This is a genomic window from Vreelandella sp. EE27 (genome assembly GCF_968206495.1).
Window position 1 is genome coordinate 564,362 of record NZ_OZ309109.1, and the last position, 54,524, is coordinate 618,885.

General features: G+C 62.0%; 58 protein-coding genes (2 of these 58 running past the window's edge). 25 read left to right on the forward strand and 33 right to left on the reverse strand.

Going from position 1 to position 54,524, the window contains the following annotated elements:
- A protein-coding gene (locus ACWHVV_RS02700) for a GNAT family N-acetyltransferase (RefSeq protein ID WP_447927967.1) crosses the window boundary here: on the forward strand, positions 1–112 show its final stretch. It extends 2,075 nt beyond the left edge of the window; 112 of the gene's 2,187 nt are visible here — the last part of the coding sequence; its start codon lies off the left edge, out of view; its stop codon occupies positions 110–112.
- Positions 113–144: 32 nt separating this feature from the next.
- A complete protein-coding gene (locus tag ACWHVV_RS02705) occupies positions 145–1,611 on the forward strand; it encodes an aminoacyl-histidine dipeptidase (protein ID WP_447927968.1) in 1,467 nt (488 codons plus the stop codon).
- Between the two features lie 79 nt (positions 1,612–1,690).
- Here the strand turns inward: ACWHVV_RS02705 and ACWHVV_RS02710 are convergent, their stop codons facing one another.
- Positions 1,691–2,167 carry a Dps family protein gene (locus ACWHVV_RS02710; RefSeq protein WP_447527736.1) on the reverse strand — a complete coding sequence of 159 codons (477 nt, stop codon included), beginning with the start codon at positions 2,165–2,167 and terminating at the stop codon, positions 1,691–1,693.
- A gap of 184 nt (positions 2,168–2,351) precedes the next feature.
- The gene (locus ACWHVV_RS02715) at positions 2,352–3,497 is read right to left on the reverse strand and encodes a glycerate kinase (RefSeq protein WP_447927969.1); all 1,146 of its coding nucleotides are present in this window, start codon (positions 3,495–3,497) and stop codon (positions 2,352–2,354) included.
- A gap of 143 nt (positions 3,498–3,640) precedes the next feature.
- Between ACWHVV_RS02715 and ACWHVV_RS02720 the strand changes: the two genes are divergently transcribed.
- The 4 genes from ACWHVV_RS02720 to ACWHVV_RS02735 are packed head-to-tail and all read left to right on the forward strand — an operon-like array spanning position 3,641 to position 6,343.
- Positions 3,641–4,192 (forward strand): hypothetical protein, encoded by a 552-nt coding sequence (locus tag ACWHVV_RS02720; protein WP_447927970.1) that lies wholly within the window; start codon positions 3,641–3,643, stop codon positions 4,190–4,192.
- Entirely contained in the window at positions 4,189–4,563 is a 375-nt protein-coding gene (locus ACWHVV_RS02725; protein WP_447927971.1) for a hypothetical protein, read from the forward strand. The genes ACWHVV_RS02720 and ACWHVV_RS02725 overlap by 4 nt, the downstream gene beginning before the upstream one ends.
- Positions 4,560–5,252, forward strand: coding sequence for a DUF1007 family protein (locus ACWHVV_RS02730; RefSeq protein WP_447927972.1), 693 nt, complete (start codon positions 4,560–4,562; stop codon positions 5,250–5,252). Before ACWHVV_RS02725 ends, ACWHVV_RS02730 begins: the two co-directional genes overlap by 4 nt.
- A 2-nt stretch (positions 5,253–5,254) precedes the next feature.
- The gene (locus tag ACWHVV_RS02735) at positions 5,255–6,343 is read left to right on the forward strand and encodes a nickel/cobalt transporter (RefSeq protein WP_447927973.1); all 1,089 of its coding nucleotides are present in this window, start codon (positions 5,255–5,257) and stop codon (positions 6,341–6,343) included.
- A gap of 1 nt (position 6,344) precedes the next feature.
- Here ACWHVV_RS02735 and ACWHVV_RS02740 read toward each other — a convergent pair whose 3' ends face one another.
- Positions 6,345–6,764, reverse strand: a complete 420-nt coding sequence (locus ACWHVV_RS02740) for an HIT domain-containing protein (protein ID WP_447927974.1) — start codon at positions 6,762–6,764, stop codon at positions 6,345–6,347.
- Between the two features lie 174 nt (positions 6,765–6,938).
- Here ACWHVV_RS02740 and ACWHVV_RS02745 point away from each other — a divergent pair, with 174 nt between their 5' ends.
- Both ACWHVV_RS02745 and ACWHVV_RS02750 read left to right on the forward strand, forming a co-directional pair.
- Complete coding sequence (locus ACWHVV_RS02745; RefSeq protein ID WP_447527743.1) at positions 6,939–7,070, forward strand: entericidin A/B family lipoprotein; 132 nt, start codon at positions 6,939–6,941, stop codon at positions 7,068–7,070.
- Positions 7,071–7,187: 117 nt separating this feature from the next.
- Positions 7,188–7,550, forward strand: a complete 363-nt coding sequence (locus tag ACWHVV_RS02750; RefSeq protein WP_447927975.1) for an I78 family peptidase inhibitor — start codon at positions 7,188–7,190, stop codon at positions 7,548–7,550.
- A gap of 8 nt (positions 7,551–7,558) precedes the next feature.
- On the opposite strand, the gene ACWHVV_RS02755 is transcribed toward ACWHVV_RS02750, so the two are convergent.
- The 8 genes from ACWHVV_RS02755 to ACWHVV_RS02790 all read right to left on the reverse strand — a co-directional run bounded on the left by ACWHVV_RS02755 (position 7,559) and on the right by ACWHVV_RS02790 (position 15,410).
- Positions 7,559–8,170: a LysE family translocator gene (locus ACWHVV_RS02755; protein ID WP_447927976.1), complete on the reverse strand. Its 612-nt coding sequence runs from the start codon at positions 8,168–8,170 to the stop codon at positions 7,559–7,561.
- Positions 8,171–8,365: 195 nt separating this feature from the next.
- Entirely contained in the window at positions 8,366–9,370 is a 1,005-nt protein-coding gene (locus tag ACWHVV_RS02760) for an ion transporter (RefSeq protein WP_447895133.1), read from the reverse strand.
- Between the two features lie 32 nt (positions 9,371–9,402).
- Complete coding sequence (locus tag ACWHVV_RS02765; RefSeq protein ID WP_447895134.1) at positions 9,403–9,927, reverse strand: acyl-CoA thioesterase; 525 nt, start codon at positions 9,925–9,927, stop codon at positions 9,403–9,405.
- A gap of 71 nt (positions 9,928–9,998) precedes the next feature.
- On the reverse strand, positions 9,999–11,309 hold the full coding sequence (locus tag ACWHVV_RS02770) for a short-chain fatty acid transporter (RefSeq protein ID WP_447927977.1): 1,311 nt from the start codon (positions 11,307–11,309) through the stop codon (positions 9,999–10,001).
- 86 nt (positions 11,310–11,395) lie between these two features.
- Entirely contained in the window at positions 11,396–12,697 is a 1,302-nt protein-coding gene (locus ACWHVV_RS02775) for an MATE family efflux transporter (RefSeq protein WP_447927978.1), read from the reverse strand.
- A gap of 7 nt (positions 12,698–12,704) precedes the next feature.
- The gene (locus ACWHVV_RS02780; RefSeq protein ID WP_447927979.1) at positions 12,705–12,953 is read right to left on the reverse strand and encodes a YfhL family 4Fe-4S dicluster ferredoxin; all 249 of its coding nucleotides are present in this window, start codon (positions 12,951–12,953) and stop codon (positions 12,705–12,707) included.
- Between the two features lie 68 nt (positions 12,954–13,021).
- Entirely contained in the window at positions 13,022–13,522 is a 501-nt protein-coding gene (coaD, locus tag ACWHVV_RS02785) for a pantetheine-phosphate adenylyltransferase (RefSeq protein ID WP_447527751.1), read from the reverse strand.
- Position 13,523: 1 nt separating this feature from the next.
- On the reverse strand, positions 13,524–15,410 hold the full coding sequence (locus ACWHVV_RS02790; RefSeq protein ID WP_447929112.1) for a beta-ketoacyl synthase: 1,887 nt from the start codon (positions 15,408–15,410) through the stop codon (positions 13,524–13,526).
- A 204-nt stretch (positions 15,411–15,614) separates the two neighbouring features.
- Between ACWHVV_RS02790 and trmB the strand changes: the two genes are divergently transcribed.
- From trmB to ACWHVV_RS02815, 5 genes are all read left to right on the forward strand, one after another.
- The gene (trmB, locus tag ACWHVV_RS02795; protein WP_447927980.1) at positions 15,615–16,292 is read left to right on the forward strand and encodes a tRNA (guanine(46)-N(7))-methyltransferase TrmB; all 678 of its coding nucleotides are present in this window, start codon (positions 15,615–15,617) and stop codon (positions 16,290–16,292) included.
- 148 nt (positions 16,293–16,440) lie between these two features.
- Complete coding sequence (dacB, locus tag ACWHVV_RS02800) at positions 16,441–17,835, forward strand: D-alanyl-D-alanine carboxypeptidase/D-alanyl-D-alanine endopeptidase (RefSeq protein ID WP_447927981.1); 1,395 nt, start codon at positions 16,441–16,443, stop codon at positions 17,833–17,835.
- Positions 17,836–17,862: 27 nt separating this feature from the next.
- The gene (locus ACWHVV_RS02805; RefSeq protein WP_447527754.1) at positions 17,863–18,234 is read left to right on the forward strand and encodes a diacylglycerol kinase; all 372 of its coding nucleotides are present in this window, start codon (positions 17,863–17,865) and stop codon (positions 18,232–18,234) included.
- 53 nt (positions 18,235–18,287) lie between these two features.
- Positions 18,288–21,242, forward strand: coding sequence for a bifunctional [glutamate--ammonia ligase]-adenylyl-L-tyrosine phosphorylase/[glutamate--ammonia-ligase] adenylyltransferase (glnE, locus tag ACWHVV_RS02810; protein WP_447927982.1), 2,955 nt, complete (start codon positions 18,288–18,290; stop codon positions 21,240–21,242).
- Between the two features lie 18 nt (positions 21,243–21,260).
- The gene (locus tag ACWHVV_RS02815) at positions 21,261–22,154 is read left to right on the forward strand and encodes an AEC family transporter (protein WP_447927983.1); all 894 of its coding nucleotides are present in this window, start codon (positions 21,261–21,263) and stop codon (positions 22,152–22,154) included.
- Here ACWHVV_RS02815 and ACWHVV_RS02820 read toward each other — a convergent pair.
- On the reverse strand, positions 22,151–22,510 hold the full coding sequence (locus ACWHVV_RS02820; RefSeq protein ID WP_447927984.1) for a hypothetical protein: 360 nt from the start codon (positions 22,508–22,510) through the stop codon (positions 22,151–22,153). The genes ACWHVV_RS02815 and ACWHVV_RS02820 overlap by 4 nt on opposite strands.
- Positions 22,511–22,701: 191 nt before the next feature.
- Here ACWHVV_RS02820 and ACWHVV_RS02825 point away from each other — a divergent pair, with 191 nt between their 5' ends.
- Together ACWHVV_RS02825 and ACWHVV_RS02830 are read left to right on the forward strand one after the other, a co-directional pair.
- On the forward strand, positions 22,702–24,333 hold the full coding sequence (locus ACWHVV_RS02825; RefSeq protein WP_447927985.1) for a BCCT family transporter: 1,632 nt from the start codon (positions 22,702–22,704) through the stop codon (positions 24,331–24,333).
- A 46-nt stretch (positions 24,334–24,379) separates the two neighbouring features.
- Complete coding sequence (locus ACWHVV_RS02830; protein ID WP_447527759.1) at positions 24,380–24,547, forward strand: hypothetical protein; 168 nt, start codon at positions 24,380–24,382, stop codon at positions 24,545–24,547.
- 95 nt (positions 24,548–24,642) lie between these two features.
- Here ACWHVV_RS02830 and ACWHVV_RS02835 read toward each other — a convergent pair whose 3' ends face one another.
- From ACWHVV_RS02835 to ACWHVV_RS02845, 3 genes are read right to left on the reverse strand one after another with little or no spacing between them, the layout of a single operon-like run.
- A complete protein-coding gene (locus ACWHVV_RS02835; RefSeq protein WP_447927986.1) occupies positions 24,643–25,896 on the reverse strand; it encodes a GGDEF domain-containing protein in 1,254 nt (417 codons plus the stop codon).
- Positions 25,893–26,546 carry a substrate-binding periplasmic protein gene (locus ACWHVV_RS02840; protein ID WP_447927987.1) on the reverse strand — a complete coding sequence of 218 codons (654 nt, stop codon included), beginning with the start codon at positions 26,544–26,546 and terminating at the stop codon, positions 25,893–25,895. The genes ACWHVV_RS02835 and ACWHVV_RS02840 overlap by 4 nt, the downstream gene beginning before the upstream one ends.
- A gap of 43 nt (positions 26,547–26,589) precedes the next feature.
- Entirely contained in the window at positions 26,590–27,375 is a 786-nt protein-coding gene (locus ACWHVV_RS02845) for a substrate-binding periplasmic protein (protein WP_447927988.1), read from the reverse strand.
- Positions 27,376–27,507: 132 nt separating this feature from the next.
- Between ACWHVV_RS02845 and ACWHVV_RS02850 the strand changes: the two genes are divergently transcribed.
- The 3 genes from ACWHVV_RS02850 (at position 27,508) to ACWHVV_RS02860 (ending at position 29,637) form a co-directional block, all read left to right on the forward strand.
- Positions 27,508–28,851 (forward strand): MFS transporter, encoded by a 1,344-nt coding sequence (locus ACWHVV_RS02850; protein WP_447927989.1) that lies wholly within the window; start codon positions 27,508–27,510, stop codon positions 28,849–28,851.
- A gap of 16 nt (positions 28,852–28,867) precedes the next feature.
- Positions 28,868–29,383, forward strand: coding sequence for a retropepsin-like aspartic protease family protein (locus tag ACWHVV_RS02855; RefSeq protein ID WP_447927990.1), 516 nt, complete (start codon positions 28,868–28,870; stop codon positions 29,381–29,383).
- Positions 29,384–29,457: 74 nt separating this feature from the next.
- On the forward strand, positions 29,458–29,637 hold the full coding sequence (locus ACWHVV_RS02860; protein WP_447527765.1) for a PLDc N-terminal domain-containing protein: 180 nt from the start codon (positions 29,458–29,460) through the stop codon (positions 29,635–29,637).
- An 89-nt stretch (positions 29,638–29,726) separates the two neighbouring features.
- On the opposite strand, the gene ACWHVV_RS02865 is transcribed toward ACWHVV_RS02860, so the two are convergent.
- The gene (locus ACWHVV_RS02865) at positions 29,727–29,867 is read right to left on the reverse strand and encodes a hypothetical protein (protein ID WP_447927991.1); all 141 of its coding nucleotides are present in this window, start codon (positions 29,865–29,867) and stop codon (positions 29,727–29,729) included.
- Between the two features lie 272 nt (positions 29,868–30,139).
- Here ACWHVV_RS02865 and ACWHVV_RS02870 point away from each other — a divergent pair, with 272 nt between their 5' ends.
- Positions 30,140–30,847 carry a response regulator gene (locus ACWHVV_RS02870; protein ID WP_447527767.1) on the forward strand — a complete coding sequence of 236 codons (708 nt, stop codon included), beginning with the start codon at positions 30,140–30,142 and terminating at the stop codon, positions 30,845–30,847.
- Between the two features lie 47 nt (positions 30,848–30,894).
- On the forward strand, positions 30,895–32,505 hold the full coding sequence (locus ACWHVV_RS02875; RefSeq protein WP_447927992.1) for an ATP-binding protein: 1,611 nt from the start codon (positions 30,895–30,897) through the stop codon (positions 32,503–32,505).
- On the opposite strand, the gene ACWHVV_RS02880 is transcribed toward ACWHVV_RS02875, so the two are convergent.
- Both ACWHVV_RS02880 and ppk1 read right to left on the reverse strand, forming a co-directional pair.
- Positions 32,468–33,406, reverse strand: a complete 939-nt coding sequence (locus ACWHVV_RS02880) for a LysR family transcriptional regulator (RefSeq protein WP_447927993.1) — start codon at positions 33,404–33,406, stop codon at positions 32,468–32,470. The two genes, ACWHVV_RS02875 and ACWHVV_RS02880, sit on opposite strands and share 38 nt — an antisense overlap.
- Positions 33,407–33,545: 139 nt before the next feature.
- Positions 33,546–35,738 carry a polyphosphate kinase 1 gene (gene ppk1, locus ACWHVV_RS02885; RefSeq protein WP_447927994.1) on the reverse strand — a complete coding sequence of 731 codons (2,193 nt, stop codon included), beginning with the start codon at positions 35,736–35,738 and terminating at the stop codon, positions 33,546–33,548.
- 309 nt (positions 35,739–36,047) lie between these two features.
- Here ppk1 and elbB point away from each other — a divergent pair, with 309 nt between their 5' ends.
- Positions 36,048–36,719: an isoprenoid biosynthesis glyoxalase ElbB gene (gene elbB / locus ACWHVV_RS02890; RefSeq protein ID WP_447927995.1), complete on the forward strand. Its 672-nt coding sequence runs from the start codon at positions 36,048–36,050 to the stop codon at positions 36,717–36,719.
- A gap of 86 nt (positions 36,720–36,805) precedes the next feature.
- Here elbB and tatC read toward each other — a convergent pair whose 3' ends face one another.
- The 13 genes from tatC to ACWHVV_RS02955 all read right to left on the reverse strand — a co-directional run bounded on the left by tatC (position 36,806) and on the right by ACWHVV_RS02955 (position 49,497).
- Positions 36,806–37,588, reverse strand: a complete 783-nt coding sequence (gene tatC, locus ACWHVV_RS02895) for a twin-arginine translocase subunit TatC (RefSeq protein WP_447927996.1) — start codon at positions 37,586–37,588, stop codon at positions 36,806–36,808.
- Entirely contained in the window at positions 37,585–38,034 is a 450-nt protein-coding gene (gene tatB / locus ACWHVV_RS02900; protein WP_447927997.1) for a Sec-independent protein translocase protein TatB, read from the reverse strand. The genes tatC and tatB overlap by 4 nt, the downstream gene beginning before the upstream one ends.
- 3 nt (positions 38,035–38,037) lie before the next feature.
- Complete coding sequence (gene tatA / locus ACWHVV_RS02905; RefSeq protein ID WP_447527774.1) at positions 38,038–38,310, reverse strand: Sec-independent protein translocase subunit TatA; 273 nt, start codon at positions 38,308–38,310, stop codon at positions 38,038–38,040.
- 57 nt (positions 38,311–38,367) lie between these two features.
- On the reverse strand, positions 38,368–38,712 hold the full coding sequence (locus ACWHVV_RS02910; RefSeq protein ID WP_447927998.1) for a phosphoribosyl-ATP diphosphatase: 345 nt from the start codon (positions 38,710–38,712) through the stop codon (positions 38,368–38,370).
- A gap of 88 nt (positions 38,713–38,800) precedes the next feature.
- Positions 38,801–40,423 (reverse strand): ubiquinone biosynthesis regulatory protein kinase UbiB, encoded by a 1,623-nt coding sequence (gene ubiB, locus ACWHVV_RS02915; protein WP_447927999.1) that lies wholly within the window; start codon positions 40,421–40,423, stop codon positions 38,801–38,803.
- Positions 40,420–41,070 (reverse strand): ubiquinone biosynthesis accessory factor UbiJ, encoded by a 651-nt coding sequence (locus ACWHVV_RS02920; RefSeq protein ID WP_447530493.1) that lies wholly within the window; start codon positions 41,068–41,070, stop codon positions 40,420–40,422. Before ACWHVV_RS02920 ends, ubiB begins: the two co-directional genes overlap by 4 nt.
- A gap of 82 nt (positions 41,071–41,152) precedes the next feature.
- Positions 41,153–41,908 (reverse strand): bifunctional demethylmenaquinone methyltransferase/2-methoxy-6-polyprenyl-1,4-benzoquinol methylase UbiE, encoded by a 756-nt coding sequence (gene ubiE, locus ACWHVV_RS02925; protein WP_447527777.1) that lies wholly within the window; start codon positions 41,906–41,908, stop codon positions 41,153–41,155.
- Between the two features lie 175 nt (positions 41,909–42,083).
- A complete protein-coding gene (locus ACWHVV_RS02930) occupies positions 42,084–42,467 on the reverse strand; it encodes a gamma-butyrobetaine hydroxylase-like domain-containing protein (protein ID WP_447895154.1) in 384 nt (127 codons plus the stop codon).
- Between the two features lie 96 nt (positions 42,468–42,563).
- Complete coding sequence (hslU, locus tag ACWHVV_RS02935; protein WP_447928000.1) at positions 42,564–43,886, reverse strand: ATP-dependent protease ATPase subunit HslU; 1,323 nt, start codon at positions 43,884–43,886, stop codon at positions 42,564–42,566.
- A gap of 8 nt (positions 43,887–43,894) precedes the next feature.
- Complete coding sequence (gene hslV / locus ACWHVV_RS02940) at positions 43,895–44,428, reverse strand: ATP-dependent protease subunit HslV (RefSeq protein WP_447527780.1); 534 nt, start codon at positions 44,426–44,428, stop codon at positions 43,895–43,897.
- Positions 44,429–44,661: 233 nt separating this feature from the next.
- Positions 44,662–45,396, reverse strand: a complete 735-nt coding sequence (locus ACWHVV_RS02945; RefSeq protein ID WP_447928001.1) for an SPOR domain-containing protein — start codon at positions 45,394–45,396, stop codon at positions 44,662–44,664.
- Positions 45,397–47,082, reverse strand: coding sequence for an arginine--tRNA ligase (argS, locus tag ACWHVV_RS02950; protein ID WP_447928002.1), 1,686 nt, complete (start codon positions 47,080–47,082; stop codon positions 45,397–45,399).
- A 162-nt stretch (positions 47,083–47,244) separates the two neighbouring features.
- A complete protein-coding gene (locus tag ACWHVV_RS02955) occupies positions 47,245–49,497 on the reverse strand; it encodes a primosomal protein N' (RefSeq protein WP_447928003.1) in 2,253 nt (750 codons plus the stop codon).
- Positions 49,498–49,655: 158 nt separating this feature from the next.
- Here ACWHVV_RS02955 and rpmE point away from each other — a divergent pair, with 158 nt between their 5' ends.
- Positions 49,656–49,871 (forward strand): 50S ribosomal protein L31, encoded by a 216-nt coding sequence (rpmE, locus tag ACWHVV_RS02960; protein ID WP_447928004.1) that lies wholly within the window; start codon positions 49,656–49,658, stop codon positions 49,869–49,871.
- Between the two features lie 301 nt (positions 49,872–50,172).
- A complete protein-coding gene (locus tag ACWHVV_RS02965; protein ID WP_447928005.1) occupies positions 50,173–51,444 on the forward strand; it encodes a malic enzyme-like NAD(P)-binding protein in 1,272 nt (423 codons plus the stop codon).
- Between the two features lie 663 nt (positions 51,445–52,107).
- Here the strand turns inward: ACWHVV_RS02965 and ACWHVV_RS02970 are convergent.
- Positions 52,108–52,926 (reverse strand): acyl-CoA thioesterase, encoded by an 819-nt coding sequence (locus tag ACWHVV_RS02970; protein WP_447928006.1) that lies wholly within the window; start codon positions 52,924–52,926, stop codon positions 52,108–52,110.
- A 66-nt stretch (positions 52,927–52,992) separates the two neighbouring features.
- Between ACWHVV_RS02970 and tadA the strand changes: the two genes are divergently transcribed.
- Both tadA and ACWHVV_RS02980 read left to right on the forward strand, forming a co-directional pair.
- Complete coding sequence (gene tadA, locus ACWHVV_RS02975; protein ID WP_447928007.1) at positions 52,993–53,451, forward strand: tRNA adenosine(34) deaminase TadA; 459 nt, start codon at positions 52,993–52,995, stop codon at positions 53,449–53,451.
- Between the two features lie 24 nt (positions 53,452–53,475).
- Positions 53,476–54,021 carry a sterol desaturase family protein gene (locus ACWHVV_RS02980; RefSeq protein ID WP_447928008.1) on the forward strand — a complete coding sequence of 182 codons (546 nt, stop codon included), beginning with the start codon at positions 53,476–53,478 and terminating at the stop codon, positions 54,019–54,021.
- On the opposite strand, the gene crtB is transcribed toward ACWHVV_RS02980, so the two are convergent.
- Positions 53,948–54,524, reverse strand: the 3' portion of a protein-coding gene (gene crtB, locus ACWHVV_RS02985) for a 15-cis-phytoene synthase CrtB (protein ID WP_447928009.1). It continues 374 nt past the right edge of the window; 577 of the gene's 951 nt are visible here — the last part of the coding sequence; its start codon lies off the right edge, out of view; the stop codon is at positions 53,948–53,950. The genes ACWHVV_RS02980 and crtB overlap by 74 nt on opposite strands.

Here is a 54,524-nt window from a genome sequence, read left to right on the forward strand (position 1 = left end):
GTTTCAAAACCGCCTGCCCGCCCCCGCGCCGCGGGAGGCGAACCGGGCGCTTCGGGCGGCGGTTCGGTGTCTGGCCGAGTGGGCTCTTTTCCCCGACGAGCGGGAGCGGTAGAGTAGGACGGTTATGAATCACAAAGAGCTATCATGAACGCACATCTGGACTCGCTTGAACCTACGCTGGTATGGCGCCACTTCCGTACGCTGTGTAATACGCCCAGACCCTCCGGTTTCGAGGCCGCGCTGGTCGAAAAGCTCGAAGCCTGGGCGGCGGGGCTTGGCTTGACGTCCGATCGCGACAGCTTCGGTAATCTGCGTATCAAAAAGCCGGCAAGCCAGGGCTTTGAAGGCGCCCCTGGCGTGATCCTTCAGGGCCACCTGGACATGGTCGCCCAGGCCAACGCCGACACCCCGCACGATTTCACTAAAGACCCGATCAGCACCTACGTCGAAGGCGGTTGGCTACACGCCGATGGCACCACCCTGGGGGCGGATAACGGGCTTGGCGTGGCGGCGATTCTGGCGCTGCTCGAAGATGACACCCTGACCCACGGCCCGCTGGAGGCGCTGTTCACGCTGGAGGAAGAGAGCTCCATGGGCGGTGCGCTGAACCTGGATGAAAACTGGCTTGAAGGCTCGCTGCTTTTGAACTTGGACAGCGAAGAGCGCGGCGAGGCCTACATTGGCTGTGCCGGCGGCGCGGACGTGCTGGTGGATGCCAAGCTGCCCGGCAGCGCCCTGCGCGAAGAGGAAGCGGTGATCGAGCTTTCGCTGACCGGGCTCAAGGGTGGCCACTCGGGGATAGACATTCACAAGCCGCTGGGCAACGCCAACCGCTTGCTGGTGCGCGCGCTGCGGGCGCTGGATATTCTCGATGCTCGGCTGATCGACTACCGCGGCGGCACGCTGCGAAACGCGATCCCCCGCGAGGCGTTTGCCACCGTAGCGCTGCCCGCCGATGAGCTGGACGCCGCACTTGGTAAGGTGGAAAAGCTCGCAGACATTCTGAAAGCGGAGCTGGGTAGCGGTGACCCTGGCCTTTCGCTAAAGGCCAAACAACTCGAAGGCGATAGCGCTAAAGAGCCGCTGACCCGCGATGCCAGCGCCATGCTGGTGGCCGCGCTTTACGCCGCCCCTTGCGGGGTAGAACGCATGAGCGCGGACGTCCAGGGCGTGGTCGAGACCTCGAACAACCTGGGCGTATTAAGCCTTGATGATGGGCGGCTGCATCTTTGCGCGCTGGTGCGCTCGCTGCACGACAGCGCGACGACAGCGCTGGCGGATCGCTTCAGTGCGCTGTTCGGGCTCATGGGCGCGCGCGTCCGGGTGGAAAACGGTTACCCCGGCTGGGCGCCCAACCCACAGAGTGAACTGCTGGCCACGTTCAAGGAGCGCCACCAGGCGCTGTTGGGCGTCGAGCCCGCGGTGAAGGTCATCCACGCAGGCCTTGAGTGCGGCATCCTGGGCAGCAAGTACCCGCATTTGGAAATGATCTCGTTTGGCCCGCTGATTCGGGGCGCCCACTCGCCGGACGAGCGGGTCGAACTCGCCTCCGTCGAGGAGTTCTGGAAAATGCTGCGCGCCTTTACCGAGGCGCTGGCACAAAAGCGCTAGCCACTTCGGTGTTCCAAAAGCGCTGGTGGTACTCGCAAAAATGGCGCCTACAGGCGCCGTTTTTGTGATGCGGTGCGGGTTACTTGCTCAAATAAGCGTTTAACATCCACACGGTTTTTTCCTGCTCGCGGATATAGTCGCCGGCCTGGGCGGCGGTGCCTTCGTCGTCGGCGTCGGAGGCCAGTGCCAGCACTTCGCGCTGCAGGGCGATCAGCGTCTGGTAGCCGTCGAGCACGCCTTTAACGCAGGCCTGGCCATCGTGTACGTCCTTGTCTTCCTCCAGGCGCGAAAGCTTGGCGTAGTCGCTGTAAGCGTGGACCGGCTTGTGGCCCAGCGTCAGAATACGCTCGGCGACTTCGTCTACTTTGGTGAGCAGGTCGGTGTAGAGCTCCTCGAACTTCTCGTGAAGCTGGAAAAAGTCGCTGCCCTTGACGTTCCAGTGATAGCCGCGCACGTTCATGTAGAAGATCTGGTAGTTGGCGAGCAGATGATTGAGCTTCTCGGCCAGCTGGCTTGCACTACCTTCGTGTAGACCAATGCTGTTGAACTCGGACATAAAGACTCCTTCCTGTAAAACCGTACTGTGAAACCGTTCCTGGGCGCTCGGCCCTTCGTGGCACTTACCTTCGTGGTGCTTAGAGTAGCGAAGGGCAGTGGCGCGATAAAACGGGTTTTGTGTATCGCGTTCATAGCGTGGCGGTATCACCGCCGCCTCTACCTGTTAAGTGCAGGCGGCCAGGCTATTTTTCAACCGCCGGGGCGCCGCAGTAGAGCCGGGTGATACTTTCACAGCGCGCGCTCAAAAGCTCGGCGGTGCGCGCCAGCGCCTCCTCTAGCGTCATGGGGCCGTCGGCCAAGGCGAAGGCCGCCGTCACGCCCTCCTCGAGGCACGCCTGCCAGCCTTCACCCAAACTGCCCGCTAACACCACCACCGGCTTGCCGTAGGGCCGGGCGGCCCGGGCTACGCCAATCGGCGTTTTGCCCGCCAGGCTCTGGCCGTCCAGGCGGCCTTCGCCGGTGATCACCCAATCCGCGTCTTCGATCAGCGCGGCCAGGTTCGCCTGGGCCATGATGATCTCGATACCCGGCTTCAGGGTGGCGTTTAAAAAGCTCGCCGCGGCAAAGCCCATGCCGCCGGCGGCCCCAGCGCCGGGAAGCGCGCGATGGTCGTTTCCCAGCACCGTCGCGCTAACGTCGGCAAAGCGCTCGAGCGCTTTATCCAGGCGGGCCACATCCGCCTCGGTGGCGCCTTTTTGCGGGCCGAACACGGCGCTTGCCCCGCGGCTGCCTAAAAGCGGGTTGTCTACGTCCACCGCCGCCTCGACACTGAGCGCCTCAAGGCGCGGGTCGAGCCCGGACAGATCCAGGGTGTCGAGCGAGGCGAGCGCGGCGCCGCCCGGCGCGAGCGCCTGCCCGCTTGCGTCTTTAAGGACCGCCCCCAACGCCTGGAGCATCCCTGCGCCCGCATCGTTGGTGGCGCTACCGCCCAGCAGTAGCAGGGCTTTTTCGGCGCCGGCGTCCAGGGCGGCGCGAAAAAGCTCGCCCACCCCGTACGTACTGGTGTGCAGGGCGCAGCGCTGCTGGGGGGTCAAATGCTGCAAGCCGCTGGCTTCGGCCAGTTCTATAAATGCGGTACGCTCGCCAGCGAGCCAGCCCCAGCTGGCCAGGCGGGGTCGGCCCAGGGCGTCGTGTACCTCGATTTGGCAGCGGCTGGCATTCGTGGCGGCAATCAGTGCGTCGAGGCTTCCTTCACCGCCGTCGGCGAGCGGGCAAGCGTGCACGGTGGCCGAGGGGCAGGCCTTGCGGACGCCTTTTGCCATGGCCTGGGCGGCCTTTTCGGCACTCAGCGCATCCTTGTAGCTATCGGGGCAGAGCACAACCTTCATGACGCAGCCTCCATAAAACCTTATGATGAATTGTTTGTCTTGGAAGAGAAATTAAGGCCTGAGCTTACCGTGGCACCAGGTTGGGTACCAGGGCTTGCGTTATCAATCCTACAAGAGCCGGTTTGAACGCCGAGGGAGCACCCATGAAGTCACTACCGATCGGGGTCGTCTGTTTAATGGCGCTGGCAGGCTGTCAGACCGTGCCGGATCAGCTGCCCCGCGCCGAACCGGCACCGGCGCCGGCGTGCTACTTTCCAACCCAGGGCGCCGACGCGCAGGATCTCGTGATCCAGAGCGTGGCGCTTCTAGAAAACTGGGACTTCGAGCTCGATACGACGGATACCTCCCTTGGCCTGGTGAGCGCCAGCAAGGAGCGGGAGCTGGTGGGCTATTACGACGCCTACGATGGCTACCGTTACGGCTCCGGCGTGCGCCTGTTTGGCGGGCTGGGGATCGGCCGCGGCTCCTCGGTCGGCCTTGGGGTGGGCACCGGTATCGGTATCGGCCAGCAGCCCATCGAAAGCGAGCGGGTGAGCGTGCTGGTCCACAACGACCACGTGCGTATATCCCGTGATATTCGCCGCTTCGATCATGTGCGCGATGTACGCGAATCGCGTACCGCCAGCAACGACGACTTCTGCCGGCGCTTTCAGTCGGCACTGCCCGCCTTCGAGCGCTCCGGGAGCCGCTTATGATGCTTTTTCGCCGTGCTTTCGCAGTGCCCGCCCTGATGCTCTTCGCCCTGGTGCTGGCCGGGTGCGCCACCACCCAGCCGGTCGACCCGCGGGAGCTTCGCTTTAACGCCGCGCCGGAGCGCACCTTCCGCGAGGCGGTGGATTTGATGGTGGCCCAGGGCTACGTGATCCGCCACGCCGATCTGGCCCTGGGGCGGGCGGAAGGCGCGTTGGCTCGCTGGCCAGAGTACCGCCTGATGCTGCAGGTCGAACCGCTAGGGGCGGCAAGCCAGGTACGTGTTTCTGCACTGCGCGGCGCCACGCCCCTGGCGCCGTACCTGCTCGACCCCTGGCTTGTCGAGCTGCAGCAGCGGCTGGGAGAAGCCCCTTGAGCGTTTGGCACCGACTGGGCGGCTGGGCGACACGCCCTGCGAGGTTTGGCGCCCTGGCCTTTACGCTGAGCGTGCTTGCCAGCCCCGGCGCCCAGGCGCACCCCCACGGCTGGATCGACCTGAGCGTGAACGTTTTGACCGACGAGCAGGGCCGGGCCACGGCGCTTAGCCAGACCTGGCGGATGGACCCGTTCTATAGCCTGATCGTATTCGATGAGCTCTCTCGGGTGGAGGATGCAAGTTTCGAGGAGGGGCTGGATCAGTTGGGCCAGGACATACGCGATAATCTCGCAGCCCAGGGGTATTTCACCGAGCTTTGGGTCGATGGCGAACCTCAGGCGCTTGGCGAGGTCAGCGAGTACACCACCCTCAAGCGCAACGAGCGGCTGGTGTACATGTTCACGCTGCCCCTGGCGGAGCCGGTGGCGCTCGACGGCGCGCTGCTCGAGTACCAGATTTTCGATCCGACCTATTACATCGAAGTGGTCCATGAGGAGCAAAACGGCGCCCCCGCAGAAAGCGCGCTCGCGCTCGCCGGTGAGCTTTCCTGCGATTTGAGCGTAACCCCCGCCGACCCGGACCCAGAGCTTGTGCTACAGGCCGCATTGCTGGACAAGGGCGAGCAGGGCGAGCCCGATCTGGGGCGCTTTTTTGCTGAAACCGGCCACGTTAACTGCACCGAGTCGTAGCCATGCGTGATGTCACCTTTAAAAGCCCCGCTGTACCAAAGCCCTCTTCGAAGAAAAAAATCCTCGGCACGGCGGTATTGGCCGTCTGCCTGGCGCTGGTAGCCTACGCGGCGTACGGCTGGTTTCAGGGCGCGAGCCTGCAGGTACTTGCCTGGCAGCGCGGCCTACACCGCTCGCTCACCCTGGCGGTCACCGAGCTTGCCCGTACGCCTTCGCCCTCGGCGTGGTTCACGCTCTTGAGCGTAAGCTTCGGCTATGGCGTGTTCCACGCCGCGGGCCCGGGCCACGGCAAGGCGGTGTTGGCCACCTATCTCGCCTCCCACGGCGGGGCGACCCGCCGGGCACTAGGGCTCTCCTTCGCCGCTTCGCTTTTGCAAGGCGTCACCGCCATCGCGATGGTGGGGGTGCTGGTATTGGGGCTTGGCTTCGTGACCCGTCAGGCGATGGGCAGCGTGGTTTGGGTCGAGCAGGCAAGCTTTGCGCTGGTGGCGCTTTTGGGCTTATGGCTGTGCGTTCGGGCACTCCGCCAACTGCGCCGCGCCTATCAAGCGCCCCCGCGCGCGACGTTTGCGCCGGTCGCGGCCTCGCCCTCGCCCTTGAGCCTAAGGCCGTCTTCGACACCTGGTCCGGCGCATCATCACCACCACCACGACCACCACTGCTGTGGCGGGGCGCATCATATCGAGCCCGACCAGGCGCTCGATTGGCGCACTGCGCTGATGACCGTGGGCGCGATCGGCATGCGCCCGTGTTCCGGGGCGGTGCTTTTGCTGGGCGCTGCGGGGCTTTTAGGACAGTTTTATGTGGGCGTGACGGCAGTTGTTGCGATGTCCGTCGGCACCGGGATGACGGTATCGGCGTTGGCGTTGGCAAGCGTTTTCGCTCGCGGCTGGGCCACGCGGCGGCTCAAGCGTCAGTCGCGCCAAAGCGTGCTGGAAAAAACCGCGGCCTGGGCGGCCCTGGCAGGGGGCGCGGTGATTATAATGCTGGGGGTGTCGCTTTCGGTTGCCGGGTTTAACCAGCCGGCGAGTTCGCCGCTTTTTAGCGAACCCGCCTCGCGCAGCGCCGCCCCCTTTGGCGCCTCCCCCTGATTTAGAAGGTGAGCTTGTCCATATGCGCCAAAATCAGCTCGCGGCGCTCGCTTTGCTGCGTGGGCGTGTAGGGCACGGCTTCACCTCTGCCCCATACCGGGGCGGGCCAACTTTCATCGCTTTCAAAGCGCACTACCAGGTGAACGTGCAGTTGGCTGACCACGTTGCCAAGCGTGGCGATATTGAGCTTGTCGCCCTTGAACGCACTATTCATCGCTTTGCCCAGCGCCGTCGCTTCCTGCCAAAGCCGGGTTTGGTCCTCGGCGCTTAGTTCGAAGACCTCACAGGTGCTCTCGTAGCGCGGCACTAGAATCACCCAGGGGTAGCGGGCATCGTTCATTAACAGGGCGCGACAAAGCGGCAGGTCGGCCAGCGCCAGGGTGTCGGCGGCCAGGCGAGGGTCCAGCGTAAAGGTGCTCATGGGCGGGCTCCAGGTTCAAATGTTGACGACTAGCATGGCAACTGCTATCTAATTCGGGTGAGCGGCGGTGCGTTAAACGGGCACGATGGCCCAAACGCTGTTACGCTAACACAACGCCTGCGTTACCTATTCATGCGAAGGCTTCCCCGGCCCATAAATGTTAAGGAGAACACGATGAAAAAACTAATCGCGATGAGCTTCATTCTACTGGTTAGCGCCGCCACTCTGGCAGGCTGCAACACCATGTCGGGTGCGGGCCAGGACGTTCAAGCGGGCGGCCAGGCCGTACAAGACGCCGCCGAATAAAATCGAGCGGGGTTCGAAAAGCAGGCGAGATACCCTCTCGCCTGCTTTTTTATGCCAGGCCGTTGTGCAACCCGAACGCCGCGGCCCGTTCACCACGCACTCACAAGGATAAGTGGCATGTTAAGCGTTAATCGATTGTGCAAAACCGGCCCCGCCGCGCTGGCGCTGGCGGTACTTCTCAGTGGCTGCACGACCAATACCGGCGTCGCCCAGGCGCCCACCAGCCCGGACGTTAGCGCGCCGCCGCCGCCGCGGGTAGGCGAAACCGCCCCTCGGGGCGAGTGCGACATTGCAAGGCTCGATCAGGTAACGGGCGAGCAGCTAACCGATGCGCGCACCCGCGAACTGCAGGCCGAAAGCGGCGCGAGCGACGTTCGCGTGCTCACGCCGGACAGCTCGGCCACGATGGACCATCGTGCGGACAGGCTCAACATCGAAGTCGATGAGGCCGGGCGTATCAGCGCGTTTCGCTGCGGCTGATTGTGCGTTTAGCGCAAAATCAGCACCACACAGGCGGCGGTTAGAACTCCCATGGTGATATTGAATGCCCGCCACGCGCCGTCGCTTTTGATAAAGCGCCCGATGGCCATGCCAAAGACCGCCCACAACAGCAGGCAGGGCATGGCCACGAACTCGGCAAAGCCCACCAGTATTACCGCATTAACTAGTGTGGAGCCGCTGTCGGGCAGAAATCCGGCAATCAGCGCAAGCCCCAGTACCCAAGCCTTGGGATTGGCCAGTTGAAACAGCGCCGCCTGCCCAAACGTCAGCGGCGCTCCTTTAGTGCGCGTGTCCGTTAAATCCGGCGGGGGCGCCGTGGCAATCTTGTAGGCCAGGTAGAGCAAGTAGGCGCTCCCCACCCAGCGCAGCGTGGTCTGCAAAATCGGAAAACGCTCGAAGAGTACGCCCAGGCCCAGCGCAATGGCCACATAAAGGGCGAAGCATCCTCCCAGAATCCCCAACATATGGGGCACGGTTCGGCGAACGCCGAAGTTCGCCCCGGAGGCCGTCAGCATCAAGTTGTTCGGCCCCGGCGTCAGGGTCATCGACACAATGAAAACCGCCACCGGCCCTAGTAGTAAAAGTAGTTCGCTGTTCATCTTTTCGGGCCTTGTCCTGTGAAGCGCTTAGGCTCTGTCTGAAAAGTGCCTGCGCTCGACAATACGGCGTTAAAAATTGGCTCAAAATACTCATTTACACATGTAAACTCCGTTTTTTCGCCAATTTTTGCCTTGTCTTGTCTTCGCTCGTCGACTTTTCAGACAGACCCTGGCGGGTAGTTCGAATGTGCTCGTTTAGTCGTAGCGGTCTTTCCAGCGCTGGCGGCGCACCTGCTCCTTGAGCATTTCCAGCATGTCGTAGAGCACCTGCTCGGTGACGTAGGCGCTGGTTTCGTCCACTGTGAGCCAGCTCTCGAACCCGCTTTCGGCGGTGCGCTCGACGAGCTGACGGAAATCCGACGAGTGAATGCCGAGGGCCAGCTCGTCGACCAGCCGCTGGGCCACGCCGCTTAACGAGGCCTGCATGGCGCTGGAGGCGGCTTCGCCCATCGGCAGGCGGTTGAGCCGCTGAATCTCCGGGCTTTCGTTAAGCGTGCGGGTGATCAAGCCATCGATGGAGCTCATGATCGACGCGCGGTTTTGCTCGTAGGCCTTGCCCACGGTCGATTCCAGCCGCTGGGAGATTTCGTGAATCAGCTCGGCCTTGCGGGGCATGATCACCCGGTCCACCAGCCGCTCGGTGAGCGAATCCGCCGCTAGAATCTGCTGCTGTACGTTGCCCATCAGGCGCAGCGCGATACGATCGGAAAGTTCTTCGAGCAGGATGTCGTAGTACTTGGCCACGAACTGAAAGCTCGACCAGTTACGCACGTTGATCAAACCCAGCCGGTGCAGGCGGTTGATCAGCGACAAAAGCCTGAGCGCGCGCAGCCAGCGAAAGCCCGCCAGCGGAATGCAGCCGAGCACGTCGTACCAGTGGATGAACGGGTAGAAAAACCAGCGGTGGTAGCGCCGCTCGACGACGGCGGCGATCCAGCCCAGCAGCACGTCGATCACGAATATCGTGACGAACACCAGGTCGATGGCGAAAAACCGGCTATGGATGGTGCGCTGGTAAGCGTCGTGAAAGCCGGGGGCGGTACTTTCCAGGCCCTGGCGAAACCAGTCCAGCAAAAAAAGCGAGTCGAACAGCAGCAGCGCCAGGTTGACGATCACCACGGCCAGAATGAAAAAATCCCAGCCGATGTGCGCGTACTCCACGGCTTTGGGTAGTTGGGGGTGGCGCTCTCTGGCCAGCATGAAGACTCCTTTCAGTAGTGGTCAAAAACGGGCTAGGACTCGTCGCTTAGGTGTTGCTGGGCGAGCCTTTCTTCCTGCTCGGCCTGTTTTCGCAGCTTTTTACGCAGTGCCGCCTTCTCGAAGCGCAGCTTCTGAAGCGGCGTATCGAGCGAAAGCGGGGGCACTGTGGCGGGCTGACCCTGGGGGTCGACCGCCACCATGGTCAGGTAGCAGCTATTGGTGTGGCGGATCAGTTTTTCGCGGATATCTTCCGCCACCACCTTCACGCCGATCTCCATCGAGGAGCGGCCCACGTGATTGACGGTGGCCAAAAACGTCACCAGTTCGCCGACCAGAATGGGCTGCTTGAAAAGTACCTGGTCGACGGAGAGCGTGACGACGTAGTGGCCGGAGTAGCGGCTGGCGCAGGCGTAGGCCACCTCGTCGAGCTTTTTGAGAATAGCACCGCCGTGTACCTTGCCGCTGAAATTGGCCATGTCCGGCGTCATTAGCACCGTCATGGAAAGCTCGCGCTGACCGGGCAGGGCCGTGGCGTCGGCGCGTTGGGTATCCGTCATACAAAAGCCTTCTTTAAAATCTGAAAAGCGCGTACCCGTTCGATTCCGGGCCGCGCATCGAACGGAGCGGGTTAAAACCACACCAGCCCAATGGAGATGATCGCGCCGGTTAAAAATAGCTGAACCAGGCAAAAGCCCATAATGTCCTTGGCTTTGAGCCCGGCAATGGCGAGTACCGGCAGCGCCCAGAACGGCTGCAGCAGGTTCGTCCAGGCATCGCCCCAGGCCACCGCCATGGCGACCCGGGCAACGTCCGCGCCCAGTGCCTCGGCGGCGGGCAGCATGACCGGCGCCTGCACCGCCCACTGCCCGCCTCCGGAGGGCACGAAAATATTCACGATACCGGCGCTGATAAACGACCAGAACGGTAGCGAGGTGGCACTGGCAAACGACACCAGCCACTCCGACAGGCTCTGGGCCAGCCCCGACTCCACCATGATCGCCATAATGCCGGCGTAGAACGGAAACTGGATGACGATCCCCGCGCCGCCCTTGATCGCCTCGTTCAGGCTGGTCAGCAGGTTGCGTGGCGTACGGTGCAAGACGATGGCTAAAAACAGAAACAGAAAGTTGACCACGTTCAGGTTGAGCCCGCCGCTGCGTAGCAGAAAGTGATCCAGCAAAAACAGCAGGCCAGGCACGCCCACCAGCAGGGCAAGCCAGGTGCTGTTTTCGAGCTTCTCGGCGGGGCGGGTGGTGCGCGCGGTCGTTTCCGGTTCGTCCTCCAAAAGCGCCGGGTCCACGTACACACTCTCCTGGTCCGGGGGCAGCATCAGCCGGTTGATCAGCGGAATCGCGATGAACAGACACACGACGATGGCCAGGTTGAAGAAGGCAAAAATGGTCGAACCGGTGCCGATCACGCCGATCTGGTCGGCGGAGAAGTGGCCCTCGGTGGCGATAGTGAGCGGAATCGACCCCGCCAGGCCCCCGTGCCACACCACGAAGCCCGAGTAGGCGCTGGCCACCAGCAGTCGGTAATCGACCTTGATCAGCCGAGCGAGCTCCTTGGCGAACAAAGCGCCGACCACCAGCCCGAAGCCCCAGTTGATCCAACTGGCCGCAAGCGATACCAGCGTGACCAGGATGATGGCGCCGCCCGGGCTTTTGGCGGTACCCGCCAGACGCTGAAGCAGGCGTTTGACCGGCGGTGAGCTTGCCAGCATGAAGCCAGTCACCAGCACCAAAAGCATCTGCATGGAGAACGTCAAAAGCCCCCAGAAGCCGTCGCCCCACATGCGCAGCACGGCAAGCGGGGTTTGGCGCTCTACGGCGATGGCCGCGACGCAGGCGATCAAGGTGAGCAGCAAAACGAAGATGTAAGGGTCGGGCAAATAGCGCTCGACCAGCTTGACCGCGGGTCTGGAGATAAACCTTAGCATGGGAGGCTCGCTTTATTCGTTATTGGGAACGCGTGCTCAATATACGAGCCCGGGGTGGTTTTTTCATCCCCACCAATGGATCAATGTTAGGCGCCAGCGCTTCGCCAGCGCGTTTGGCGGTAGTGAACATAGTAGCCGATCAGCACCGCCGAGCGGGTGAGCATGAACAGCGTGAAGGCGAGCCATAGCCCGTGGTTGCCAAGCCCCTGACAAAGCCACCAGGCGTGCAGGTAGACCAAAAGGCCGATAAAGATACTGTTGCGCATCTCGCGCACCGCCGTGGTGCCGATGAACACGCCGTCGAGCAGGTAGCTCCACACCGCAATCAGCGGCATGGCGACCATCCAGGGCAGATACACGGCAGCGGCGGCGCGCACTTCGCCAAGGCCGGTCAACAGCGCAATGATCGCATTACCAAACAGCGCAAAGGCAAGTGCTGCCAATGCGGCAGTGTAGAACGAAAAGCGCGCCGCCGCGCTCACCGTGGCGCTAAATTGCGCCCAGTCGCGCTTGCCGAAGGCCCGGCCCACGAGCGACTCGGCGGCGTGGGCGAAGCCGTCCAGGGCGTAGCTCGTCATCATGATGAACTGCAAAAGCACGGCGTTGGCCGCCAGGACCGTATCGCCCTGGCGGGCGCCCTGGGCGGTAAAAAACGCCGTGGCGAACAAAAGCCCAAGCGTACGCACGAATAGATGCGCGTTAACGCTAAAAAGTGCCTTGTAGGCGTGAAGCGTTAAAAGGCGCGCGCGATCGAAGGCGCCTTCTAAAAGGCGTAGTTGACGCAGTACCAGCCAGCTACCGAAGGCCAGCGCGCTGTAGTCGGCGATAACGCTGGCGAGTGCCACGCCGTTGCTGGTCATGCCCAGCCCAACCACGAAATAGAGATCGAGCACAATATTCACGCTGTTGGTCAGCACCAGCATCATCAGCGTGACGCGCGCATTTTGCTGGCCCAAAAACCAGCCCAGCAGCGTGTAGTTGGCGAGCACCGCCGGCGCCGACCAAAGCCGAATCTCGGCGTACTCCCGGGCCAGCGCCTGGGCGTCCTCGCTGCCATCCAAAAGCCAGAGCCCAAGGTTGATTAAGGGCGCGCCGAACAGCAGCAGGAGAGCGCCAATAAAAAACGCCAGTAAAAGCGACTGGCCGAGCAGGGTTTTGACCTCAGAGGGGTTTTCGCGGCCGATGGCCTGGGCGACGAGCCCCGTGGTGCCCATGCGCAGAAAGCCAAAGCCCCAATAAAGGAAACTAAAAAGCGTCGCGCCCAGGGTTACCGCGGCCAGATAGCGCGAGTCCGGCAGATGGCCGACCACGGCGGTATCCACCAGCCCCAAAAGCGGGACGGTGAGGTTGGAAAGGATGATGGGCCAGGCAAGCGCCCAGATACGCACGGGCGGCTTAGGCGGCGGTGATGAGGTGATACTTCTTCAAAAGCTGCTCTTTGGATTCCGGGCGTTCGGGGTCGAGCGGAATGCAATCCACCGGGCAGACCTGCTGGCACTGGGGCTCGTCGAAATGGCCCACGCACTCGGTGCAAAGGCCGGGGTCGATCACGTAGATCTCGTCACCCGGTGAAATCGCATCGTTGGGGCACTCCGGTTCGCAGACGTCGCAGTTGATGCATTCGTCGGTAATCATCAGGGCCATGGCTATTACCTCTTGAATGGCGGATTCCCCTGGCGCGCTTGCCGCGCACCAGGGTGAAGCAGAGGGCTTCAGCGCGCGTTGGCGTAGCGCTCGCGTAGTGCGTCGACGACCGCCGACGGCACCAGGGCCGAGACGTCGCCGCCGAGCCTTGCGATTTCACGCACGATGGTCGATGAAATATAGGAGTTTTCCACCGCCGGCGTGAGAAAAACGCTTTCGAGTTCCGGGTTCTGCGCGCGGTTCATGTTAGCAAGCTGCAGCTCGTACTCAAAGTCGGAGGCGGCGCGAATGCCGCGCAGCATGATGCGCGCATCCAGCTCCCCCATCAAGGTGGTCAAAAGCGACGAAAACCCGACCGTCGAGACATTGCCAAGCTCGGCGCAGGCCGCCTCGCTGAGTTCGATGCGCTTTTCAAGCGAAAGCGCCGGCGTCTTGCCCGGGCTTGCCGCCACGGCGATGATGACCTGGTCGAACATGCGCGCGGCGCGCTCGATCAGGTCGAAATGGCCGTTGGTGATGGGATCGAAAGTGCCCGGATAAACGGCGATGGTCGGGTGCTCGGCGCTCATTTTAAAAGCTCTCCTGGTCGTCTAGCCGGCCGAAGGGGTTGTCGGCTTTCAAGGAGACCGGCTGCGCGTAGCCTGGAATATGGATGCGCTCGGCGCTGATGTCCAGTTCCGGGCCTTCGAGCACCGCTTCGCCAAACTGGTAGCGCGGCGCGAACTGCCCGCGCCCGGCCCGGTCGAGATAGCTTTGGGCCGTGGCGTTGACCGCCTCGCGGCGCTTTTTCCAGGCGCTGATCGCGGCTTCGCCGTGGCGCTGGGTCAGCAGGCGCTCGGTGACGCTGGGCGAAAGCACCACGCCGGTGGCGTTGTTGCCGCCAAAGCCCTTGGCATTGATGAAGCTGGCGTCCGCCTCGAAGGCGATCGGCTCCTTGAAAAAGCGTAGCCGCTCGGCGAAGACGTCGTCGGCCACCGCGTCGAGGGTCGGGATGCCGGGCAGCAGGGCGTGGCTGAAGCTGCCCAGCGCGCTTGCCAACTGGTCGCCGGCCGCCGAGCCCTGGGAGTGGCCGATAAACGCCTTGATCGCGACCACCGGCCACTGTTCTATACCGTGGGCCCGGGCGATCTCGTGGAGCACGTGGGACTCGGTGGTGCGGTTTTTCGGCGTGCTGGTGCCGTGGGCGTGCATGAAACTTCTCGTCGCCAGCGACTTCTCGCCCAGCATATCGCGGACAAGTGCGGCCGCCTTGCCCAGCGTAATGTAGTTGCCGATACCCGGCGCGGAGATCGAGCGCTTGAAGCCGTCGGCGTTGACGAATACGTCCGGCACAGCGCCCAAAATATTGGCGCCGACCTCGAGGGCGAGGCTATCGTCCATCAGCATGACGAACTGGCTCGCCTCGGCCATGGTGAAGCCGCAGTTTTGCGCGAAGGGCCGGCAGGCGCGCTGGTAGTCGGCGTCGGTCAAAAGCGTCAGCGCGTCGAGCGCCTTGAGACCGGCGTCGTCGGCCAGCGCCCCCATGGCGCGAAACCCTTCGATGATTTCCGGGGTGATCGGCGCATCCGAGGTGCCGACCATCACCACTCGGGCTCGCCCGGCGCGAATATCGTGGATTCCCAGGCGCAGGTTGTACAAAAAGCTTGCGCAGGCGCCCAGCGCCGCTCCGGTGCTGCCGACACTGCCCAGCACGTAGGCGTTCAAAAAGTCCGCCGGCATCTGCCCGTAGCCCAAAGGCATCTGTTTGGAGGTGGCCCGGTTGCCGGTCACCAGGCTTTTCATTAGCCCGCCCCAGCCCTCGTCGTCCAGCTGGCCGATGGAGTTGCCTGCGTAAACGGCGATGTCATCCGGGTCCAGGCGCGCGCGCAGGCTCTCCCAGTCGAGCCCGCTTGCGCCCAGGCAGTCGCTGGCGGCAAAAATGGCCATGGCGAGCCCACGCGGGTGGTGTACGCTGCGATAGAGGCTGGCCGGGTCGAACCCGGCGGGTAGCTGCGCGGCGGCAACGACTTTAGGTGTCTGGGCATCGGGCAATAAGGCGCTCAGCGTGCCACCAGGCACGGTCACCTTGACGTGACGGGCATCGTCGGCTGGGCTGATCGTCCAGTCGGCGGGCAGGTTCTCCGGTAGCTGGCGGCGGCGCAGCGTGAAGCGCAGCGGGGCATCGAGGGCCATATCGGCCTTGCGGCCAGCGGGCAGGCCCGGGGCTAAAAAGCGCGGGTCTTCGTTACGCCGAATCAGCGTATGGCGCAGAACCTGCTCGGCCAACGCCTCGGCCGGGTCCTCGAGCGGGGCCCCCTGGGCGTCCTGCCAGCCTTGTTCGGTATGAATCGCCAGGCGCATCAGCGCCGCCAGGCCTTCCAGCGTGTGACGCTTTTGTTCAGCGGGTAGCGCATCAAGCACGGTGCGGCGAAAGGCCTGATGGCCCGAGGTTCTGCCAGCAGGATTGATGCCGCCCATGCCGACAATTACCGGTAAGTGTGACAAGCCGGATTCCTCGTGGTGCGATAATTAGGTAACGTTAGCGTAAGCGCGGGTGGTCGAACACACCCAAGCCAAGCGCCATACAATTTAAAGGCATGATCATAGCACCGGGGGTGCAATGGCGTCATGCCGCGCGCGCCAGAGACTGATAGAATCATGGTTTTTCCATCAGAGGCTGGCATGCAGCACGCGTCTCGAGTCGTTACATCCAACCAGACCGGACCGCACAAGGATCTAAAGCGCCGGGTAGAGCGCGCCTTGGCGCATCCGCTTCAAAAGCCCGTGGCCGAACATAGCCGCCAAGCGTTCGAGACCGCCAACGCCTGGTACGCGGGGGCCAATGCTCCTTTGATTCTCGATGCCGGCTGCGGTGTCGGGCTTTCGACACGGCGTTTGGCGGCGCGGTTCCCGGATCACGCCGTGATCGGTGTGGATCGCAGCGAAAGCCGCCTGGGGCGCGAGCACGGGGCGCTGCCCGCCAACGCCTTGTTGGTCCGCGCGGACCTGGTCGATTTCTGGCGGCTGGCGCTGGCGGCGGGGTGGGCGCCGGCACGTCACTATCTGCTCTACCCGAACCCTTACCCCAAGGCGGCGCACTTGAAAATGCGCTGGCACGGCCATCCGGTGTTTCCCACCGCCCTTGCACTGGGCGGGCGGCTGGAGGTGCGCTCCAACTGGCAGATTTACATCGAGGAGTTCGCTTGTGGCGTGATGCTGGCCACCGGGCGCCAGGCGCGGGTCGAGCCGGTCGTCCCCGGCGAGGAGTACCTGACGCCGTTCGAGGCCAAGTACGCGCAGAGCGGCCAGCCGCTTTGGCGGCTCGAGTGCGAACTCGAAAGGCAGAAGGCAAGCGCATGACGGCGCTTTGGCGCTCTATACCGCGACCGGCGGGCGTGACGGTGGGTCTTTTCCAAACGAACGAGTACTAAGGTAGGTGAGTGTGAGTCGTTGTAAACCATTGAGGCGGTGCCTAACGCGGGCCGCGGGCGTTGCCGCTGCGGCCCTTTTGTTCAGTCAACCGCTGCTGGCGGACTTTAGTCGCCTGGGCGAACTTCGCGAGCAGGGCTTTTCGATCAGCGCCGAGGCACGCCTTCTGGGGCCGGATGCCGACCGGGTGCTGGGCAGTATCGACCCGGACCGCCAGCTCTCGCCGGCCTCGGTCACCAAGGCGTACATGAGCGCGGCACTGCTTAGTCGCTTTGGCCCACAGCACCGCTTTACTTCGGCGCTGGTCAGCAGCGGGGTGATCGATAACGGCGTGCTGCGCGGCGACCTGATTTTCGAAGGCGGCGGCGACCCGGGGCTGACCAGCGAAGACCTGTGGCGACTGGTGCAGCGCTTGAAACTGGCCGGGGTTCAGGAGGTCGATGGGGCGCTGGTCGTCAGCCAATGGCGCTTTGGGCCGGTGACCTGCGCCACGACCGACCGCTGCAATGCGCAAAACCGCGTGACCAACGCCTACAGCGCGCCGCTCACCTCGGCCGGGGTCAATTTTGGCACCTGGTGTGTGAACGTGGCCCCCGGGGCAAGCGCCAATACGCCGGCGCGTACCGGCCTTTGCGATAGCCCCGCGCCGCTGGTCACGATCGACAACCAGGTACGCACCGTACCCGCCAATAGCGGCACCGAAATCGGCGCCGTGCGTATCACTGACGAGCGCGGCGACGTACTGCGCCTGACCGGGCAGATCTCCACCAACGCCTCGCCCCAGGACATCTACCGTGGCGCTGGCGACCCGGCGGCGCAGACCGCCCAGGTACTTTTGAGTATGCTCAATCAGGCGGGCGTGACGGTGCGCGACCCCTGGCAGGTGACCTCCAGCCGCCCGGCGGGGGCGAGCCGGCTGGCGGCGGTGGACAGCAAGCCGTTGCAGGAGCTTTTGCTGCGCACCATGAACTACTCCAACAACTACATGGCCGATGTGCTGGCGCTCAACCTGGTGGAAACACCCCAGGCGCAGCTTGGCCAGGCCGGGCAGGCGATCGAAGCCTTTGCCCAAAGCCTTCCCGGCCACGGCCCGCTGACCATGGACAGCGGCAGCGGCCTGACCACCGGCAATCGCATCTCCGCCCACGGCGCGACCGTCATGCTCGAGGCGATGTTCAATCAAAACGCGCTCTTTCCAAGCTTCGTGGCGGCGTTTCAGTCGCCGGAAAACGGTGTGATGCGCTTTATACGCCGCGGCTCTTCCGCCTTCCAGAACAGCGTGATGCTCAAGACCGGCACGCTGAACGAGCCGTTTGCGGTACGCGCGGCGGCGGGCTACTTTCGTACCGCCCAGGGACGCTGGGGCGTGTTTAGCGTATTGGTGAATGGCACCGGCTCGACGCCTTATCTAAGCTGGTCGGCAGTACTCGACCCGCTCTCCCAGGATTTGGATGCCATGATAATGGCAAACTAACAACGCTTAGCAGGTGAAACTCACGCCATGAAGCCACGCCATACCGGAATAACTCACTTGGTCCACTCCACGCGCTATTCGTGGAAGGGGCTGCGGGCGGCTTTTACCAACGAGGCGGCCTTTCGCCAGGAAGTCGTGATCTGCGTTGTCCTGCTACCGCTTGCCTGGTGGCTGGCGGATACGGCCATGGCCTGGCTTACGCTGGTGGGCAGCCTTTTCATGGTGCTGATCGTCGAGCTTTTGAACAGCGCCGTCGAGAACGTGGTGGACCGCATCGGCCCGGAGCATCATGAGCTCTCCGGCCGCGCCAAGGATATCGGCTCCGCGGCAGTCATGCTCTCGCTGATCATGGCGGGGCTTACCTGGGGGGTGCTGGGCTGGGTGAAGCTGGCCGGATAACGCGCAAACTTAACAACGCGCCGGGGTGTACCCGGACAGGCAACGAGGTGGCTATGCAGTGGAACGCAGCGGTTTTATCCCAGGCGCCCGAGGCGCTCACCCCGCTTGCCGAGCAGGCGCTGGCGAGTCTGACGGAGGCGCTCGATAAGGCGGACAACGTCGCCTCGATGACCGACAAGCCGCTCCCCTCGCGCGCCTTCGAGACCCTCGATGCGCCGCTTTTGGCCGCGCTTTATCGCGTGATCACCATCTCCCACTTCGCCGCCGAAACCCTTGGCCGCTACCCCGAGTGGTTGGGCGAGCTAATCGACAACGCCGAGTTCGACGCCACGCCGGATAAAGCCACCCAGCAGGCCTGGCTTGAAAAGGCGCTGGCCGGCGCCGAAGACGAAGAAGCCCTGCACCGGGTCATCCGCCGCTTTCGCCGCGCGCGCATGCTCGGGATTATCTGGCGCGATCTCAACCGGCCGGCGGATTACGCCATGTGGCAAACCGCCCAGGCGCTCGCCTGGCTTGCCGAGGTGTGCCTGGAGGGGGCACTAGGCTGGCTGGAAAACTTCTACGCCCCGCGCTGGGGAACTCCCGCTCCCTGCGCCGATGGCCGCCCGCAGCGGCTGGTGGTGCTGGGTATGGGCAAGTTGGGGGCCGGCGAGCTCAACCTCTCCTCGGATATCGACCTGATTTTCGCTTTTCCGGAAAAGGGCGAGACCCAGGGCGGGCGCAAGCCGCTGGAGCACCAGGAGTACTTCACCAAGCTTGGTCAGCGCTTGATCGCCGCCCTCGATGCACTCACCCGGGACGGTTTCGCTTTTCGCGTGGATATGCGCCTGCGCCCGCTGGGCGACGGCGGGCCGCTGGTGGGGAGCTTCGCGATGCTATCGAGCTACTACCAGGACCAGGGGCGCGAGTGGGAGCGCTACGCGATGCTCAAGGCGCGCCCGGTCGCCGGAGATGTCGAAGGGGGGAGGGAGCTGCTGGCAAGCCTGCGCCCCTTCGTTTACCGGCGCTACCTGGATTTCGGCGCGATCGAGTCGCTTCGAGAGCTGAAAGCGATGATCAACCGGGAAGTGAAGCGCAAGGGCATGCAGAGCAATATCAAGCTCGGCCCTGGCGGCATTCGCGAGGTGGAGTTCGTCGTCCAGGCGTTTCAACTGATTCGCGGTGGTCGCGATACCGAACTACAGGTCGCCTCGCTTGCCCGCGCGCTGAGCGAGCTGCCCCCGCTTGGCCTGCTGCCCGAGGCGGTCGTCGAAGAGCTTTTACACGACTACGCGTTTTTACGCGACGTCGAGCACGCCATCCAGGCGCTCGACGACCGCCAGACCCAGATGCTGCCCGACGATGACGACGAGCGCACCCGCGTGGCCTACGCCTTGAAGAAACCAGACTGGGCGGCACTCGTCGAGGCGCTGGACGCGGCGCGGGAGCGAGTGCGCCGCCACTTCGACGCGGTCGTCGCCGACCCGGAAGGCGAGGTGGACGACGAAAGCAGCACCAGTGTCGAGCTCGAGCAGTGGCGGCTTTTATGGCGCGGGGAGCTGGAGGAGGACGAGGCCCTGGCGCAGCTGGACGCGGCGGGCTTTGCCGACCCGGCCCAGGTGCTCAAACGCTTGAAGAACTTCTATCACTCCCGCCAGGTACAGGGCATGCAGCGTATCGGCTTCGAGCGTCTGAACGCGCTGATGCCGCTGCTGCTCGACGCCGTGGCCGAACACGACACGCCGGACACCGCGCTCGAACGGGTGCAGCCGTTGATCGAATCGGTCCTGCGGCGCACCGCGTACCTGGCGCTTTTGCGGGAGAACCCCCACGCTCTCGAGCACCTGATGCATCTTTGCGCTCCCAGCCCCTGGATCGCCCAGCACCTGGCGCGCTATCCGATTTTGCTCGACGAGCTGTTAACGCCGGAGACGCTCTACACCCCGGCGGATAAGACGGCGCTAAGCGATGAGCTTCGCCAAACGCTGAACCGGTTGCCCGAGGACGACGAAGAGGCCCAGCTCGAGGCGCTGCGCGTGTTCAAGCACGCCAAAACGCTGCACGTCGCCGCTTCGGATATCGCCGGTACCCGCCACCTGATGAAGGTGAGCGACTACCTGACCTACATCGCCGAGGTGATTCTGGAGGCGGTGCTGGCCATGGCCTGGAAGCACGTGGCGCGCAAGCACGGCGTGCCCGCTGGGCTGAGTGAGCATGAGCCGGCGTTTTTGATTGTCGGCTACGGCAAACTCGGCGGCATCGAACTCGGCTACGGCTCCGACCTGGACCTGGTGTTTCTCCACGACAGCGACACCAAGGGCGCCACCGACGGGCCCCGCCCGCTGGATACGCCGGTGTTCTACACGCGCCTTGGTCAGCGCATCATTCACCTTTTGACCGCCACCACCCCGGCGGGCAGCCTTTATGAAGTGGACATGCGCCTGCGCCCATCGGGCAACGCCGGGCTTTTGGTCACCTCCATCGACGCCTTCGGCGAGTATCAGCGCCAAAACGCCTGGACCTGGGAGCACCAGGCGCTGGTGCGCGCCCGGGTCGTGGCGGGCCACGCCGACCTTGCAGAGAAGTTCGAGACGCTGCGCGCAGGCCTTTTGACCCAGCCCCGCGAAGGCGAGGCGCTCAAAAGCGATGTGGTGGGCATGCGCCAGAAAATGCGCGATCACCTGGCGACCAAGCCCGGGCCGAAGGAGGCCGCCACGACCTTCAATCTGAAGCAGGACGCCGGCGGCATGGTGGACATTGAGTTTCTCTGCCAGTACGGGGTGCTGGCGCTCTCGAACAAGACCCCTGAGCTTGCCACCTACCGCGACAATATTCGACTTCTGGAGACGCTGGCCGAGCACGGTTATATCAGCGACGACGAGGCGGGCGCGCTTCGAGAGGCTTACCTTGCCTACCGAAGCCGCACCCACCGCGCCGCGCTAACCGGCGATAAACCCGTGGCGGATCCTGACCAGCTTACCCAGCACCGCGAGGCGGTTTCTGCGCTCTGGCAACGCTTTTTGGGCTAGCACCTTGAGTATCGATCCATGACCGGCCATATCCTTGCCACGCTATTACCCGTTTTCCTGATTGCCGCGGCGGGGGCGCTTTACGGGCGCTTTCGCACGCCGGATATCGCAACGCTCAACACGCTCAATATGGAGCTGTTCGTGCCGCTTCTGGTGTTTGCCGTGCTGGCGGACCGCCAGGCGCCGCTGGCCGAGTACGCCTGGCTTGGCGGGGCGGCGGCATTGGTGGTGCTTGGCTCGGGGGTGGTGCTCTGGCCGCTGGCCCGGTGGCTAAATCTTGATCGCAAGGTGTTCCTGCCATCGATGATGTTCAATAACTCGGGCAACATGGGCGTACCGCTTCTGGTGTTCGCCTTTGGCGAGGCGGCGCTGCCGGCGGCGGTGGTAGTGTTCATCGTCGAGATGCTGCTGCACTTCTCGGTGGGGCTCTACATGCTCGATTCGCGCACGTCCCTTTGGCGCATGCTCAAAATGCCGATCGTGGCGGTCAGCGTAGCGGGGCTTTTCATCAACGTGGGCGATATCGCGCTGCCGGGCTGGCTGCTGGACGCCATGCACATGCTGGGCGGGGTGTGCATTCCGCTGATGCTCTTCGCGCTGGGCGTGCGGTTGCTGGAGGTGGATCTTGGCGACTGGCGCACCGGACTTTTAGGGGCGGTCTTGTGCCCGCTATCGGGCCTTGTGATCGCGCTGCCGCTGATGTGGCTGCTGCCCCTGGAGCCCCTTCAGCTGGCAACGCTTCTGGTCTTCGCCGCACTCCCCCCGGCGGTGCTGAACTACCTGGTGGCCGAGCAGTACGACCTGTTACCCCAAAAGGTGGCCTCCATCGTGCTGATCGGAAACCTCGGGAGCCTGGTCGTGATGCCGCTGGTGTTGGGCGTTACCTTTGCCTTCATCCATGCGCCGGTTTAGCGTTTCTCCTTGACCTCGAAGGTGCCTTCGAGCGCGTCCTGCTGATGATGACGCGTGTCCTGGGCGTGAGAAGAACCGCCGGCGCTACCGCCAATATCCTGGGCCTGGTCGGCGCGCATCTGATCCATACGCTTTTTCATCTTGTAGCGCATCAACGGCATCAAGGCCCAGCCGATCAGCAAAAAGACCAGCCCGAACACCACGCCAACGATCATCAAGGCGCCGAAAGCCAGCCATACCAGGGCAAGCTTCAGGGTGCCCAAAAGGCCGTTGGGTTGGGTATTGGCCGCTTTGGCACGCCACTGATGGGCAGCCTGCCAGGCAGCGTTTTGCGAATCACGATGAGGGTGGCGCATTAGAGACTCCCTTGATCTTTGGTAACCGGTCTTTGGCTACCGGTCTTTTGCAACCCGTCTTTTGCAAACATTGGAACACAGCGCGTAGGGCGAGTTCACTTCTGGCGCGGCGCTTGCTTTACACCCTGATAGCTGCAAGGGTTAAAACACTGAATGGGGATGATTCAAACCTGGGAGAATAAGGAGATCAAATGGCGCGTAAAGAAGGTAAAACGGTATTCGTCGCTTCCGCCGTTATCATCTTTGCACTGGTGGTAATCGGCGCGGCGTTTCCGGAAAATTTTGGTAGCGGCGCCGAGGCCGCGCTCGGTGCGGTTACCGAGCACCTGGGCTGGTTCTATCTGATTTCGGTGTTCGGGTTCGTCATCTTTTTATTCGGGCTGGCGCTGAGCAAGTATGGCAAGGTGCGACTGGGCCCCCAGGACAGCCGCCCCGACTATACCTTTTTCTCCTGGATCAGCATGTTGCTGGCGGCGGGGTTTGGCGTTGGGCTGGTGTTTTACGGTATGGCCGAGCCCATGAGTCACTTCATCGAGGTGCCCTACGGCGATTTCGAGCCCGAGACCGAGGCCGCCGCGCGCTACGCGATCCAGTACAGCTACTTCAACTGGGGCATTCATCAGTGGGCGGCGTTTTCGGTGGTCGGGCTGATCATTGCTTATTTCCAGTTTCGTAAGGGCCAGGCGGGGCTGGTGTCGTCGGTGCTTTCATCGGTGGTGGCCAAAAAGCCGCGGCTGCGCCCCTACGTTTCCTGGATCGATGTGTTTGCCGTGGTCGCGACCGTCATGGGCGTGGCGACCTCGCTGGGACTTGGCGTGCTGCAAATGAACGGCGGGTTGAACGCGGTGTTTGGTGTGCCCGAAAGCACGCTTTGGCAGTTCATCATTCTTGCCGTCATGTTCTGCGCCTACATGCTTTCGACCTGGGCGGGGCTGGATAAAGGTATCAAGCGCCTTTCCAATTTGAATCTGGCGATCTGCATCGGCCTGATGCTCTACGTGTTGGTCACCGGGCCGACGGTGGCGATTCTCGAAACCATTACGCTGGGCATTGGCGACTACCTGCAGAACTTCATCGGCATGAGCCTGCGCATTTCACCTTATAGTAGCAACGAGTGGGCCAGCGAGTGGACGATCTTCTACTGGGCCTGGGTGATCGCCTGGTCGCCCTTCGTGGGCACCTTCGTGGCGCGCGTCTCCCGCGGACGCACCATCAAGGAGTACGTGTTCGGCGTGCTGATCATGCCGCCGCTGCTGGCGTGTTTGTGGATCGGTGTGTTCGGCGGCGCCGCGCTCACCATGGAGATCAATGGCGACAATATCGGGCTGGCCGCGGCGACCCAGGATAATATCACCGTGGCGCTTTTCGAGATGTACGAGCTGATGCCCTTTACCAGCGTGCTCTCGCTCGTCTCCATTTTGCTGATCTTTATCTTTTTGGTGACCTCGGCGGACTCGGCCTCTTATATCGTGGCGCAGATGACCGACAACGGCTCGATCAACCCGCCGCTTTACAAGCGCGTGATCTGGGGCGTATTGATCGCCGCCATTTGCCTTACGCTGATCGCGGCGGGGGGCTTGACCGGTTTGCAGTCGGCCGCGGTGCTGGCGGCGCTTCCCTTTACGTTCATTCTCTACCTGATGGTGTTCGTGCTGGTTCGCGAGCTGCAGGCAGACCGGAAATCGATGCTGACCCAGCTCTATCGTCGCCACGGCGATACCCCGGTCGGCGCGGACGCTTTCGAGGCCGGCGAGCTAAGCGATGCCGAGCAGGAGCGCATGCGGCGTGCACCGCTCGTGGTCAATCGGCGCATCAAGGACTAGACTTTACAAAAATACGTTGTAAACCGTCTAAAGGGAGTAAGCGCTCATGGCTCGACCGCGCCAAGGCGCAACGCGACGTCAGCCCAAAGGGGCTGGCCTTGGTCGATGCGGTGCGGTCTTCGACCGCTGGCTGGATTTGATCGTCATCGTGGCGGTCCTGACGGCGCTGGTGATCGGTTTGTCCGCCGTTTTGGCGCACTGGCTGCTCACCTGACAGGACGAGACTCAGCCAACAAAAGGGGCGCATCATGCGCCCCTTTTTTAATGGCTCGTTCACTCGATGCAGGCTTGGTCTTTCAAACGGGGTGGCTAAACCGGGTCGAAGGCTTCTATGCGATTTCGGCCGCGGTTTTTGGCATGGTAAAGCCGCTCGTCGGCTTCGCTTAGTAGCTGCCCGGCGGTTTTTCCACTGGCGGGTAGGGCGCAGGCCACCCCGATGCTCACGGTGAGCATGTTATCCTGGCCGCGGGCGTGGGGAATGGCCAGCGTCAGCACCGCTTGACGCATGTGGTTGGCGATGCTCAGGGCGCGGTAAATGTCCTTGGCGGGCAGCACGCAAACGAACTCTTCGCCTCCGTAGCGCGCCAGCAGGTCGGTTTCCTGGTCGATGCAGCGACTAAGCGCCCGGGCAACGCTTTTGAGCGTATCGTCGCCCATGGTGTGGCCGTAGTGGTCGTTGAACGCCTTGAAACGGTCTATATCGACGAATATCACCGAAATGGGCTCTTCTGCCTTGATAGATTTCTCCCAGTGGCTGGCCAGAAAGGCGTCGAAGTAGCGTCGGTTGGCGATGCCGGTCAGGCCGTCGTGCCTGGAAAGCTGATGTAGGTGGTCGCGCTGCTCCAGGCCGCGCTGAAACTCACGCAGCAGGTGATCCAGGCTCTCGACCAGGTGGCCCAGCTCATCGTTTCGATGGCCGCGCAGCGTGGGCTTGGGCCACTGGGCCGGAAAGGCCGGGTCGGTCAGGGCGATGGCGGCGTGAACCTTCAAAAGCGGCCGGGTAATGAAGATATGGAAAAAAGCGATAAACAGCGAGCTGAGTAAAAAGGCCTCGGCGATACTGACACCCACCACGCGATAGCCTCGGGCGAGAAACTGGGCCGTTAGATAATGCTGGTCCAGCGAGAGCCGGATTTCGCCGACCGGTGAGGTCGCCACGGTTTCGCCCATGTTGTAACGAAGCGGTTCCCGGTAGTCGAGTATATCGCCAAACAGCGCCTCCCCAAGGCGCCCGGACGGCGGCGTGAGTGATTCGAACTCGGCCAGCTTACGGCCAAAATCATCCTCGATGACCACGCGAGCGACATCGCTATCATTGAAAAGCCCTCGTGCGATCTGCTCGGCAAGCTGGGGGTTGAGCTGAAACGCCGCCTCCGCCGCCGCGCCATTGATGATGGCAAGCTGCTGCTGGGTGCGTTGTTCGATGCTGGCCCGCATACTTTTAGCGTGGCTCCAGAGCTCGACGCTACCCGCGACCAGGCTGATCAGCGTGGCGATGAGAAGCGTCAAAAGCGCTTGCTTTAAGGTCAGGCGTCCTTTGATGAGCCGGCCCCTGGTGTTCATGGCAGCGCCCTTAATGCCTGCTGGATTCTGTCCATTACCTGATGGGGAACGCTTGGGTTGCAGGCCAGATAAAGCGGCATATGGGCAAAGGTAAACAGGTGAACGAGCGGGATGTCTTCCTCCTGGGCGATGAACTCCCCGGGTGCCCGGCCGGAAACGATCACATCCAAAAAACCGGCTTCCAGTCGTGCGATATTGACCCGTTCGCTGGACGCTCTGATGACGTCGATGCCTTGGCTTTTGACGTAGTCGCCCACGGCATCTTCGCGAAAGCTGCCAACGCGCAGGCCAGCCAGGTCCTCGAGGCGGGTTAAATCGCCCGCCCGGCCCTCGAGTGCGAACGCCGCCCACTCGTTCGCCGCCAGCGGCCCCGCCCAGCGAAAAAGCGCCTCGCGCTGGGGGGTGCGCGTGGTCGAGTAAACGCAGTGGTCCCGGCGAAGCCGCGCTTCGGTATAGGCGCGCGCCCAGGGAAGCAGATGAAACCGGGCCTCGATCCCGGTTCGTTCGAGCGCCTGCTGTAAGCGCTCGGTCGCGTAACCCTGGAGGTCGCCACCAAGGCCATGGTTGAAGGGCGGATACTCTTCGGTATTGATCGTCAAGGGGTAGGAGGGCGCCGGGCTCGCCGTCACCTGCATGCTTGAAAACATCATAATGATCATAAAGAGTACAGGTGAAAAAGACGGAGGCCGACGGTTACTCATCCTCGTATACCGGCGACGGAATATCAAATGAACTTAGCTCAAGAAGCATCTTTTGAAAATATTCGGTCAGCGCCGGGTCGCTCTCCTTGTTGATCGCGAAGTAGAGCGGGTAGCGACTCAAGGTATAAACCGGGATCAAAGTGGCGGGCTGGTAGCCCTCGTGCTCGACGATCCAGTCGGCGACGTTTGCGCTATAGGCCCACAGGTCGACCCGTTCATTGATCAGCATATTGAGCGCACTCTGGTTATCCAGCGCGTGGTGAATGAGCGTTTCCGGGTAGTCCGCCTCCGTCAGGCTCAATTCACCGATATCGCCCCGGATCACGACGACGCTGAGGCTTTGCGCGATGGCGTCACTCAGCGCCTCGATGCGTAGTGGCTTGCTGGCATGGCCGATCAGGGTGACCCGGTCGATGGCGATGGGCCCGGCCCAGTCAAAAAGCGCTTCGCGCGAGGGCGTCCGGTTGGTCGAGAAAAGCACTGTGTTGGGCGTTTGCAGCACCATGTTGTAGCCTCTTATCCACGGGTAACTGTGAATATCGGCACGTTCGAAGGGCGTTTGAGAGTAGTTGAACAGACGCTTTAAAAGATCGACCGTGTGACCTTTTACAACGCCTTGTTCGACATAGTTATAGGGGGGATACTCTTCGGTAATATAGCTAAAGGCAGCGAGGGAGGGGGACGTGTCGGCAAAGCATCCGCTTACCCCCATAAGCACCGCGACCCGCAACGCGCCCTTGACTATCGAGTGCTTTTTGACGGCGAATTCATGCGTCATGCGCAGATACCCCAACGTAATTCCCAGGAAAATTTAGAGTAACTTTCACCCCCTGTCATCCCCCTTTTACTGGCTTAGGCGTTAATGTAGTCGAGCTGGCCCCTTTGATGCACTATCTGCACGAGAGCTTCTATGTCCTCTGAACCCGTACAAAGCGCAGCGGCCTACGCCTCCCGGCGCGAGATATTTGGTTGGGCAATGTTCGATTTTGCCAACCAGGCCTATACGCTGCTGATTATCACGGTGGTTTTCGGCGAGCTTTTTACCACCGTGATCGTCGGTGATCGCGGTGACAACTTCCGGTTGGCCAATTTTTTATGGAGCCTGGCGCTTGCCACCAGCTACCTGCTGGTGGTGATTACCGCGCCGCTTAGCGGGGCCATCATGGATTACCGGGCCGAAAAAAAGCGCTTTCTGCTGGTAAGTTATCTGGCGACGATCGCCACGACCGCCATGCTCTATTTCGTCGAACCCGGCTACGTGGTGGCGGGGCTTTTGCTGATCATACTCTCTAATTACGCCTACTCCATGGGCGAATCGTTCATTGCCGCGTTTTTACCCGAGCTCGGCCCGCCTACGGCGCTGGGTAAAATTTCCGGGTTTGGCTGGGCGCTGGGCTATATTGGCGGATTATTCGCCGCGGGCTTTACGCTTTTGGTGCTGGGCGAAGCGACGCTCGAGAATTTCGAGCGTATTCGCTGGGTCGGCCCGTTCGCCGCCGGGTTTTTCCTGGTCGCCGCCATTCCCACCTTCCTGTGGTTAAAAGAGCGGGGTGAGCCCAGAGAGAAGGGGGTGTCCTACTGGCGGATCGCGCGGGGGCGCTTGACGTCTACTTTCAAGGAGCTTCGCTACTTCAAGGATCTGACCGTCTTTTTGGTGTCGCTGCTTTTCTCGATGGCCGGGGTCTACATCATCATCGCGTTTGCGTTCATCTACGGCGCCCAGGTGATCGGCTGGGACGAAGGGGTGCGCAACATCATGTTCATCGTCGTGCAGCTCACCGCGGCGGCGGGTGCGCTGGGGTTCGGTTTTATCCAGGATAAGCTGGGCGCCAAGCGCACCTACCAGATGACCCTGGCGCTCTGGGTCCTGGCCATTCTGGCGATTTGGGCGACCCCAGAACTTACCCAATGGGCCAACGCGCGTTTTGGCTGGCAGTGGCAGGCGCAATACGTCTTTTTATACGTGGGCTGTTTGGCGGGGCTGAGCCTGGGGTCGAGCCAGTCCGCCAGCCGCGCGCTGGTCGGGGTTTTCTCGCCGCTTGCCAAGTCCGCGGAATTTTTCGGCTTCTGGGGGCTGGCGAACAAACTGGCCGGGGTGCTGGGTATCGTGTTGCTGGGCGTGCTGCAAACGTTGATTGGTCTGCAGGCCTCTATTCTATTATGTGTAGGATTGTTCATCATGGCGATGCTGATTTGTGCAGGCGTGAACGAGCGCCGCGGCCGCGAGGCGGCGACTGCATGGGAAAGCACCTAACGGGCGGAGAGGGTGTATGACATCGCTAAACGCACAGCGCGGCGGCATCGTGATGATGCTGCTATTTTGGATCGCCCTGATCGGGGCGGGCACCTGGCTTATCGACGGCGGTTTCAAAAATCTCACCACGCCCAACGCCCATATCATGGATACCTCGACAGAGGGGGCGCCGGTACGGCTCAAGCGTAACCGCTCCGGACATTTCGAGGCCCCCGGCCAGATCAACGGCGAGCCGGTTACCTTCCTGCTCGATACCGGCGCCACCTACGTGGCGGTGCCCCACGAGCTCGCCGATAGGCTGTCGCTAGAGCCCGGGCGCAGCGCCTGGTTCAACACGGCTAACGGCCGGGTACAGGGTAACTTAACCGAGCTCGACGAAGTATCCCTTGGCGGGCTGCGCGCCAGCAACGTGCAGGGCTCGATCAGCCCCGGTATGGAGCGCGATACCGTGCTTTTGGGCATGAGCTTTTTGAATCTGCTCAGTATCGAAATAGCGGATGGCGAAATGCTGCTGCGTTTGCCGCCGCAGTAACGCTCGCATGTTGACCAGGAAGTGCTATGCTGAGCGCGTAATGCAAGGATATCGGCACACCAAGGAGCGTTGTTATGGGAATTGAAGTAGGCGGCCTGTTAGGCCTTATCTGGCTTGTCATTGTCATTTGGGCCATTGTTAAAGTCGCCAAGAGTTCGGCTGGCGGCCTTGCCAAGCTGATCTGGATTCTGGTGTTACTCTTCTTCCCGCTAATCGGTTTGATTATCTGGTTCGTGTTAGGGCCCAAGGGATAGCCGGTTTAAGCGAAATGAAAAAAGCAGGCCCTTGGGCCTGCTTTTTTTGTATTCTAAAAGCGCATCTTGTGACGTTTAAAGGCGCTTGGCTAGTCTTCGGTGCTCTCGTCACTCGCGGGCGGGGCCTTGTAATGCCCGGGGATCGTCAGCTTTTCGCCGTTGGGTAAATCGCGCACCTGAGTGGGTACGTAGACGCGTTTAATGACGCTTTTGGTTTTTTGATCGCCCATCGCCTTCTCCTGCCATGTCCAAAAGATGGTTGACAACTCGCGCACTCAACATTAGCGCGCCAGCCATCAACAATCAAGCGGTGCGCCGTTTGCAAAAATAGTAAAAAGCGGCCCGGCAGGTCCTCCGGGCGGTGCCGATTTATTCTTGCAATTTGCCTTTCAAACGTTAATAAAGAGTAAGCTAGTGTTACCATTAAGCACTTTGCCACGTTAATCAGATGCCATGAAGTTACCGAGGCTATTGACCATTATAAAGGAAGCGGGAGCCGCTCATGTCTGACTATCCCGATCAAGACCATGTGCTGATTATCGAAGATGACCAGCGTCTGGCCGAGCTAACCCGAGAATACCTGGATAACAACGGCTTTAAAGTAACGGTCGAAGCCGATGGTGCGAAAGGGGTCGAGCGGATTCTGGAGCTTCAGCCGGACCTTGTCATTTTGGATTTGATGCTGCCAGGCGAAGATGGCCTTTCGATCTGCCGGCGCGTACGCCCTAATTTTACCGGGCCCATCATGATGCTGACCGCGCGCACCGATGACCTCGACCAGGTGCTGGGACTCGAAATGGGCGCCGATGACTACGTGCCCAAACCCGTCAAACCCAGGGTGCTGCTGGCACGCATGCGGGCCCTTTTGCGCCGCGCCGATGCGCCGGTGGCCCCCAACGGCGAGGTGCGCCTGCAGTTTTCCAATCTGGATATCGATAGCGCCACCCGCGAGGCGTGGCTCGAGGGGGAGCGCATCGACCTGACCAGCGCGGAGTTCGATCTGCTTTGGCTTTTAGCGAGCAATGCGGGCACCGTGCTGACCCGGGAGGAAATATTCAGCGACCTGCGGGGGATCAAGTACGACGGCCAGGACCGCTCTATCGACGTGCGTGTGTCACGCATTCGCCCCAAGATCGGCGATGACCCCCATCAGCCCCACCGTATTAAAACCGTGCGCAGCAAAGGCTATCTCTTTGTCAAGGATAGCTAATCGCCGCGTGGCGAGACCCGGTCAAAAGCGTCAGCGAGGTGGATGCCATGCCGCGCGTGCTTAGCCACGGCTCTTTTTTTAGATTTTACGTGCTGCTGGCCCTGGCGCTTTGCGTGGTGTTCGTCATTACGATCGGCGGACGCACCTTCATCGAACAGGTACGCCGCGAAGAGTTTCGCGAAAAGATGGTGAGCCTGCCGATGACGCTAATGACCCGGCAGTTGGCCGAGCTTGCCCCGGAAAATCGAGAAGCGCGTTTGAACGCTTTCTCGCATCAGTTCGGTATGCAGCTGGCGCTGGTGCCGGCCAACGATGCCGAGCTCGGCTATTTCGAGAAAGCCCGCCTGGCGCGGGGTAGTATTTTGATCGAGACCAACCCCTGGCGGCTTCGTCAGCGCATTCCCGACGAGCGCTCACAGCCGGATAGCCTCTTGAGTGCTACCTTCCTGGGCTGGAACGAGCGCCAGTGGCAGGGCAGCATGGTGGCCCTGGGCGAGTGGCTGGCACGAACGCCCGCTCCCCAGCGCCAGTCAGTACTTGCCGGTTTGCATCTGCCGGGATGGCCACTGGCGCTCGTCTCTACACTGCCCGAAGGCCTCACCCCGGCCCAGCGCCAGCAACTGGCCCGCGGCGAGGTCGTGACACGGCTGGTGACCGAGCAGCTCTCCCTTACGTTTATTTATCAAATACCCGGCAGCGAGCAGTGGCTGAAAGCCGGCCCCATTACCCGGCGGGATACGCTACCGCTGAGCCTGCATTTACCGCTTCTCATCGGCGTCATGGTGGTGCTGAGTCTCATCATCTACCTCATCATGCGCAGTATCGAAGCGCGCATGGCGCGTTTGGAACTCGCCGCCACGCGTATCGCAAGCGGCCGGCTGGAAACCCGAGTGAAAGTAGAAAGCGGCGATTTTCTGGGCCGGCTCGGTATGGCCTTCAACGCCATGGCAAGCCAGGTGCAAACGCTTTTAAAAGGTCAGCAGGAGATGATTCGCGCGGTCTCTCACGAGCTACGTACGCCGGTGGCGCGGATACGCTTTGCCGTGCAAATGGTCGAGGATATGACCGAGGAGCCGTCGATCCGCCGCCAACTGCAGGGGATCGACGCCGACATCGCCGAGCTCGACGATCTGGTCGACGAGATTTTGACCTACGCGCGTCTGGGGGGCGGGCCAAGCCACGGTGACCCGCTGGAGATGGTGCCGGTGGAGTGCTGCGCCATGGCCAACCGGGTCATCGACGCGCTCACGCCGCTGCACAAAACGCTCAGTCTCAAGCTCGAGACAGAGCACGAGGAGATCGAGCTTCTGGCCGAGCCGCGCTATCTGCAACGTGCGCTGCAAAACCTGGTCAGTAACGCCTGCCGTTACGGTCGCACCCAAGTCAGCATTCGTCTTTGCGACGAGCCACACCTGGTACGTATCGATGTCGAAGACGACGGCCCGGGGGTGCCGCTGGAGGCGCGCGGCGATATCTTCAAGCCCTTTGCCAGGCTGGACGACAGCCGGGCGCGAAGCTCCGGTGGCTACGGTCTGGGGCTTTCCATCGTACACAAGGTCATGACCGGCCATGGCGGCAGCGTCACCATCGATGAAAGCCCGGGCCTTGGCGGGGCGCGCTTTACGCTATTGATTCCTCGCCGCCACCCGCCGGCTTGACGCCGCTGAGCACCGCGAAAGACGTTTCCCGCGCGGTGCGCAAAAAATCCTGCATCCAGGGGGTGTGACGCGTCTCATCGCGAATCGCTGCATAGAGCGTGCCCCAAATTCCCGCCTCGCCAAGTTTCACCGCGCTTACGTAGTCGCGCTCCAGATATTCGGTCAGCGCCCAGTTGGGCAGCGCGCAAACGCCACGGCCGCTGGCCACCAGCTGCATCATCATGATGGTGAGCTCCGCGGTGCGAATCTCCTTCGGGCGTACCTGGGCTGGCGTCAAAAACTGGGTAAACACATCCAACCGCGACTGCTCCACCGGGTAAGTGATCAGCGTCTGTTCGGCGAGCTCTAAGGGGCTGACAAAGCCTTTCTGCGCGAAAGGGTGCTGGCGGGCCACGGCCAAAAGCCCCTCGTAGCGAAACAGCGGCGCGTAGTGAATGCCTTCGATGGGCTGCGGGTCGGCGGTGATGACCAGGTCGAGCTGCTCGCGGGCAAGGGCCGGCAGCGGGTCGAAGTGATGACCGCTCGGGATATCGATCTCGACTTCCGGCCAGTGATCGCGAAAGTAATCCACCGTGGGCATCAGCCACTGAAAGCAGCTGTGGCATTCGATGGCCATGTGCAAGCGGCCCTGCTCGGTACCCGAAAGCTTGGCCAGGTCGCGCTCGGCGCGACGCACCGCCGGCAGTAGTTCGTCGGCCAGCGCCAACAGGCGAAGCCCGGCCCGGGTGAACTCCACCGGGCGCGTTTTACGCACGAATAGCGGGCCCGCCACACGGCTTTCCAGGTCTTTCAACTGATGGGAAAGCGCCGACTGGGTCAGGTGAACGCGCTCGGCGGCCTCGACCAGCGAGCCGGTTTCGCGCAGCGCGGCCAGCGTACGCAGATGACGTAGTTCAAGCATTGACGGTTCGGTTCGCGGTTATAAAAGACAGTGAACGTGTTTAAAGCGAGAACCCCGGTATTCGAGATTCTATCGTCGCAGTGTCTCATATTTGCGCCGACACCGCGCCTGGAAGAGCGGCGCGGCGTCAAAGGAGAGGCTAGCTTTTCGAGGCGTAGGCGTACAACAGCGTTTCCTGGGCGCTGATGGCGTCACTGGTGCCCGGGCCCTGGAGGCGGTAGCTGCCGTCGCTTTCCAAAAGCCAGCTCTGGCAGTTATCCACCAGGTAGGTTTCCATGTCCTTGCGTACCCGGTTGGCGAGCTTTTTGTCCTTGAGGAGAAAGCAGGTTTCCACCCGGTGGAACATGTTGCGCGGCATGAAGTCGGCGCTCGAACACCAGGTTTCGGGCTTGTCGTTGTTGTGAAAGTAGAAGACCCGGGTGTGTTCCAGAAAGCGTCCGATGATCGAGCGCACGCGAATGTTCTCCGAGACACCCTTGACCCCCGGCTTCAAACAGCACATGCCGCGGATGATCAAGTCGCACTCCACGCCGGCCTGGGAGGCGCGGTAGAGCGCCTTGATCAGCCTGGGCTCGGTTAGCGAGTTGCACTTGATGATGATGTGGCCGCGTTTGCCCTTGGCGGCAAACTGCGCTTCGCGGTCGATCATTTCGACCAGGCGCGGGTGCAGGGTGAAGGGGGCGTGAAGCAGCGTATCGATCTTGCGCGTCTGCCCCATGCCGGAAAGCTGCTGAAACACCCGGTGTACGTCGGCGCACAACGCCTGATTGGCGGTCAAAAGACTGTAGTCGGTATAGAGCTTGGCGGTTTTGGCGTGATAGTTGCCGGTGCCCAGGTGGGCGTAGTGTTTGAGCTCGCCCTTCTCGCGGCGCACGATATGAATCATCTTGGCGTGAGTTTTATAGGCCATGATGCCGTAGATTACGATGGCGCCGGCCTCCTGCAGACGCGAGGCCAGCTGCAGGTTATCGGCCTCGTCGAAACGCGCGCGCAGCTCGATCACGACGGTGACTTCCTTGCCCTGGCTTGCCGCGTCCACCAGGGCGCTGACGATCGACGAGTCCGCCCCGGTGCGGTAAAGCGTCTGCTTGATCGCCAGTACGTCCGGGTCCCGTGCCGCCTCGCGTAGCCAATCCTCGATGGGCGAAAACGCCTGGAAGGGGTGGTGCAGCAGAATATCCTGCTGGCTGATCGCGTTGAACAAACTCCCTTCCTTGAGCGCCTTGGGTACGCTTGGGATGAAGGGCCGGTACATCAGCTCCGGGCGGTCGACATCGTCGAGCACGGCCATCATGCGGGTCAGGTTGACCGGCCCTTCTACCCGGTAGAGATCGTCGGGCGTTAGATCGAACTGGCGCAGCAGAAAATCGGTCAAGTCGTCGGGGCAGTTGTTGGCCACCTCCAGGCGAACGCCGCTGCCGTAGCGGCGCGCCAAAAGTTCGCCGCGTAGCGCCGAGGCCAAATCCGACACCTCTTCCGGGTCGACGCTCAAATCCGCGTTGCGGGTCAGCCGGAACTGGTAGCAGCCGAGCACGCGCATGCCGGGAAAGAGCTCTTCGGCGTGGGCGTGAATCATCGAGGAGAGGAATACGTATTCGGAGAAGCCTTCGGCGCAGAGCTCCTTGGGCAGCGCGATCAGTCTGGGCAGCGAGCGCGGGGCGGGCAGAATCGCCATGCCGCCGGCCCGGCCGAACGCATCCTTGCCTTCGAGGGCGACGATAAAGTTGAGGCTCTTGTTCACCAGCCGGGGAAACGGATGCGAGGGGTCGAGGCCGATCGGGCTGATCACCGGCATGATTTCACGATCGAAATACGCCCGCACCCAGGCTTGCTGCGCCTCGTTCCATTGATCGCGGCGGCGAAAGCGTAGTCCTTGAGCTTCGAGCGCCGGCAGCAAGGTGTTGTTGAGGATCTGATACTGGCGGCGAATCTGGCGGTGGGCAGTGTCGGATATCTCGCTCAGCACTGCCCTTGGCAAGCGGCCGTCGGCGGAGGTGGCGTTGTCGTTCAACGCAATCTGGTGTTTGAGCCCGGCCACGCGAATCTCGAAAAACTCGTCCATGTTGGAGGAGAAAATCAGCAAAAACATCAGCCGGTTCAATAACGGGTGGGCATCGTCCAGCGCCTGTTCCAGCACGCGAATGTTGAACTGCAGGTGCGAAAGTTCGCGATTGAAGTAGAGCTCCGGGTCGTCCAGGTCGGTTTGCCCGTCTCCGCCTTTGGCTTGAACGCCGGTCGGGGTACGATTGATCCGAAGGGGCAAGCTCTCGCCTTCACCGCTGGATGCTTCAATACCTTGAAGCGGCGTAGAGTCCGACGTTTGCATCTCCATACATCTCCCGCAGATTGGGCATCACGCGTTGTAAGCGCCTACCTGGATCTTAGTGTGTTGGGCTCGATTTTGCAGGATAAACATGACAGTTCTATGTCGCCCTGGCATAAGGTTAATTAAATTTAATTTTATCGAGGCTTTAGCGGTGTGGTTTTACGCAGGGCCCAGCGGGTGCTTGGCAGACGCGAATACCCGCGCCGTATTCTAAGGCGAAAGCCGTCTTGTGGAGCCGGTGAAGAGTGACTAGAGTGTCGGCTTTAGTATGTCGCTCGCTGTCGAGACTACGAAAACAACCAGGAGAGTTAGGGCATGAGCAAAAAAGTAGCAGTGATACTGGCCGGCTGCGGCGCTTATGATGGCTCGGAGATTTATGAAACCACGCTGACACTGTTGCGTCTCGATCAGCTGGGTATCGCGTACCGCGCCTTTGCACCGGATATCGATCAGCACCACGTCGTCAACCACCTGACCCAAGAGGCCCAGGACGGCGAAACGCGCAACGTCCTGGAGGAATCGGCGCGGCTGATGCGCGGCGAGATCCAGCCCATTACCGAGCTCGACGCCGATGATTTCGACGCGGTGATCGTGCCTGGCGGTTTCGGCGTGGCCAAAAACCTTTCCGACTTTGCCGAACAGGGCGACGCCATGGCCGTGCTCGAGAGCCTGAAAACCGCGCTTGGCGCGTTCAAGGAGGACGCCAAGCCGATCGGTCTTATGTGCATCGCTCCGGTGCTGGTGTCCAGACTTTGGGGCGACGGTATTTCGGTCACCATCGGGCGCGACCCAAGCGTTGCCGGGGCGATCAGCGCCATGGGCGGGCTGCACAAAAGCTGCGACGTCGATGATATCGTCGTCGACCTGGAGCACCAGGTGGTGACCACCCCCGCCTACATGCAGGCGAAGCGCATCAGCGAAGCCGCTACCGGCATTTTCAAGCTGGTCGAACGCATCAACGAAATGATGGATCAGGCCAAGCCATAGCGTCCTTTGGGTCGTCGACGTGATCGAGTGACCAACAAAAACCTCTGCACGGGTGCAGAGGTTTTTTTAGGCTTACAAGAAAGGGTTTATTCGCTTTCGCTGTTCTCTTCGGCCTTGAGCCGGCGTTTGCGCACCAGTCGGCCAAACAGCAAGCCCACCTCGTAAAGCAGATACATGGGAATGGCCAGCAGGCTTTGCGAGATGATGTCCGGTGGCGTGAGCACCATGCCGATGACAAAGCAGCCCAGCAAAATGTAAGGGCGCTTTTGCGAAAGGCTCTGGACCGTCGTGGCGCCGGAGAGAATCAGCAAAAACGTCGCAATGGGAATCTCGAACGCCACGCCAAAGGCGAAAAAGAGCTTCAGCACGAAGTTAAGATACTGATTGATGTCGGTCATCACCGCCACGTTGGCAGGCCCGGTCTGGGTGAAAAACTCGAACAGCAAGGGAAATACGACGTAGTAGGCAAACGCCGCCCCGGCGTAGAAGAGCGCAATGCTCGACACCAGAATGGGGATCGCCAGGGCCTTCTCGTTGTCGTAAAGCCCGGGAGCTACGAAGGCCCAGGCCTGGTGTAGCACGAACGGAATCGCCAGAAATACCGCGACCACCAGCGTTAGCTTGAAAGGCGCCAGAAAGGGCGAAGCCACTTCGGTGGCGATCATTTGTGAGCCCGCCGGTAGCAGCGCGATCAAGGGTTCGGCGACGAAGGTGTAGATGTCGTTGGCAAAGGCGTAAAGCGCCAGGAACATCAACAGCACGACCGCCACCGCCTTGACCAGCCGCGAGCGCAGCTCGATCAGGTGTTCGATTAGCGGTGCCTGGCTTAGATCCTCGCGCGGCTGGTTTGAATCGCCCGGCTTACTCATGACGGGTTACTATCCTTTTTCAGCTCATCGGATTCGGGACGCGCGGACTCCTCGGTACTCGCCTGGGAGGAGGGCTCGGGGCTCTCGTGGACTTCCTCCAGCGCATCGTCCAGGCGCGCAGCGGCCTTGGCGACGCGCTTGTCCGTGTCATCTCCCGGGGTGCCGGAAGAAGACGACGCCGCTGGGGCGCTCGCGATGCTCTCGACGTCGCGCTTGGCCTGCTTCAGGCTGCTATCGAGTTTTTTCTGCTGATCGCTGATTTTCTGGCGAAGCTCTTCGGCCTCGAGCTGCGCGCTGATTTCGCGCTGCATACCGGATACCGTTCGCTTGATCTTGCCGATCCACATACCGGTGGTGCGCGCCGCCTTCGGCAGGCGCTCGGGGCCGAGTACCAAAAGGGCCACGATGCCAATGAGCATGAGCTCGAGAAAGCCGATATCCAGCATGGCTTAGGGACGCTCCTCAGAGCGCTTCTCGGCCTCGGCCTTGCGCTTCTCTTCGGCCTGAACGTCATAGGTATTGCCCGGCTCTTCGTGAGCCACCTTGGCGGCTTCGTCGCGCTCGGCGGATTTTTCTTTCTCCTCCTCGCTCATGGCGCTTTTGAAACCCTTGACCGCGCCGCCCAGGTCGGTGCCGACGTTGCGCAGTTTTTTGGTTCCAAAAATCAGGATGATAATGCCCAGTACAATCAAGAGCTGCCAGATACTGATGCCACCTAACATAGTCGTTTCCTCATTAAGCCGGGGCGTAAAACGCGGGAAAAGAGCGCTGATTGAGCGCTATCGGGACGCTTTTTCATCGTGGCCGGAGACCCCGAAGCGCCGTGCGAGCTCGTCGAGCACGCGTTGATGGTCGAGCTCGAGGTGCGAGAGCATCACCAGCGTATGAAACCACAGATCGGCGGTTTCAGCGATAACCGCTTGGCGCTCTTCGTCACCGCCAGCCTCGACGTCCTTGGCGGCCAGCACGGTCTCGAAGGCTTCCTCGCCCACTTTTTCGAGTATCTTGTTGAGCCCCTTGTCGTGCAAGGCGGCGACATAAGAGTGTTCCGGGGCGGCGTGGCGGCGCTGCTCCAGCACCTTTGCTAGCTGGTCCAGAACGGGCGTGGTGTTGGCGGTGCTCATCGAAATCCTTGGACGTTGATTAAAGATCCTGCGGGCGCTTTGCTCGAATCAATCCGGTATGACGCAAGTGTAGCCTGGCGCGCCTAGCTTACTGCCATAAAAGCAGTAAAAGTCCGGCACCGGCGGCGGCCAGCACCTGCCAGGGTTGGGCCAGCGCCCATTCGCTCAAGGGCTGCCAGGCAAGCGCAATGGCGAGAAGCGCCACGCCAATACGCAGGCGGTGGTGGCGCTTTTTCTGCTGGGTGAATTTGGCATCCAGCTGGGTAATGGCGCTGGCTTGAAGGTGGCGCTGGCGATGCTCCTGCTCCATGCGGCTAAGCGCCTGGTGGGCGAGCACGGGAAGCTCCGGCAACTGGTGGGAAAGCTCCGGCGCCTGGCGTTTGAGCGACTCCCAAAGCCCGCCGATCCCGGCGCGCTCTTTCATCCACTGCTCTAAATAGGGCTTGGCGGTGCTCCAAAGATCGAGCTCCGGGTAGAGCTGGCGGCCCAGGCCCTCGATGTTCAAAAGCGTTTTCTGCAACAGCACCAGCTGCGGCTGGACTTCCATGTTGAAGCGCCGGGCGGTCTGGAAAAGCCCCAAAAGCACCTGGCCAAAGGAGATATCCTTGAGCGGTTTTTCTAAAATCGGCTCGCACACGGTACGAATGGCGGCGGCGAACTCGTTGGCCCGGGTATTCTCGCCGACCCAGCCGGACTCGATGTGAAGCGCCGCTACCTCGTAATAATCCTGATGGAAAAACGCCAGCAGGTTGCGCGCGAGATAATCCTGGTCTTCCCGGGTCAGGCTTCCTACGATCCCACAGTCGATGGCGATGTACTGCGGGTCTTCCGGGTTGTCGCAGTTGACGAAAATATTGCCCGGGTGCATGTCGGCGTGAAAGAAGTTATCGCGAAACACCTGGGTGAAAAAGAGCTCGACGCCGCGCTCGGCGAGCTTTCTAAGATTGACGCCGTTTTTGATCAGCGTGTCCATATCTGCCACCGGCACGCCGCGAATGCGCTCCTGCACCATGACGTTGCGCCGGGTGAAGGGCCAGTAGATGGTGGGGACGAATAAAAGTGCCGAGTCCTTGAAGTTACGCTTGAGCTGGGAGGTGTTGGCGGCCTCCTTGTAAAGGTCGAGCTCGTCGAACAGGGTCGATTCGTAGTCGCGGATCACCTCGACCGGTCGCAGGCGCTTGGCCTCGGGCACCCGCGCCACAAGCTTGGCCACCTGATACATCAGCGCCATGTCCTGGCGCATCACCGCATCGATGCTGGGGCGGATGATCTTGACCACCACCTCTTCGCCGGTGTGAAGCGTGGCGGCGTGGACCTGGGCAATGGACGCCGAGGCAAGCGGGACGCGGTCGAATTCGGCGAATGCCTCGACGAGCGACATCTCGAGCTCTTTTTCCACTCGGGCCACGGCCAGTTCACCGGGGAAGGGCGGCACCTGGTCTTGAAGCCTTCTGAGCTCGTTAGAGATATCGTCGGGCAGCAGATCGCGCCGGGTCGAGAGCATCTGGCCGAACTTGATGAAGATCGGCCCCAAAGATTCCAGCGCCAGGCGCAAGCGCTCGCCCCGGGAACGCTTGCCGACCGGCACCAGGCGTAGCGGCAAAAACCACATCAAAACGCGCAGCCAAAGCGATAAGCGCTCCTTGGGTACCAGCGTATCCAGGCGGTGGCGCGCGATGACCCAGAGGATTTTGAAAAGCCGCAGGCTCATGAGCAGGGCTCCTGAACGATGCTCGCGTTCAGGCGCCGTGTAAGGCGGTCAAGGCGCGCCTCCAGGCGGTCGGTGGCCATGTCGAGCTCGGTGAGCGCGTCGCGCAGCACATCGCGCTGATGGCGCCCGGGCAGCATCCGGGCTTCTTCGAACACGTACTCGGAGAGATCCTGCAAAAACTCGTCCCGGGCGCGCAGCCCGAAGCGGCTCAGCCGGCGAATGCCTTCGGCAAATGAGTGGGCGGGGGTGGCGCCGATCCAGGTGGCAAGCTCACCTTCCCAGTCGAGATCCAGGTCGAAAAACAGATCCCGGGTCGCTTCCAAAAGCCCCAGACGCCCGCGGACGGCAAGCTTGCCGTCGAACATCAGTCGCTCGATCGAGGCGCCGCTCAGCCACTCGGAGAAGGTTTCCGGGGTCAGCTCGACGGTGGCATCGACGCTTGCCTCGAGCACATCGTCGCCGGGCAGCAGGTCGACCCCGGTGGCGTGGTAGGCAAGCAAAAGCGTCAGGTGTGGTTTTTCGAGCCTGATCAGCAAACGGCTGCCCGCCAGCGCCTCGAGACGGCCAGGGGCTGCCGGGTCGCGGGCGAGCAGAGCGTTTAGCGTGCGTTCACATCCGGCCAGTAACAGGGGCGGGGTCAATCGCATGCTCACCTCAGCGTTCTTTGAACGAGTGCTCGTCGAATCAGAGCACGTTGCTTTATAGCGTGGCACTTCGCGGTATCGAGGGTCATAGCTTGATGCCGCGATGTAGCGCGACGATTCCACCGGTCAGGTTGGTGTACTCCACCCGCTCGAGTCCCGCGTCTTCCATCATGGCCTTGAGGGTTTTCTGGTCCGGGTGCATGCGGATCGACTCCGCCAGGTAGCGGTAGCTCTCGCCATCCTTGGCCACCAGCTCACCGATGCGCGGCAAAAAGCGAAACGAGTATTCGTCGTAGGCTTTGCTCAAAAGCGCGTTATCGGGCTTGGAGAACTCCAGCACCAAAAGGCGCCCGCCGGGTTTGAGCACGCGGGCCATGGAGCGCAGTGCGGCGTCCTTGTCGGTGACGTTGCGAAGCCCGAAAGCGATGGTGATGCAGTCAAAGTGGTTGTCGGGGAAGGGCAGCGTTTCGGCGTTGGCCTGAACGTATTCGACGTTGCCGCCGACACCGTTGTCGATGAGCTTGTCGCGGCCGACGTTAAGCATCGAGGCGTTGATATCCGCCAACACGACCTTGCCACGGGGGCCCACCATACGCGAAAACTTAAGCGTGAGATCACCGGTGCCGCCGGCGATATCGAGCACCTTATGGCCAGGGCGCACGCCTGCGCGCTCGATGGTGAGGCGTTTCCATACCCGGTGGATGCCGAAGGACATCAGGTCGTTCATCACGTCGTAACGCGCGGCGACCGAGTGAAAGACATCCGCCACGCGCGAGGCTTTCTCGTCGAGCGGTACTTCCTGGTAGCCAAAATGGGTGGTGCGCTTTTCCGTGGGGCTCATGAGGCGACGGGCTCCCGAGTTCGAGGCGGACATCGATGACGCGTCTGTCATCGCTTGATAGGTTGGCTGTATTGTAGCCTTCTCTCTGTCGTTTTGTCTGCGCCTGCCGCTTCAAAGCCAGGTCTCGCCGCGCTTTTCGAAGCGGCCAGGCTTTTCAAGCCGGCCGGTGTCACCCCTATAGTTCCTTGAACTGAATGCTCGCCGGCTCGCGGGAGGCCCCCGCATCGCTCAACTGCTGTAGATACTCGGCCCAATAGGCGTCCTGGTGGGTGGCGATCTCGTAAAGGTAGTTGTAGCTATACAGGCCGCTGTCGTGGCCGTCGTCGAAGTGCAGCTTGAGCGCGTAGTTGCCGACCTGGCTGATATCCATCAAGCCCACGTCGCGCTTACCGGTTTGCAGCACCGCACTGTCGGCGCTATGGCCGCGCACCTCCGCGGAGGGCGAGTAAACGCGCAGAAGCTCGATCGGCACGCGGTAGTGCAGATCGCCCGGATAGGTCAGCTCCAGCAGGCGGTTTTTCTTGTGGTAGTGAACGTGGGTGGGAATCGGGCTATCCATTGGCAATCTCCCTTTGAAGTAGCAAACAGGCGGGTATGGTGGCCCGCCTGAAAAGCATGTTACCGCGCGGCCTGGACCGCGCTTCAACGCAACTGCTTACAAGATATAGCGCGACAGGTCTTCGTCGACAGCAAGTTCGCCAAGCTGGGCGTTGACGTAGTCGGCATCGACCACCAAGGGGCTGTCCATATCGCCGCCCTTGAACGAGGCCTCTTCCAGGAGGCGCTCCATCACGGTGTGCAGACGGCGCGCGCCGATGTTTTCGGTGCCTTCGTTGACCTGCCAGGAGATCTCGGCGATGCGCGCGATACCATCCTCGGTGAACTCGACGTCGAGCCCTTCGGTGGCCAGCAGCGCTTGATACTGCCGAGTGAGTGAGGCCGAAGGCTCGGTCAGGATGCGCTTGAAGTCGTTCGGCGTCAGCGCATCGAGCTCGACGCGAATCGGCAAACGGCCTTGAAGCTCCGGGATCAGATCGGAAGGCCGCGACAGATGGAACGCGCCGGAGGCGATGAACAGGATATGGTCGGTTTTGACCATGCCGTACTTGGTCGAGACGGTGGAACCTTCGATCAGCGGGAGCAAATCGCGCTGCACGCCTTCCCGAGAGACTTCGCCGCCGCTTGACTGGCCGCTGCCCTTGGCGACTTTATCGATTTCGTCGAGAAAGACGATGCCGTGCTGCTCGACGGACTCGACCGCCCGCGCCTTGATCTCTTCTTCGTTGACGAGCTTGCCGGCCTCTTCGTCGCGCAGCAGTACCAGCGCTTCCTTGACCGTGACCCGGCGCTGTTCGCGCTTTTGCTGGCCCATGTTGGAGAACATGCTCTGCAGCTGGTTGGTCATCTCTTCCATGCCCGGCGGGGTCATGATGTCGACGCCCTGGCCCTGGGCGGAGACTTCGATGTCGATCTCTTTATCGTCGAGCTGGCCTTCGCGAAGCTTCTTGCGAAAAGACTGGCGCGTGGCGTTGTCGTCGCGGGGCTTGTCTTCCTGGCCCCGGGGCGGCGGCAGCAGCGCGTCGAGTACGCGATCTTCCGCGGCGTCTTCGGCGCGGTGGCCGACCTCTTCCTTGGCGTGCTCACGCACCATCTTGATCGCGGCTTCCATCAAATCGCGAATGATCGACTCGACGTCGCGGCCCACATAACCGACTTCGGTGAACTTGGTCGCTTCGACCTTGATGAACGGTGCGCGGGCCAGTTTGGCAAGCCGCCGGGCGATTTCGGTTTTACCCACGCCGGTGGGGCCGATCATCAGGATGTTTTTCGGCGTGACTTCCGGGCGCAGGTCGGTGTCGAGCTGCATGCGCCGCCAGCGGTTGCGCAGGGCAATGGCCACGGCGCGCTTGGCATCCTGCTGCCCGATGATGTACTGGTCGAGCGCGTGAACGATTTCGCGGGGTGTCATCTGGGTCATGGGGTGCCTCAGCGTTCGTTGGAATCAAGCTCTTCGAGCGTGATGTGATGGTTGGTAAACACGCAGATGTCACCGGCGATTTGCAGCGATTTCTCGGTGATCTCCCGGGCGCCGAGCTCGGTGTTTTCCAAAAGCGCGCGGGCGCTAGCCTGGGCGAAGTTGCCGCCGGAGCCGATGGCGATGATGCCGCGCTCGGGCTCGACGACGTCACCGTTACCGGTAATGATCAATGAAGCGCTGTGATCGGCCACGGCCAAAAGCGCCTCTAACCGGCGAAGCGCCCGGTCGGTGCGCCAGTCCTTGGCAAGCTCGACGGCGGCCTTGGTCAGGTGGCCCTGGTATTTTTCGAGCTGCGCTTCGAAGCGCTCAAAGAGGGTAAATGCGTCGGCCGTGCCGCCGGCGAAGCCCGCGAGCACCTTGCCCCGATAGAGGCGGCGCACCTTGCTGGCATTGCCTTTCATCACAGTGTTGCCAAGCGATACCTGGCCATCGCCCGCCAGGGCGACATGATTTCCGCGGCGTACGGATACGATCGTGGTCATGGAGATGACTCCTTAAGAGAGCAAAGGCTCCCGATAACTTACCGGCCGCGTGGCGGCCGCAACTAAAGCACGTTAGAACCCGAGTGATTCACAACAAAATGCGGGCGGCTGATAAAAAATCAACCGCCCGCGTCAGGTTCTGCCGGGGATTATGTGTACGCGTACCGATTCACGCGCATCCGTTCACGCGCATCCGTTCACGCGTACCGATTCATGCGTACTGGGCAGCGGCGCTAGTTTTGCAACTGAATCAAAAGTGGCTCGATCCCCTGGGTCGCCATCAGGTCCTGGGCGCGGCTGAGCTCCCGGGTATCCTCGTAGGGCCCTACCTGGACGCGATGCCACACGTCACCGCTTGCCTGGACCTCGGTAATCTGGGCCAGAAGGCTCAGGTTGCGAAGCTTTGAGCGCAGCTGCTCGGCGTCACCGAGCTCCTTGAAGGAGGCCGCCTGGAGCATGTAGCGGTTGGGCGATGCGCTCGTCGCCGGCGTCGATGGCGCGGCGTCGTTGCTGGCCTGCTCCTGGGGGCGGGTGTTGGCGGCGATGATCTGGGCGATCTGATCGCCCCCCTGGTCGCTATCCGTGCTGCTTGCCTCGCCGGGGTCCGGCGCCTCCGGGCGATTGACCGTTGAGGGCAGCGTCACGCCCGGCGCGATCACCTCGGTTTCCGGCAACAGGGTGTAGAACTCGAAGGTCGGCATGGAAGGCTCGGCCTCGCCCTCGGTTTGGCGCGCCGCGCTTCGCTCCTCGCTTCCCGAGGGCTTGGGCAGCACCGTCGCCTGGGGGGTGTCCTCCTGGGCCTGCCAGGGGGCGGTGCCTTGCTGGTGCTGGGCCAGAAAGAAGCCCGCCACGATACCGAGAAGCGCCCAAAGCCAGCCCGGTAGCCTAAACCCCGAGCCTTCGGTTTTGGACGCCTTGCGCTGGCTGGTCGCTCCGCGGCGGGTAGGCCGTTTGCGCGGTCTTGCCATTTACATCTCCTCTGGGGCGCTAACCCCCATTAGATCGAGTCCGTTACGCAGCACTTGGCGGGTGGCAAGGCCAAGGGCCAACCGGGCGTTTCTAAGCGCGTCGTCGTCGACCATGACTTTGACCGCGTTGTAGCAGGTGTGGAAATCGCCGGCCAGGTCCAAAAGGTATTGGGAAACCTGCTGGGGCTCGCGTGCCCGCGCCGCCTGTTCGACGACTTCCGGGTAGCGCGCCAGCCGGTTCAGCACGGCCTTTTCCTGGTCGCTATCGAGCTTCGCCAGGTGCGTAAGCGCCTGGTCGTAGTCGAACGCCTTGTCTTCGTTTTGTGCCTTGCGCAGCATGCTGCATACCCGGGCGTGGGCGTACTGAATGTAGTAGACCGGGTTGTCGTTGGACTGGGAGCGGGCCAGGTCGATATCGAAGGTGAGCTGGGAGTCCGCGCGACGCGCGGCGAGGAAAAAGCGCGTGGCGTCGCGCCCCACTTCGTCGATCAAATCGCGAAGCGTCACGTAACTGCCCGCCCGCTTGGAGAGTTTTACCTCCACACCGCTTCGAGTCACCAACACCATCTGGTGCAGCACGTAATCCGGGTAGCCTTTGGGCATACCCAGCTCCAGCGCCTGCAGGCCTGCGCGCACTCGGGTCACGGTGGAGTGGTGGTCTGCGCCTTGCTCGTTGATCACGGTTTTGAAGCCGCGCTGCCACTTGTTGTAGTGATACGCTACGTCCGGCAAGAAGTAGGTGTAGCCGCCGTCCGTCTTACGCATGACGCGGTCCTTGTCGTCGCCGAAGTCGGTGGTGCGCAGCCACATCGCGCCGTCGTCTTCATAGGTGTGGCCGTTGGCGATCAGTCGCTCGACGGTGGCCTCGACGTTGCCCTTTTCGTAGAGCGACGACTCCAAAAAGTAGATGTCGAACTCGACGCCGTACGCCTTGAGATCGAGATCCTGCTCCCGGCGAAGCCAGGCCACGGCAAATGCCTGAATGGCGGCGAGATCCTCCGGGTCGGCCTGGCCGGTGACTTCGCGGTCGTCGGCGCTGACGGTCTTGCCCGCCAGATAATCCTTGGCGACATCAAAAATGTAGTCACCGCGGTAGCCGTCGGCGGGCCAGCTCTCGTCGTCCGGCCCCAGCCCCTTGGCACGCGCCTGCACCGACAGCGCAAGGTTCTTGATTTGGGCGCCGGCGTCGTTGTAGTAGAACTCGCGGGTCACGTCATACCCGGTGGCTTCTAAAAGCCGGCACAGGCAGTCGCCGATCGCAGCACCCCGGCCGTGGCCTACGTGCAAAGGGCCGGTCGGGTTAGCAGAGACGAACTCGACCTGGACCTTTTCACCCTTGCCCAAAAGGCTTCGCCCGAAGGCGTCGCCTGAGTCCAGCACCTGGGCGATGATTTGCGCGGCGGCATCAGCGGCGGCAAAGAAGTTGATGAAACCGGGGCCGGCGATCTCGGTTTTGGCAATGGCGTCGCTTTCGGGCAGCGCCTCGACCAGTTTCTCGGCCAGGTCGCGCGGCTTCATGCCCGCTGGCTTGGCCAGCATCAGCGCCAGGTTGGTGGCGTAGTCGCCGTGGGCCTTGTCTTTCGTCGGGTCGATCTTGATGGTCGGGGCAAGATCCTCGGGCAGCACGCCTTGGTGCTTAAGCGCGTCGATCGCGCCCTGGAGCAAAGAAGTGATCGTCTCTTTCATTTGAATATCCGGGATTTTGGTGGCGGCGTGTGCGTCGTGAAACGGTTGCTTGACGTTAAAACGTGAACAGGCAAAAAAGTAAAAGCGACCATTATCGGCAATTGGCGCCCAGTTTCAAAGCCGTATTGCGTTTGAGGGGCGCCATGCTTGAAAAGTGGGCGCTTACGAAAGCGTTTGCGGGTCGATGTCGATCGACCAGCGTACGCCGCGCGCCTCGCGATGGGCGTCCAGCCACTGTACCAGGTAGTTGGCCGCTGCGTGGCGCTGGCTGCGCTTGTCCGCGGCCAGCAGCACGTGAATGTGGTAACGATTTTGACGGCGCTCCATGGGCGCGGGCACCGGGCCCAGGCAGTTCGCCTGCACACCGGACTCCTTCAACCACTGGCGCAGCGCCTGGGCTGCTTGCTGGGCCAACGCCAGGGCGGCCTGCTCTTTGGGGCTCTCCAGGCGCAAAAGCGCCATGAAACCAAAGGGCGGCAGCTTGGCAAGCCTTCGCTCCTCGAGCAAATTGCGCGCCAGCGCCCCGTAGCCGTGTTCGGCCAGTTGGCCCAGGTGCGGGTCGTCCGGGTGCAGGGTTTGCACCAATACCCTGCCTGGGTGCGCGGCGCGCCCGGCCCGGCCCGCGACCTGCTCGAGAAGCTGGGCGCTATGCTCGAGCGCCCGGAAGTCGGCGCTGTAGAGCCCGCCATCGGCGTTGATCACCACCACCAGGGTGACGTGGGGCAGGTGGTGTCCCTTGGCGAGCATCTGGGTGCCGACCAGAATACAGGGCTCGCCGCGATGCACCTCTTTGAGGACCTGGTCGAAGCTATCCTTGCGCCGGGTGCTGTCACGATCGATCCGGTACACCGTGGTGTCCGGGAAAAGCCCCGTGAGCGTCTCTTCGGTGCGTTCGGTGCCGGAACCCAGCGCGCGCAGGTCGCCGCTGCCGCAATCCGGGCAGGCATCTGGCAGTGCCCGGCGGCTGTCGCAGTGGTGGCAGGCCAGAAGCGGCGGCTGGCGGTGCAGCGTCATGCGCGCATCGCACTGCTGGCAATCCGCCATCCAGCCGCAGGCGTGGCAGGCAAGCCGGGGCGCGAAGCCGCGCCGGTTGATGAAAATCAGCACCTGCTTGCCCGCCTCGAGGGTCGATTTGATCGACTTGATCGCGCCGGGCAGAAGCCCGCCCTGGCGGCGCTGGTGGCGCAGATCACAAAGCTCGAGCTTGGCCGGCGGGTGGCGGCTGGGTCGCTTGGTCAGACGCAGGTGGCGGTAGTGTCCGGTGAGCGCTTGCTGCAGGCTCTCGAGCGACGGCGTGGCGCTGCCCAGCAAAAGCGGTATCTGGTGGTGGTGGGCGCGGGCCACGGCCAGGTCCCGGGCGTGGTAGCGAAGCCCGTCGTGCTGCTTGTAGGAGCCGTCGTGCTCTTCGTCGACGATGATCGCGCCGGGTTTGGCAAGCGGCGTGAAAATCGCCGAGCGGGTGCCGATCACGATCAGCGCGCGGCCATCGGCGGCGGCCTCCCAGGCGTCCATACGTTCGGCGTCGTTGAGCCCGGAGTGAAGCGCCACCACCGCCACCTTGAAACGGCTTTTGAAGCGCGCAAGCGTCTGCGGCGTCAGGCCGATCTCCGGCACCAGCACCAGCGACTGCTTACCCTTCGCCGCTATCGCCTCGATTAGTTGAAGGTAGATCTCGGTCTTGCCGCTGCCGGTCACGCCTTCGAGCAGGCAGGGGTGATAGCCTGCCAGGTTTTCGTGTAGCGCGGAAAGGGCTACGGCCTGCTCCCGGTTGAGCGGCAGCGCCGGGCTTGCCAGAAGCCCCTGGGGCGCGCCGGCCCCGGCCTGGCGGGCGATTTCCCGGGAACTGACCAGCCCTTTACGCTCCAGCGCGTTTAGCTGCTCTTTGGCGTAGCCGTGGGCGCTGATCGCCTGGGTCGGCAGGCCCTGGGCGTGCTGGCGCAAAAGCGCGTAGAGCGCGGCCTGTTTAGGGGCGTTTTTAAGCGTTGGGGGATTTGGCTCGCCCGCTGCCTGCCACTGGGTGTAGGTGCGCCCGGCCATCGGGTAGCCCTGACGGAGCCTGGCCGGCATGGCCAGCTGCATGGTGTCGCCAAGGCCGTGCTGGTAGTAGCGCGCGGTAAAGTGGCAAAGCCACAGCCAGTCCGCGGGCAGCGGCGCATCGTCGAGCACCTCGGAAATCGGTTTTAGCTTCTCCCTGGGGTACGCGCTTTGCTCTATCGCCTGAATGACCACGCCCACGACGTCGCGTCGGCCAAAGGGCACGCGCACGCGAAGACCGGGCACCCAGCCGCCGGCCGGCGTTTGGCGCGCTGGCAAGTAATCGAAAAGCTGCCTGAGCGGGGAGGGCAGCGCCACGACAAGCGCGCCGGGGGCCTTGGGCGCCTGGGAGGTGGGGGCAGAAGAAAAGGGTTCGGGCAATTGGCCTCCGGCTTAAAAAGTTGCTAGAATATGCGCCCGCTACACGTTTTACCAACCTGGTTTACGCGTGAAGCGGCAATCCGGTTAGCAGTTATTTCAACCCCATATGCGGTGCCTGGCAATGGATCAGGTGGCGGCATAAGCGTGCGAGGTTCACGATGAGACAAGGTATTCACCCGAATTACAACACGGTCACCGCGACGTGTTCTTGTGGCAACGCCTTCCAGGTCGGTTCTACCTCTGGTCAGGACTTCTCTTTGGATGTGTGCTCCAACTGCCACCCGTTCTATACGGGCAAGCAGAAGCAAGCGACCACCGGTGGCCGCGTAGAGCGCTTCAACAAGCGTTTCGGCGCTGCCGTCAAACGCGGCTAAACGCCCGTTTACCGGCACCCAGGTGCCGGGCGCTAAAAACCCACGCTCCGGCGTGGGTTTTTTTATGGACGCAATAAAATGAAATTAATTTCCAGAATTGCTGCGCTGCATCTATAAGCAAAGCATTATAGCTAAAAGGGTTGAGTATAAGTTGCAGCAAATGGCTGTAAAAAAGCCCGATTATGAGCCAAAGTGAGGCTAAAAAGCCGTTTCTTTTTTAAAGTTGACCGTGCCTTGAGGCGCCACGGGTTTTTCTATACTCTAAAGTGACATATCTACTTTAGGATGACGGAATCCCATCATGACAGACGCTAATCGGCAGGCAGCGCTTGATTATCATGCCAAACCCATTCCTGGAAAGCTTTCGGTCGAGTTAACCAAGTCCACTGCGACTGCCCGCGATCTGTCGCTGGCCTATAGTCCGGGGGTGGCGGAGCCGGTGCGCGAGATCGCAAGAGATGCCGAAAACGCTTACCGCTACACCGGTAAAGGCAATCTGGTCGCGGTGATCTCCGATGGCAGCGCCATTTTAGGCCTTGGCAACCTGGGGCCGCTTGCCAGCAAGCCGGTCATGGAAGGCAAGGGCGTGCTGTTCAAGTGCTTTGCCGGTATCAACTCGGTGGATATCGAGGTCGACGCCGAAAACCCGCAAGCGTTTATCGATACCGTCGCGCGCATCGCTGATACTTGGGGCGGCATCAACCTTGAGGACATCAAGGCGCCGGAGTGCTTCGAGATCGAAAAGGCGCTGATCGAGCGTTGCTCGATTCCGGTATTCCACGATGATCAGCACGGCACGGCGATCGTCACCGCGGCGGGCATGTTGAACGCCCTGGATATCGCCGAAAAGCGTATCGAAGACGTCAAGATCGTGTGCATGGGCGCGGGCGCGGCGGCGATTGCCTGCATGCGCCTGCTGATCTCCTGCGGCGCCAAAGCGGAAAACCTGGTGATGCTCGACCGGCGCGGGGTGATTCACACCGAGCGCGACGGCATCAACGAGTACAAGGCGGAGTTCGCCCGCTATACCGATATGCGCACCCTGGATGATGCTATCGACGGCGCCGACGTGTTCATCGGCCTATCTGGTCCGGGGCTTTTGAGCGCCGACCACGTGAAGAAGATGGCCGCGGACCCGATCATTTTCGCCTGCACCAACCCGGACCCGGAGATTCACCCGGACGTGGCCCGCGAAGCGCGCCCGGACGTGATCATGGCCACCGGCCGCTCGGACTTCCCCAACCAGGTCAACAACGTGTTGGGCTTTCCGTTCATTTTCCGCGGGGCTCTGGATGTGCGCGCCACGCGCATCAACGAGGCGATGAAGATCGCCGCGGTGCACGCACTGAAAGACCTGGCCCGGGAGCCGGTACCGGAGGAGGTGTTGAACGCCTACGAGCTCACCGAAATGAGCTTTGGTCGCGACTACATCATTCCCACCCCGGTCGATGTGCGCCTTTTGGAGCGTGTCTCTTCCGCGGTGGCCCAGGCCGCCGTGGACTCGGGGGTGGCCCGCAAGCCCTACCCGGCGCACTACCCGCTGAAAACGATCAACAACGTTTACGGCGGCTGAGCGCATCAATCTGGACGGTCTCGAGCAACCCTACGCGGGGGCGCCATGAATACTTCTCTGTAGGCTACTTTCGCCATCTGACCGCCAGGGATGGCGGGAATGCCGAAAATGCAGGAGCAATTTCCGGCCCTGGCGAAAGACCCCCTCTACGGGTTACTCGAGACCTTGGTAGTCCTAATCCTGAAGACCTTGCTTGAAACTTTTAAAGCCCGCAAACGAGTAATGCCGATCAGTTAAGGCTTTTGCCTACCCACAACGAGCGGTAAATCTATTGTAGCAGCGCGTTGCGCTGCGTCGCTGGCTAAAGCCTGCTCTTACCAGGGATGGGGCACGACTCCATTGTAGGAGCCCAATTCCATTGGGCGATGGCGGCGATAGCCGCCCTTCGGTGGCGACGGCACTTTTGGTTGCCATCATCACCAACCCCCGGCAGCGCGTTGCGCTGCATCGCTGGCTGAAGCCTGCTCCTACAAGGGATGGATGCAAGATTTCGTTGTTGTGGAGCCCGCTTCAGCGGTGGTCCGACAATTCGGCGAATGGCGCCGTCAGGCGCCCTGGCCAAGCCACCCGTCGCGAGCTAAAGCTCCGTCCCACAGGTGATAGCCAGGCTTAACTGATCTGCATTACGCAAACGAGGGCTTTTTTTGTTCTCTGCTATTTCTACTACTCCTGCGGATAGCGCGTCAGCCCTTCCTGGGCGGTGGAGGCGACCAGCTGGCCGCGCTGGTTGAAAATATGTCCGCGGGCCAGGCCACGGCCGCCGCCGGACCAGGGCGCGTCGATCGAGTAGAAAAGCCACTCGTTGAGACGGGTATCCTGGTGCAGCCAGAGCGCGTGATCCAGGCTTGCGATACGCAGCTTCGAGTCGCCGAATTCCACACCGTGAGGAATCAATCCGGTGCTCAACAGGTTGAAATCCGATGAGTAGGAGAGAAGATGGCGGTGGAGCGCCGGGTCATCGGGCAGCTCGCCGTTGATGCGAAACCACAGCCCGCGCCCGGCCGGTGCGGCGGGGGTGGGGTTATGGTCCAGGTGGACGAACTCGATCGGGTGGCCGGGAAAGCGCTCGTGCTTGACGTTGCCTTCCTCTATCAGCGCCTCGGGGCCGGGCACCTCGGGCATGCTGATCTGGTGGCTAAAGCCAGGCTCCGGGGCTTGAAACGAGGCGCTGCAGAAAAAGATCGGCCGCCCTTTTTGAATGGCGGTGACGCGGCGAGTGGTGAAACTGCCGCCGTCGCGCACGTTGTCCACCTGGTAGACCACCGGGCGGTGCGGGTCGCCGGGGCGTAGAAAGTAGCCGTGTTGGGAGTGGGGCAGGCGGCCTTCGTCGACGGTACGGGACGCGGCGGCCAGCGCCTGGCCGAGTACCTGCCCGCCGTAAAGCTGAGGAAAGCCCAGATCCTGGCTCTGGCCGCGAAACAGCGTCTCCTCCAGAGTTTCGAGCTCCAGCAAGTTGATCAGCGTCTTCAGCGCATCGTTCATTCTCGGTATCCTGTGACATTTAGCCGCTTAAACAATTTGCGGGTTACCTTAACGGAGTTCGCCTTCATGCGCAGCGACGAATTTTACATGCACCGGGCGTTGGACCAGGCACACTTGGCGGCGGCGGCGGGGGAGGTGCCCGTCGGCGCGGTGGTGGTCGGCCCAAACGGTGACATCATCGGCGCGGCGCACAATTACCCGGTGGCAAGCCATGACCCCAGCGGGCACGCCGAAATTCGCGCGCTGCGCGAGGCGGGCCGCGCTTTGGAAAATTATCGCCTTGACGGCTGTACCCTGTATGTCACATTAGAGCCTTGTATGATGTGTGCCGGTGCCATGGTGCACGCGCGCATCACGCGGCTGGTTTACGCCGCCGCCGAGCCGCGCACCGGCATGGTGGAATCGAAGGCGAACCTGCTCGCCCAGCCCTGGTTCAACCACGAGGTCAAAGTCGACGCGGGCGTATTGGCCGGCGCCTCCAAAAAACTCTTGAAAGCGTTTTTCGCCCGCCGCCGCCAGGCGTAAAAGGCGATTTCCCCGGGAGACAAGATGTACGTGCTACTCAACGTTTTGATCGTGCTCGCGACCATCGCCGCCATGGAAGTGGTGGCCACGCTTTCGCATAAGTACATCATGCACGGCTGGGGATGGGGGTGGCACCGCTCTCACCACGAACCGCGCACGGGCTGGTTCGAGCTCAACGACCTGTACGCGGTGGTCGCGGCGGCGTTGGCCATCGCGCTCATCGCCTACGGCACCGCCGGGGCCTGGCCGCTACAGTGGATCGGCGCGGGCATGACCGCTTACGGCATGATTTACTTCGTGCTTCACGATGGATTGGTACACAAGCGCTGGCCGTTTAGTCTCATCCCCCGGCGCGGCTATCTAAAGCGCCTCTACAAGGCGCACCGGCTGCACCACGCGGTCAAGGGGCGCCACGACTGCGTCTCCTTCGGCTTCATTTATGCCCCGCCGGTCGACAAGCTCGAACGAACGCTGAAAAGCCGCCACGGCCAAAAAGCTAACGCGGGCGCTGCCAAAGCCTCAAAGGGCGCTCAGGCGACGCCTTCCGAGCGCGAGAGCCAAGCGCGCTAGTCCCGCCCCATAGCAAAAGCGACGCTTTCTCGCCTCGGCCGGTGCTCAGGCGCCGGTCCCAGGCGCCCGCCCCGGCGCTGGTCACCTTTACGCCGATTTTACGATACACCCCGAGTGCGGTGGCGATCGCCCAGGCCGAGCGCAGCGGCAGCGCCTGGATGCCAATGCGCGCCGAGGCGTAGTAGGGCTCAGCAGCCTGAATCAGTCGCGTCGCCACGCGGGCAAGCGCCTCCCGGTAAGCCGGGTCGAGAATATCCGCTTGGGTCATGCCCTCATCGCGCAGCCACTGGGCGGGCACGTAGCAGCGCCCGGCCTCGGCGTCCTCGACGATATCCCGGGCGATGTTGGTCAACTGAAACGCCAGGCCCAGATCGCAGGCGCGATCAAGCACGGCTTCGTCGCGAACGCCCATCACCCGCGCCATCATCAAGCCCACCACCCCGGCCACGTGGTAGCAGTAGCGCAGCGTGTCCTCCAACGTTTCATAGCGCTCGTCGCGCACG

Coding starts and splice junctions, on each gene's coding strand:
- ACWHVV_RS02705 (WP_447927968.1), top strand. CDS start 145: ATGAACGCACATCTGGACTCGCTTGAACCTACGCTGGTATGGCGCCAC.
- ACWHVV_RS02710 (WP_447527736.1), bottom strand. CDS start 2,167: ATGTCCGAGTTCAACAGCATTGGTCTACACGAAGGTAGTGCAAGCCAG.
- ACWHVV_RS02715 (WP_447927969.1), bottom strand. CDS start 3,497: ATGAAGGTTGTGCTCTGCCCCGATAGCTACAAGGATGCGCTGAGTGCC.
- ACWHVV_RS02720 (WP_447927970.1), top strand. CDS start 3,641: ATGAAGTCACTACCGATCGGGGTCGTCTGTTTAATGGCGCTGGCAGGC.
- ACWHVV_RS02725 (WP_447927971.1), top strand. CDS start 4,189: ATGATGCTTTTTCGCCGTGCTTTCGCAGTGCCCGCCCTGATGCTCTTC.
- ACWHVV_RS02735 (WP_447927973.1), top strand. CDS start 5,255: ATGCGTGATGTCACCTTTAAAAGCCCCGCTGTACCAAAGCCCTCTTCG.
- ACWHVV_RS02740 (WP_447927974.1), bottom strand. CDS start 6,764: ATGAGCACCTTTACGCTGGACCCTCGCCTGGCCGCCGACACCCTGGCG.
- ACWHVV_RS02745 (WP_447527743.1), top strand. CDS start 6,939: ATGAAAAAACTAATCGCGATGAGCTTCATTCTACTGGTTAGCGCCGCC.
- ACWHVV_RS02750 (WP_447927975.1), top strand. CDS start 7,188: ATGTTAAGCGTTAATCGATTGTGCAAAACCGGCCCCGCCGCGCTGGCG.
- ACWHVV_RS02755 (WP_447927976.1), bottom strand. CDS start 8,170: ATGAACAGCGAACTACTTTTACTACTAGGGCCGGTGGCGGTTTTCATT.
- ACWHVV_RS02760 (WP_447895133.1), bottom strand. CDS start 9,370: ATGCTGGCCAGAGAGCGCCACCCCCAACTACCCAAAGCCGTGGAGTAC.
- ACWHVV_RS02765 (WP_447895134.1), bottom strand. CDS start 9,927: ATGACGGATACCCAACGCGCCGACGCCACGGCCCTGCCCGGTCAGCGC.
- ACWHVV_RS02770 (WP_447927977.1), bottom strand. CDS start 11,309: ATGCTAAGGTTTATCTCCAGACCCGCGGTCAAGCTGGTCGAGCGCTAT.
- ACWHVV_RS02780 (WP_447927979.1), bottom strand. CDS start 12,953: ATGGCCCTGATGATTACCGACGAATGCATCAACTGCGACGTCTGCGAA.
- coaD (WP_447527751.1), bottom strand. CDS start 13,522: ATGAGCGCCGAGCACCCGACCATCGCCGTTTATCCGGGCACTTTCGAT.
- ACWHVV_RS02790 (WP_447929112.1), bottom strand. CDS start 15,410: ATGGGCGGCATCAATCCTGCTGGCAGAACCTCGGGCCATCAGGCCTTT.
- trmB (WP_447927980.1), top strand. CDS start 15,615: ATGCAGCACGCGTCTCGAGTCGTTACATCCAACCAGACCGGACCGCAC.
- ACWHVV_RS02805 (WP_447527754.1), top strand. CDS start 17,863: ATGAAGCCACGCCATACCGGAATAACTCACTTGGTCCACTCCACGCGC.
- glnE (WP_447927982.1), top strand. CDS start 18,288: ATGCAGTGGAACGCAGCGGTTTTATCCCAGGCGCCCGAGGCGCTCACC.
- ACWHVV_RS02815 (WP_447927983.1), top strand. CDS start 21,261: ATGACCGGCCATATCCTTGCCACGCTATTACCCGTTTTCCTGATTGCC.
- ACWHVV_RS02820 (WP_447927984.1), bottom strand. CDS start 22,510: ATGCGCCACCCTCATCGTGATTCGCAAAACGCTGCCTGGCAGGCTGCC.
- ACWHVV_RS02825 (WP_447927985.1), top strand. CDS start 22,702: ATGGCGCGTAAAGAAGGTAAAACGGTATTCGTCGCTTCCGCCGTTATC.
- ACWHVV_RS02830 (WP_447527759.1), top strand. CDS start 24,380: ATGGCTCGACCGCGCCAAGGCGCAACGCGACGTCAGCCCAAAGGGGCT.
- ACWHVV_RS02835 (WP_447927986.1), bottom strand. CDS start 25,896: ATGAACACCAGGGGCCGGCTCATCAAAGGACGCCTGACCTTAAAGCAA.
- ACWHVV_RS02840 (WP_447927987.1), bottom strand. CDS start 26,546: ATGATGTTTTCAAGCATGCAGGTGACGGCGAGCCCGGCGCCCTCCTAC.
- ACWHVV_RS02845 (WP_447927988.1), bottom strand. CDS start 27,375: ATGACGCATGAATTCGCCGTCAAAAAGCACTCGATAGTCAAGGGCGCG.
- ACWHVV_RS02850 (WP_447927989.1), top strand. CDS start 27,508: ATGTCCTCTGAACCCGTACAAAGCGCAGCGGCCTACGCCTCCCGGCGC.
- ACWHVV_RS02855 (WP_447927990.1), top strand. CDS start 28,868: ATGACATCGCTAAACGCACAGCGCGGCGGCATCGTGATGATGCTGCTA.
- ACWHVV_RS02860 (WP_447527765.1), top strand. CDS start 29,458: ATGGGAATTGAAGTAGGCGGCCTGTTAGGCCTTATCTGGCTTGTCATT.
- ACWHVV_RS02865 (WP_447927991.1), bottom strand. CDS start 29,867: ATGGGCGATCAAAAAACCAAAAGCGTCATTAAACGCGTCTACGTACCC.
- ACWHVV_RS02870 (WP_447527767.1), top strand. CDS start 30,140: ATGTCTGACTATCCCGATCAAGACCATGTGCTGATTATCGAAGATGAC.
- ACWHVV_RS02875 (WP_447927992.1), top strand. CDS start 30,895: ATGCCGCGCGTGCTTAGCCACGGCTCTTTTTTTAGATTTTACGTGCTG.
- ACWHVV_RS02880 (WP_447927993.1), bottom strand. CDS start 33,406: ATGCTTGAACTACGTCATCTGCGTACGCTGGCCGCGCTGCGCGAAACC.
- ppk1 (WP_447927994.1), bottom strand. CDS start 35,738: ATGGAGATGCAAACGTCGGACTCTACGCCGCTTCAAGGTATTGAAGCA.
- elbB (WP_447927995.1), top strand. CDS start 36,048: ATGAGCAAAAAAGTAGCAGTGATACTGGCCGGCTGCGGCGCTTATGAT.
- tatC (WP_447927996.1), bottom strand. CDS start 37,588: ATGAGTAAGCCGGGCGATTCAAACCAGCCGCGCGAGGATCTAAGCCAG.
- tatB (WP_447927997.1), bottom strand. CDS start 38,034: ATGCTGGATATCGGCTTTCTCGAGCTCATGCTCATTGGCATCGTGGCC.
- tatA (WP_447527774.1), bottom strand. CDS start 38,310: ATGTTAGGTGGCATCAGTATCTGGCAGCTCTTGATTGTACTGGGCATT.
- ACWHVV_RS02910 (WP_447927998.1), bottom strand. CDS start 38,712: ATGAGCACCGCCAACACCACGCCCGTTCTGGACCAGCTAGCAAAGGTG.
- ubiB (WP_447927999.1), bottom strand. CDS start 40,423: ATGAGCCTGCGGCTTTTCAAAATCCTCTGGGTCATCGCGCGCCACCGC.
- ACWHVV_RS02920 (WP_447530493.1), bottom strand. CDS start 41,070: ATGCGATTGACCCCGCCCCTGTTACTGGCCGGATGTGAACGCACGCTA.
- ubiE (WP_447527777.1), bottom strand. CDS start 41,908: ATGAGCCCCACGGAAAAGCGCACCACCCATTTTGGCTACCAGGAAGTA.
- ACWHVV_RS02930 (WP_447895154.1), bottom strand. CDS start 42,467: ATGGATAGCCCGATTCCCACCCACGTTCACTACCACAAGAAAAACCGC.
- hslU (WP_447928000.1), bottom strand. CDS start 43,886: ATGACCCAGATGACACCCCGCGAAATCGTTCACGCGCTCGACCAGTAC.
- hslV (WP_447527780.1), bottom strand. CDS start 44,428: ATGACCACGATCGTATCCGTACGCCGCGGAAATCATGTCGCCCTGGCG.
- ACWHVV_RS02945 (WP_447928001.1), bottom strand. CDS start 45,396: ATGGCAAGACCGCGCAAACGGCCTACCCGCCGCGGAGCGACCAGCCAG.
- argS (WP_447928002.1), bottom strand. CDS start 47,082: ATGAAAGAGACGATCACTTCTTTGCTCCAGGGCGCGATCGACGCGCTT.
- rpmE (WP_447928004.1), top strand. CDS start 49,656: ATGAGACAAGGTATTCACCCGAATTACAACACGGTCACCGCGACGTGT.
- ACWHVV_RS02965 (WP_447928005.1), top strand. CDS start 50,173: ATGACAGACGCTAATCGGCAGGCAGCGCTTGATTATCATGCCAAACCC.
- ACWHVV_RS02970 (WP_447928006.1), bottom strand. CDS start 52,926: ATGAACGATGCGCTGAAGACGCTGATCAACTTGCTGGAGCTCGAAACT.
- tadA (WP_447928007.1), top strand. CDS start 52,993: ATGCGCAGCGACGAATTTTACATGCACCGGGCGTTGGACCAGGCACAC.
- ACWHVV_RS02980 (WP_447928008.1), top strand. CDS start 53,476: ATGTACGTGCTACTCAACGTTTTGATCGTGCTCGCGACCATCGCCGCC.